General features: G+C 56.8%; 51 protein-coding genes, 2 tRNA genes and 1 rRNA gene. 27 read left to right on the top strand and 27 right to left on the bottom strand.

Annotated features, from left to right (window positions below; translation table 11 throughout):
- The 11 genes from ACTQY1_RS07755 to maeA form a co-directional block, all read right to left on the bottom strand.
- Nucleotides 1–372, bottom strand: a 16S ribosomal RNA gene (locus ACTQY1_RS07755); the annotation flags it as partial.
- A 319-nt stretch (nt 373–691) separates the two neighbouring features.
- Entirely contained in the window at nt 692–1342 is a 651-nt protein-coding gene (locus ACTQY1_RS07760) for a DUF805 domain-containing protein (RefSeq protein WP_022486836.1), read from the bottom strand.
- Nucleotides 1339–2082 carry a hypothetical protein gene (locus ACTQY1_RS07765; protein ID WP_022486835.1) on the bottom strand — a complete coding sequence of 248 codons (744 nt, stop codon included), beginning with the start codon at nt 2080–2082 and terminating at the stop codon, nt 1339–1341. Before ACTQY1_RS07765 ends, ACTQY1_RS07760 begins: the two co-directional genes overlap by 4 nt.
- Nucleotides 2083–2159: 77 nt before the next feature.
- Complete coding sequence (locus tag ACTQY1_RS07770; RefSeq protein ID WP_022486834.1) at nt 2160–2360, bottom strand: DUF951 domain-containing protein; 201 nt, start codon at nt 2358–2360, stop codon at nt 2160–2162.
- The gene (locus tag ACTQY1_RS07775) at nt 2350–3018 is read right to left on the bottom strand and encodes a CBS and ACT domain-containing protein (protein WP_154488005.1); all 669 of its coding nucleotides are present in this window, start codon (nt 3016–3018) and stop codon (nt 2350–2352) included. The genes ACTQY1_RS07770 and ACTQY1_RS07775 overlap by 11 nt, the downstream gene beginning before the upstream one ends.
- Nucleotides 3019–3033: 15 nt before the next feature.
- Complete coding sequence (locus ACTQY1_RS07780; protein WP_022486832.1) at nt 3034–3738, bottom strand: ABC transporter ATP-binding protein; 705 nt, start codon at nt 3736–3738, stop codon at nt 3034–3036.
- Nucleotides 3738–4508 (bottom strand): ABC transporter ATP-binding protein, encoded by a 771-nt coding sequence (locus tag ACTQY1_RS07785; protein WP_022486831.1) that lies wholly within the window; start codon nt 4506–4508, stop codon nt 3738–3740. Before ACTQY1_RS07785 ends, ACTQY1_RS07780 begins: the two co-directional genes overlap by 1 nt.
- Nucleotides 4483–5463, bottom strand: coding sequence for a branched-chain amino acid ABC transporter permease (locus ACTQY1_RS07790; RefSeq protein WP_022486830.1), 981 nt, complete (start codon nt 5461–5463; stop codon nt 4483–4485). Before ACTQY1_RS07790 ends, ACTQY1_RS07785 begins: the two co-directional genes overlap by 26 nt.
- Nucleotides 5464–5472: 9 nt before the next feature.
- Nucleotides 5473–6369 carry a branched-chain amino acid ABC transporter permease gene (locus tag ACTQY1_RS07795; RefSeq protein ID WP_022486829.1) on the bottom strand — a complete coding sequence of 299 codons (897 nt, stop codon included), beginning with the start codon at nt 6367–6369 and terminating at the stop codon, nt 5473–5475.
- A gap of 71 nt (nt 6370–6440) precedes the next feature.
- Nucleotides 6441–7616: an ABC transporter substrate-binding protein gene (locus ACTQY1_RS07800; protein WP_441374029.1), complete on the bottom strand. Its 1176-nt coding sequence runs from the start codon at nt 7614–7616 to the stop codon at nt 6441–6443.
- 298 nt (nt 7617–7914) lie between these two features.
- Complete coding sequence (gene maeA / locus ACTQY1_RS07805) at nt 7915–9558, bottom strand: NAD-dependent malic enzyme (RefSeq protein ID WP_022486827.1); 1644 nt, start codon at nt 9556–9558, stop codon at nt 7915–7917.
- Nucleotides 9559–9740: 182 nt separating this feature from the next.
- Between maeA and ACTQY1_RS07810 the strand changes: the two genes are divergently transcribed.
- Nucleotides 9741–10619: a LysR family transcriptional regulator gene (locus tag ACTQY1_RS07810; RefSeq protein ID WP_022486826.1), complete on the top strand. Its 879-nt coding sequence runs from the start codon at nt 9741–9743 to the stop codon at nt 10617–10619.
- Between the two features lie 30 nt (nt 10620–10649).
- On the opposite strand, the gene ACTQY1_RS07815 is transcribed toward ACTQY1_RS07810, so the two are convergent.
- From ACTQY1_RS07815 to dnaA (ACTQY1_RS07870), 12 genes are all read right to left on the bottom strand, one after another.
- Nucleotides 10650–11090 (bottom strand): YbjN domain-containing protein, encoded by a 441-nt coding sequence (locus tag ACTQY1_RS07815; RefSeq protein ID WP_022486825.1) that lies wholly within the window; start codon nt 11088–11090, stop codon nt 10650–10652.
- Between the two features lie 513 nt (nt 11091–11603).
- Nucleotides 11604–14099: a DNA gyrase subunit A gene (gene gyrA / locus ACTQY1_RS07820; protein ID WP_308664236.1), complete on the bottom strand. Its 2496-nt coding sequence runs from the start codon at nt 14097–14099 to the stop codon at nt 11604–11606.
- A 36-nt stretch (nt 14100–14135) separates the two neighbouring features.
- A complete protein-coding gene (locus tag ACTQY1_RS07825) occupies nt 14136–14900 on the bottom strand; it encodes a sulfite exporter TauE/SafE family protein (RefSeq protein ID WP_022488059.1) in 765 nt (254 codons plus the stop codon).
- A 4-nt stretch (nt 14901–14904) separates the two neighbouring features.
- The gene (locus ACTQY1_RS07830; protein WP_229778446.1) at nt 14905–15600 is read right to left on the bottom strand and encodes a thiamine diphosphokinase; all 696 of its coding nucleotides are present in this window, start codon (nt 15598–15600) and stop codon (nt 14905–14907) included.
- 10 nt (nt 15601–15610) lie between these two features.
- Nucleotides 15611–17551: a DNA topoisomerase (ATP-hydrolyzing) subunit B gene (gene gyrB, locus ACTQY1_RS07835; RefSeq protein WP_154488002.1), complete on the bottom strand. Its 1941-nt coding sequence runs from the start codon at nt 17549–17551 to the stop codon at nt 15611–15613.
- Between the two features lie 15 nt (nt 17552–17566).
- Entirely contained in the window at nt 17567–17794 is a 228-nt protein-coding gene (remB, locus tag ACTQY1_RS07840; protein ID WP_022488056.1) for an extracellular matrix regulator RemB, read from the bottom strand.
- Nucleotides 17772–18503, bottom strand: coding sequence for a DUF721 domain-containing protein (locus tag ACTQY1_RS07845; protein WP_022488055.1), 732 nt, complete (start codon nt 18501–18503; stop codon nt 17772–17774). The genes remB and ACTQY1_RS07845 overlap by 23 nt, the downstream gene beginning before the upstream one ends.
- Entirely contained in the window at nt 18500–19636 is a 1137-nt protein-coding gene (gene recF / locus ACTQY1_RS07850) for a DNA replication/repair protein RecF (protein ID WP_154488001.1), read from the bottom strand. Before recF ends, ACTQY1_RS07845 begins: the two co-directional genes overlap by 4 nt.
- Nucleotides 19636–20763 carry a DNA polymerase III subunit beta gene (dnaN, locus tag ACTQY1_RS07855; protein WP_154488000.1) on the bottom strand — a complete coding sequence of 376 codons (1128 nt, stop codon included), beginning with the start codon at nt 20761–20763 and terminating at the stop codon, nt 19636–19638. Before dnaN ends, recF begins: the two co-directional genes overlap by 1 nt.
- Before the next feature lie 247 nt (nt 20764–21010).
- Nucleotides 21011–22405, bottom strand: a complete 1395-nt coding sequence (gene dnaA / locus ACTQY1_RS07860) for a chromosomal replication initiator protein DnaA (protein ID WP_154487999.1) — start codon at nt 22403–22405, stop codon at nt 21011–21013.
- 211 nt (nt 22406–22616) lie between these two features.
- Nucleotides 22617–23240, bottom strand: coding sequence for a hypothetical protein (locus ACTQY1_RS07865; protein ID WP_022488051.1), 624 nt, complete (start codon nt 23238–23240; stop codon nt 22617–22619).
- Between the two features lie 940 nt (nt 23241–24180).
- Nucleotides 24181–25332, bottom strand: a complete 1152-nt coding sequence (gene dnaA / locus ACTQY1_RS07870) for a chromosomal replication initiator protein DnaA (protein WP_441368985.1) — start codon at nt 25330–25332, stop codon at nt 24181–24183.
- Between the two features lie 327 nt (nt 25333–25659).
- Here dnaA (ACTQY1_RS07870) and ACTQY1_RS07875 point away from each other — a divergent pair, with 327 nt between their 5' ends.
- Nucleotides 25660–26391 carry a gamma-glutamyl-gamma-aminobutyrate hydrolase family protein gene (locus ACTQY1_RS07875; RefSeq protein ID WP_154487997.1) on the top strand — a complete coding sequence of 244 codons (732 nt, stop codon included), beginning with the start codon at nt 25660–25662 and terminating at the stop codon, nt 26389–26391.
- 81 nt (nt 26392–26472) lie between these two features.
- Here the strand turns inward: ACTQY1_RS07875 and ACTQY1_RS07880 are convergent, their stop codons facing one another.
- Nucleotides 26473–31203, bottom strand: coding sequence for an EAL domain-containing protein (locus ACTQY1_RS07880; protein ID WP_441374030.1), 4731 nt, complete (start codon nt 31201–31203; stop codon nt 26473–26475).
- Between the two features lie 213 nt (nt 31204–31416).
- Here ACTQY1_RS07880 and ACTQY1_RS07885 point away from each other — a divergent pair.
- The 3 genes from ACTQY1_RS07885 to ACTQY1_RS07895 all read left to right on the top strand — a co-directional run bounded on the left by ACTQY1_RS07885 (nt 31417) and on the right by ACTQY1_RS07895 (nt 33539).
- Nucleotides 31417–31490, top strand: a tRNA-Gly gene (locus ACTQY1_RS07885).
- Between the two features lie 126 nt (nt 31491–31616).
- On the top strand, nt 31617–32201 hold the full coding sequence (locus ACTQY1_RS07890; protein ID WP_022488046.1) for a xanthine phosphoribosyltransferase: 585 nt from the start codon (nt 31617–31619) through the stop codon (nt 32199–32201).
- A 9-nt stretch (nt 32202–32210) separates the two neighbouring features.
- A complete protein-coding gene (locus ACTQY1_RS07895) occupies nt 32211–33539 on the top strand; it encodes a uracil-xanthine permease family protein (protein ID WP_154487995.1) in 1329 nt (442 codons plus the stop codon).
- 61 nt (nt 33540–33600) lie between these two features.
- On the opposite strand, the gene ACTQY1_RS07900 is transcribed toward ACTQY1_RS07895, so the two are convergent.
- Entirely contained in the window at nt 33601–34776 is a 1176-nt protein-coding gene (locus ACTQY1_RS07900; protein WP_441374031.1) for a M48 family metallopeptidase, read from the bottom strand.
- A 184-nt stretch (nt 34777–34960) separates the two neighbouring features.
- Here ACTQY1_RS07900 and ACTQY1_RS07905 point away from each other — a divergent pair, with 184 nt between their 5' ends.
- The 20 genes from ACTQY1_RS07905 (at nt 34961) to ACTQY1_RS08000 (ending at nt 52411) form a co-directional block, all read left to right on the top strand.
- Nucleotides 34961–35902, top strand: a complete 942-nt coding sequence (locus ACTQY1_RS07905) for an asparaginase (protein WP_022488043.1) — start codon at nt 34961–34963, stop codon at nt 35900–35902.
- A 13-nt stretch (nt 35903–35915) separates the two neighbouring features.
- Nucleotides 35916–36974 carry a GTPase family protein gene (locus ACTQY1_RS07910; protein WP_441374032.1) on the top strand — a complete coding sequence of 353 codons (1059 nt, stop codon included), beginning with the start codon at nt 35916–35918 and terminating at the stop codon, nt 36972–36974.
- On the top strand, nt 36971–38029 hold the full coding sequence (locus ACTQY1_RS07915; protein ID WP_441374033.1) for a GTPase: 1059 nt from the start codon (nt 36971–36973) through the stop codon (nt 38027–38029). The genes ACTQY1_RS07910 and ACTQY1_RS07915 overlap by 4 nt, the downstream gene beginning before the upstream one ends.
- 62 nt (nt 38030–38091) lie before the next feature.
- Entirely contained in the window at nt 38092–39504 is a 1413-nt protein-coding gene (locus ACTQY1_RS07920; protein WP_288310329.1) for an amidohydrolase, read from the top strand.
- A gap of 49 nt (nt 39505–39553) precedes the next feature.
- On the top strand, nt 39554–40030 hold the full coding sequence (locus ACTQY1_RS07925; RefSeq protein ID WP_154487992.1) for a pyridoxamine 5'-phosphate oxidase family protein: 477 nt from the start codon (nt 39554–39556) through the stop codon (nt 40028–40030).
- Nucleotides 40031–40170: 140 nt separating this feature from the next.
- A complete protein-coding gene (gene rpmH, locus ACTQY1_RS07930; RefSeq protein WP_075579283.1) occupies nt 40171–40305 on the top strand; it encodes a 50S ribosomal protein L34 in 135 nt (44 codons plus the stop codon).
- A 77-nt stretch (nt 40306–40382) separates the two neighbouring features.
- Nucleotides 40383–40721 carry a ribonuclease P protein component gene (gene rnpA / locus ACTQY1_RS07935; RefSeq protein ID WP_022488038.1) on the top strand — a complete coding sequence of 113 codons (339 nt, stop codon included), beginning with the start codon at nt 40383–40385 and terminating at the stop codon, nt 40719–40721.
- Between the two features lie 15 nt (nt 40722–40736).
- Nucleotides 40737–40946, top strand: a complete 210-nt coding sequence (yidD, locus tag ACTQY1_RS07940) for a membrane protein insertion efficiency factor YidD (RefSeq protein ID WP_022488037.1) — start codon at nt 40737–40739, stop codon at nt 40944–40946.
- Nucleotides 40947–40972: 26 nt separating this feature from the next.
- Complete coding sequence (locus ACTQY1_RS07945) at nt 40973–41596, top strand: YidC/Oxa1 family membrane protein insertase (RefSeq protein WP_022488036.1); 624 nt, start codon at nt 40973–40975, stop codon at nt 41594–41596.
- 43 nt (nt 41597–41639) lie between these two features.
- Nucleotides 41640–42377: an RNA-binding cell elongation regulator Jag/EloR gene (jag, locus tag ACTQY1_RS07950; protein ID WP_288310325.1), complete on the top strand. Its 738-nt coding sequence runs from the start codon at nt 41640–41642 to the stop codon at nt 42375–42377.
- A 291-nt stretch (nt 42378–42668) separates the two neighbouring features.
- Nucleotides 42669–44039, top strand: a complete 1371-nt coding sequence (gene mnmE / locus ACTQY1_RS07955) for a tRNA uridine-5-carboxymethylaminomethyl(34) synthesis GTPase MnmE (protein ID WP_022488034.1) — start codon at nt 42669–42671, stop codon at nt 44037–44039.
- A gap of 17 nt (nt 44040–44056) precedes the next feature.
- Nucleotides 44057–45937, top strand: a complete 1881-nt coding sequence (mnmG, locus tag ACTQY1_RS07960) for a tRNA uridine-5-carboxymethylaminomethyl(34) synthesis enzyme MnmG (protein WP_022488033.1) — start codon at nt 44057–44059, stop codon at nt 45935–45937.
- Complete coding sequence (gene rsmG, locus ACTQY1_RS07965) at nt 45934–46647, top strand: 16S rRNA (guanine(527)-N(7))-methyltransferase RsmG (protein ID WP_441368989.1); 714 nt, start codon at nt 45934–45936, stop codon at nt 46645–46647. Before mnmG ends, rsmG begins: the two co-directional genes overlap by 4 nt.
- Nucleotides 46648–47003: 356 nt before the next feature.
- The gene (locus ACTQY1_RS07970) at nt 47004–47435 is read left to right on the top strand and encodes a hypothetical protein (RefSeq protein WP_022488031.1); all 432 of its coding nucleotides are present in this window, start codon (nt 47004–47006) and stop codon (nt 47433–47435) included.
- A 111-nt stretch (nt 47436–47546) separates the two neighbouring features.
- Nucleotides 47547–48788: a peptidase T gene (gene pepT, locus ACTQY1_RS07975; RefSeq protein WP_441368990.1), complete on the top strand. Its 1242-nt coding sequence runs from the start codon at nt 47547–47549 to the stop codon at nt 48786–48788.
- 103 nt (nt 48789–48891) lie between these two features.
- Nucleotides 48892–49656, top strand: coding sequence for a ParA family protein (locus tag ACTQY1_RS07980; protein ID WP_441368991.1), 765 nt, complete (start codon nt 48892–48894; stop codon nt 49654–49656).
- Nucleotides 49646–50662, top strand: coding sequence for a ParB/RepB/Spo0J family partition protein (locus ACTQY1_RS07985; RefSeq protein ID WP_441368992.1), 1017 nt, complete (start codon nt 49646–49648; stop codon nt 50660–50662). The genes ACTQY1_RS07980 and ACTQY1_RS07985 overlap by 11 nt, the downstream gene beginning before the upstream one ends.
- Before the next feature lie 9 nt (nt 50663–50671).
- Entirely contained in the window at nt 50672–51376 is a 705-nt protein-coding gene (locus ACTQY1_RS07990; protein ID WP_441368993.1) for a DUF554 domain-containing protein, read from the top strand.
- A gap of 45 nt (nt 51377–51421) precedes the next feature.
- Nucleotides 51422–51498 (top strand) — tRNA-Val (locus tag ACTQY1_RS07995).
- 325 nt (nt 51499–51823) lie between these two features.
- On the top strand, nt 51824–52411 hold the full coding sequence (locus tag ACTQY1_RS08000; protein WP_441374034.1) for a hypothetical protein: 588 nt from the start codon (nt 51824–51826) through the stop codon (nt 52409–52411).
- Nucleotides 52412–52433: 22 nt separating this feature from the next.
- Here the strand turns inward: ACTQY1_RS08000 and ACTQY1_RS08005 are convergent, their stop codons facing one another.
- Entirely contained in the window at nt 52434–53405 is a 972-nt protein-coding gene (locus tag ACTQY1_RS08005; protein ID WP_441368995.1) for a metallophosphoesterase family protein, read from the bottom strand.
- A 298-nt stretch (nt 53406–53703) separates the two neighbouring features.
- Between ACTQY1_RS08005 and ACTQY1_RS08010 the strand changes: the two genes are divergently transcribed.
- Together ACTQY1_RS08010 and ACTQY1_RS08015 are read left to right on the top strand one after the other, a co-directional pair.
- The gene (locus tag ACTQY1_RS08010; RefSeq protein WP_302574950.1) at nt 53704–54678 is read left to right on the top strand and encodes a dihydrodipicolinate synthase family protein; all 975 of its coding nucleotides are present in this window, start codon (nt 53704–53706) and stop codon (nt 54676–54678) included.
- A 147-nt stretch (nt 54679–54825) separates the two neighbouring features.
- Nucleotides 54826–56088 (top strand): Nramp family divalent metal transporter, encoded by a 1263-nt coding sequence (locus ACTQY1_RS08015; protein ID WP_022488023.1) that lies wholly within the window; start codon nt 54826–54828, stop codon nt 56086–56088.
- Between the two features lie 164 nt (nt 56089–56252).
- On the opposite strand, the gene ACTQY1_RS08020 is transcribed toward ACTQY1_RS08015, so the two are convergent.
- The gene (locus ACTQY1_RS08020) at nt 56253–57248 is read right to left on the bottom strand and encodes a LacI family DNA-binding transcriptional regulator (protein ID WP_022488022.1); all 996 of its coding nucleotides are present in this window, start codon (nt 57246–57248) and stop codon (nt 56253–56255) included.
- Nucleotides 57249–57507: the final 259 nt, after the last annotated feature.

Raw genomic sequence — 57507 nt, forward strand, 5'->3', positions numbered from 1 at the left:
CCCACTGCTGCCTCCCGTAGGAGTTTGGGCCGTGTCTCAGTCCCAATGTGGCCGTTCATCCTCTCAGACCGGCTACTGATCATCGCCTAGGTGAGCCGTTACCCCACCTACCAGCTAATCAGACGCAGGCCCATCTTCTGGCGATAGCTTACAAGTAGAGGCCATCTTTCATCCTCTCTCCATGCGGAAAGAGGATCACATTCGGTATTAGCATTCCTTTCGGAATGTTGTCCCCAACCAGAGGGCAGGTTGCCTACGCGTTACTCACCCGTTCGCCACTAAGAACATTCCGAAGAAAGTTCTCCGTTCGACTTGCATGTGTTAAGCACGCCGCCAGCGTTCGTCCTGAGCCAGGATCAAACTCTCCAAAATAGGTATTTTGAAGAGCCTCATGGCTCTCGAAAAACTAGCTTTGATTTTTTAACCTGGTTGTCATCCAGGTGACTCGATCTCATCACTAAAAGTGACTTGACCCGCACATCTGTCAACAATATTCAGTTCTCAAAGTTCGTCTCGCTGTCTCAGCGACAGCTTCTATATAATACCAGACTTTCGTTTCTTTGTCAACAACTTTTTTCTTTCAATGTTTCAGTTGAAACATTTCGTTGTTGGAAACCCAGTCGGTTGTTGCCTTCTCAAAGAGAAAGCTTGTATATAATATCAAAAACAGAGACAGCTGTCAACAACTTTTTTATTCTGCCAGTCCATATTCATTCTGACCCGGCTGGCTTTCTGCAAAAAGCAGGTACAGGAACATGAGCAGGTTCAGGGCGGGCACCACACAAACAAACATCCAGAAGCCGGAATGGCCCCGGTCGTGGAGCCGCCGGACCGCCAGGGAAATTTGGGATACAAAAAGCCCCAGAAGTGCCAGATAGCCCAAGGGAGCCAGGAAAGGAAGGATGCCGCAGATAAGGCCGATGATCACCGCTGCCAGCAGCAGCACCAGCCACCGGCAGATATAGGTTCCCCGGCTCATCCGCCCGTTGAAGGAGAAGTACATGGGTTTCCAGGTGTTGGCATCGGGGATGTTGGCCTGGAACCGGGCGCTGAAGCTGGGGTTCCCGTTGGGACCGTACTGCTGGTACTGCTGTTGCTGGTACCCCTGCTGCCAGTTCCCCTGGCTCTGCTGCTGCCAGGTCTGTTGGCCCTGGGTTTCCCCGGCCGTCCCCTGTCCCTTCTGATCAGGAGCCGGTTCCGCCGGTACTGCCGGCTGTTCCGGCTGGGCGCCGTCCCCCCGCATGGCCTGGCTCACCGGAGTCAGCACCAGGGGGGTGCCGTCTTCCGAACAGAAATTCTGGGAATCCTCATAGATTTTATGACATTTGGGACAGGTTTTCATGATTTGCTCCTCTGCTTTTTCTGGGGATGCTTTGCATAATAGGTGGCCAGCTGGTCCCCGATATATTCTCCGTAGGTGTCGCCTTTTTTGTTCCACACATCGTTCACCGCATAGTGATCGGTCATGTTGTTCTCTTCGTCAAAGGTACACAGATACAGGGTCTTCGCCTTTTCGTTCTTTACATCATACCGAGTCTGGGACACCAGGATCTTGGTGCCGTTCACCGGCTTTTTCATGACGGTCTTTTCCCACACCTGATAGGTGTTGGGGCCTTTTTTTTCCAGGGAATCCGGATTGAACCATTTCCGGCCCAGACCAGGGAGGGTCTTAATGAACACCCAGGGTCCCCGCCACCGGGAATAATCCCATTCGTACCGGGCCCGGGTAAAGAGACTGGTCATGGGCTGGAATTCCTGCCATTCCTGGATTTTCCGGTTCCCGGCAGTCTTTCTCCCTTTGGCATCCAGCTGATAGCTGCTCAACTGCCGCCACTTTTTCCCCTTCATGTCGTATTCCCGGTGCCGGAGTTCGCCAGTCATTCCTTTGGCATCGGGCTGATCCCAGAGAACTTTCTCCCAGACCAGCAGGGAGGTGTCCTCCGGCCGTTTCAGGCTGTCCCGGTCCATAAAGATCCGGCCCTCTTCGCTGCCCCCCAGGGTCATCCAGTGGACGGCCAGGGCCGGCAGGGGAAGGACCGTCAGGAGCAGGCCCGTCACACAGGCTCCCAACCACTTTTTCATAACTGACACCTCCGGAAATTTTCTGCTTTGCCCCCCATTATAACATGAAAAAAGGGGCTGTGAAACAGCCCCTTTTTTCAATCTTCCTTATGCACCAGGACTTCCCGCACGGCCTTTTCGAACTTGGCCCTGGGCAGCAGCACATAATGGCCGCAGCCCCGGCATTTAATGCCGAAGTCCATGCCCACCCGGAGCACGTCCCATTCATAGGATCCGCAGGGATGGGCTTTTTTCATCCGGACAATGTCCCCCACTTTGTAATCCGTGTCAGTTTTCATGGGCATCATCTACTTTCAGGGTGGAAATGTCGGTGATCACGAACCCGGCATCCCGGATGGTCTGGATGATGTCCATGGCGTTTGTCAGATCAGCCCGTACGGTAATGGCAGCCCGTTTGGGTCCGATCTTCCGGGTCAGGACGGAAATGATGTTTACGCCCCGTTTCTTGAAGATGTCTGCCAGCTCGGCCAGCACCCCTACCCGGTCCTGGGTATCCACAGTGATCTTGGTGGACGTCTTGGCATAGCCCAACAGGTCCACAAAGGCCTTGAACACATCCGTATCGGAAATGATCCCCACCACTTTGTTGGCGGTATCCACCACCGGCAGGGCTCCGATTTTGAATTTGTACATGAGATAGGCGGCGGTTTCCACCCCGTCTTCCGCCTTGACGGTGATCACCGCCTTGGTCATCAGGTCCTTGGCTTTCAGTTTGCCCAGGATGTAGTTGGCTTCATACCGGTCCAGGGTACTGGCGTCGGAAGGCGTGGCCCGGGCCACATCCCCGTCGGTGACAATGCCCTTCAGGTGGCCGTCTCCGTCTACCACCGGGATCCGGCGCAGGTTGTTGTTCAGCATCAGTTCCCGAATTTCCAGCAGGGACTGTTCCCCGGTGACTACTTTTACAACTTTGGTCATCAGATCTTTCACTTGCATGGTTCTGCCTCCTTGTCAGCCGCCCAGATAGGCTTTCTGCACGGCTTCACTGGCTGCCAGTTCGGCGGCCGTCCCGGACAGGACCACCCGCCCGGTTTCCAGTACATAGGCCCGGTCTGCAATGGACAGGGCCATGTTGGCGTTCTGTTCCACCAGGAGGACCGTGGTGCCTTCACTGTTGATTTCCTTGATGATGGAGAAGATTTCCCGCACCAGAAGGGGCGCCAGCCCCATGGAAGGTTCGTCCAGGATCAGCAGCTGGGGACGGCTCATAAGAGCCCGGCCCATGGCCAGCATCTGCTGTTCCCCGCCGGACAGGGTGCCGGCGGTCTGGCTGACCCGTTCCTTCAGACGGGGGAATTTTTCAAAGACTCTCTCTTTGTCCCGGGCAATGCCGTCTTTGTCGGTCCGAAGATAGGCCCCCATGTCCAGGTTTTCCATAACCGTCATTTCCGCAAACACGTGACGGCCTTCCGGCACCTGGACCAGCCCCCGTCCCACCAGTTTGTGGGCAGGGATTCCCACGATTTCTTCCCCTTTATAGAGGATGCTGCCGGTTTTGGGTTTGATCAGTCCGGAAATGGTATGAAGGGTGGTGGATTTCCCGGCCCCGTTGGAACCGATCAGGGTGACGATTTCCCCATCCCCCACTTCCATGTTCAGATCCTTCACGGCGTGGATGGCCCCGTAGTAGACATTCAGATTTTTGATGGTGAGCATCAGGATACCTCCTCGCCCAGATAGGCCTTGATGACCCGTTTGTTGTGCTTGATTTCCTCAGGGGTGCCGTTGGCAATGCAGATGCCGTATTCCAGCACATAGATCCGCTGGCACACGTTCATGACCAGGCCCATGTCGTGTTCGATCAGGAGGATGCTCAGGTTGAATTCCTTTTTGATCCACCGGATCATTTCCATCAGTTCCTTGGTTTCCTGGGGATTCATACCCGCTGCCGGTTCGTCCAGCAGCAGCAGTTTGGGAGAGGTAGCCAGGGCCCGGGCAATTTCCAGCCGCCGCTGTTCCCCATAGGGCAGGTTCTTGGCGGTTTCGTCCCGGAGCTTTTCCAGGTGGAAGATTTTCAGCAGGGCCAGGGCCTTTTCCTCGATGGATTCCTCTTCTTTGAAATACCGGCCGAACCGGCCGATGGCTTCCACCAGACCGTACCGGACCTGGCTGTTGAAGGCGATTTTTACATTGTCCAGCACCGATAGTTCTGAGAACAGCCGGATGTTCTGGAAGGTCCGGGCGATCCCCATCTGGGTCACCTGGTAGGGTTTCTTTCCGTTGATCCGCTGACCGTTGAAGGTGATTTCCCCTTCAGAGGGTTCATACACCCCGGTGAGCATGTTGAAGGCCGTGGTTTTCCCGGCGCCGTTGGGGCCGATGAGACCGATCAGTTCTCCTTCGTCGATCTGCATGGTCAGGTTGGATACAGCCCGGAGGCCCCCAAAGATCATGGACGCGTTATTCACTTTGAGCAGTTCCGCCACGAGACCCACCTCCCAGTTTCATAGATTGGAACATTTTCAGGCTCAGTTCCTTGTTGCCGAAGATTCCCTGAGGCCGGTTCAGCATCAGGACGATCAGGACGATGGAGTAGATCACCATCCGCCATTCCGGATAATCTGCCAGGGCGGCAGAAATGGCCGTCAGCAGCACAGCCCCGGAAATGGACCCACTGATGGAGCCCAGACCTCCCAGCACCACCATAGTCAGTACGTCAAAGGAACGCATGAAGGTGAAGGATGCAGGATGGGCGATGTAGTAGTAATGGGAGAACAGGGCACCCGCGGTACCGGCAAACCCGGCGCCGATGGTGAAGGCCATCACCTTGTACTTGGTGGTGTTGATGCCCATGGTTTCCGCGGCGATCTCATTTTCCCGGATGGCCAGGCAGGCCCGGCCGTCAGCGGAATTCTTGAAGTTCTTGATGAAATAGACCACGAACACCGTGATCCAGAAGGCAATGGGGAAAGTGGTCAGCCGGGGGATCCCCATAAAGCCGGAGGCCCCGCCCACATAGTCGATGTTCAGGATGGCGATCCGGATGATTTCCCCCAGGCCCAGGGTGGCAATGGCCAGATAGTCCCCGTTGAGCCGCAGGGTGGGCATGCCGATCAGGAAGCCCAGGAAGGCGGCGGACACGGTGGCCACAATGAGAGCAATGGGGAAATCCATCCCCAGCTTCACGGTGATGATGGCGGAGGTATAGGCCCCTACCGCCATAAAGCCTGCATGGCCGATGGAGAACTGGCCGGTAAGGCCGTTGATCAGGTTCAGGCTCACAGCCATGATGATGTTGATCAGGATCAGGATCACGTTGGTTTCCCAGTAATCATCCAGGATCTCTTCGTCAAAGAGGAAGTAGAACACAACAAAGAGGATCACCATGATTCCCAGACCCAGCAGGTCCTGTTTGTGGAGGGATTGACGTAAACTCTTCATGGCATTCACCTACACTTTCTCTTTCACGTTCTTGCCCAACAGACCGGTCGGCTTGTAGAGCAGGATCAGAATCAGGATGGCAAAGGCCGCCGCATCCCGATAGGTGGAAGAAAAGAAGCCGGAGACCATGGCTTCCACCAGGCCCATGATGATGCCCCCCAGCATGGCACCGGGCAGGATCCCGATGCCGCCCACAACGGCGGCGATAAAGGCTTTGATCCCGGGCATCATGCCCATGAGGGGATCAATGGAGTTGTAGTAGATTCCCACCAGCACACCGGCAGCCGCTGCCAGAGCGGACCCCAGGGCAAAGGTGGTGGAAATCACCCGGTCGGTGTCGATGCCCATGAGCTTGGCAGCATCCGCATCATAGCTTACCGCCCGCATGGCTTTCCCGGCCTTGGTCTTGTTGACGATGTAGGTCAGGGCCAGCATCAGCAGCAGGGCGCTGACCAGGATCAGGATCTGCTGGTTGTTCACCACCACGCCCCCGATATGGTACACCGTGGGAGCGAACATCGGCGGGAAGGTCCGGGGCTGGGGAGAAACCAGCAGGATCATGCCGTTTTCCAGAAAGAAGGAAACGCCGATGGCGGTGATCAGAGCCGCAATCCGGGGCGCGTTCCGCATGGGCTTGTAGGCGATCCGTTCAATGAGGATCCCGGCCAGGGCCGCCCCGATCATGGCCACGATCAGGGCCGGAAAGAACGGCAGTCCGGCTTTGGTAATGGCCACAAAGCCGATATAGGCGCCCAGCATGTAAATATCCCCGTGGGCGAAGTTGATGAGTTTGATGATCCCGTAGATCATGGTGTAGCCCAGAGCGATCAGGGCATAGATGCTGCCCAGGGATACCCCGTTGACGATCTGTTGGGCGAACTGATGGGCAAAGGATCCGGTATCCATAAGCACCCCTCCTTGTGAAAAAGTTTGGCGTCAGACCGGAGACCGATCCGACGCCGTATGGTAATGGTTTCTTACAGCGTAATCTTTTGTTTGAAGGTCTGTACGCCGTCTTTCATTTCGATGATGATCCCGCCGGAAACAGGGTTGTGATCCTGGTCCAGGGTGTATTTGCCGGTGGCAACCTGCAGATCCTTGATCTTGCTCAGGGCATCAGCAATCTTGGTGCCATCGGTGGAGCCGGCCTGTTTGATGGCTTCCGCCACAGCCAGGGTCCCATCGTAAGCATGGATGGCGAAGGTATCCGGTTCTTCGTTGAATTTGGCTTTGTAGTCCTTGATGAACTGCTGGACATGAGGATCCTTGTCCTGGGCAGAATAAGCGCTGGTGAAGTAGGTGCCGTTCAGGGCTTCTGCACCGGCGATCTGGGCCAGTTTGGGAGAATCCCAGCCGTCGCTGCCCAGGATCGGGCAGGTCAGCCCAACTTCACGGGCCTGTTTGATGATCTTGGAGACTTCTTCGTAGTACCCGGGCACATACAGAGCTTCCGGATTGGTGGCTTTCAGTTTGGTCAGTGCGGACTTGAAGTCCTGGTCCTTGGCCAGGAAGGCTTCCTTGCCTACCACCTTGCCGCCTTTTTCTTCCAGGGTCTTGCCGAACACATCCGTCAGACCTTTGGAGTAGTCACTGGAAGAATCATAGAAAATCGCAACGTTCTTCAGTTTCAGGGTATCTACGGCGAACTTGGCCATCAGTTTGCCCTGGAAGGGATCCGTGAAGCAGGCACGGAAGATGAAGGGCCGTACCTTGCCTTTTTCATCCACGGTGATCCCGGGAGCCGTGGCCACAGGAGCCATCAGAGGCACCTTGCTGTTGGTCACTACCGGCGTGGCGGCAGATACGCAGCCGCTGGTGGCCGGCCCGATGATAACCGAAACCTTATCCTTGGTGATCAGCTTGGTGGCTGCGTTCCCGGATTCGGAAGGCTCGGACTTGTTGTCCGCTTCCACCAGCTTGATTTTCTTGCCGTTGATGCCGCCTTTGGCATTGATCTGTTCCACCGCCAGCTGTACCCCTTTGTAGGTGGATTTGCCGTAGTTGGCTACGTTCCCCGTCAGTTCGAACAAAGCACCGATCTTGATTTCATTGCCATTGTCTTTCTCTGCATCTTTCTTGCCGCAGCCGGTAAACATAGACGCCACGAGAGTTGTCATCGCCAGCGCGCCGACCGCTTTTTTCCATGCTTTCATCAACAACACCTTTGCTTTCCTGGTATTTCTTGCCGGGGACCCGTATAAAATGACCGGTCGGCCTTGCAAGCTATAGTTATTATACGCACTAATTCACATTTTTGCAACATTCTTTTTTACAAAACATATTACGATTTTTAAAAATATACAGTTGTTTTATGTACATTTTTTAACTAGTTCGTCTGGAAAGGATTTTTGTATTTATTTCAAGAACATTTTCTGAAAACAAGGAGGGCCGCTGAACTTTCTCCTTTGGGCACGAAAAAAGAGCTGCCGCTTTCGCAACAGCCCTTTTCTCTTACAGTTTCCGATATTCCGCCTTCCACCGGATGGCTTCGATGGCCTTTTTGGGATCTTCCACAGGGATCCCGTTCAGCCCTTCCTTCACTGCCTGGCACACCACTTTTTCCGCCAGGATCTTGGTGAAATTCCCCATTTCCCGGACAGGAGGCAGAACGGAAGCCCCGGGCTTTTTCATGTCCACCAGATCGGTAAGGGCATGGGCCGCTGCTGCCAGCATCCCGGGAGAAACCTTCCGGGCCCGGCAGGCCGCCACAGCCAGCCCCATCCCCGGGAACACCAGGGAGTTGTTGGCCTGGCCGATTTCAAAAATGGTCCCGTGATACACCACTTTCCGGGAAGCGGTACCCGTGGCCACCAGGGCTTTTCCGTCGGTCCAGTGGAGCAGGTCGTCAGCATTGGCTTCCGCCAGGTCCGCCGGATTGCTCAAAGGGAAGATAATGGGCCGGGGAGTATGGGCGGCCATTTCCTGGACGATTTCCTTGGTAAAGGCTCCGGCGGCGGTGGAAGCTCCCACCAGGATGGTGGGATGGATGGCCTTCACCACGTCTTCCAGATTGTCCAGTTTGGCTCCTGCCGGGAATTCACTCCGTTTCCGGGCATAGGGTTTCTGCTGGGGCGTCATCCCTTCCGTATCTTCAAACAGCAGCCCCTGCTGGTCCACCAGATAGAACCGGCTCCGGGCTTCTTCCTCGCTGAGCCCCTGGAGCTTCATTTCTTCAAAGACCTGCCGGACAATGCCCATGCCGGAGGTACCGGCCCCGAAGCACAGGAAGGTCTGGTCCGTAAGCTTTTCCCCGGAGGCTTTCAGGCCCCCCAGGATGGCAGCCAGGGTCACGGCTCCGGTGCCTTCGATGTCGTCGTTGTACACCGCGTACTGGTCTTCATACCGTTCCAGGAGACGGGCGGCATTTTCCCGTCCGAAGTCCTCGAAATGGACATACAGATGAGGAAAGAGCTTTTCCGCGGTCTGGAGGAAGGCATCCACAAAGGCGTCGTACCGTTCGTCGCTGATCCGTTCGTGATGGAGTCCCAGGTACAGAGGATCATCGATCAGGGCCTGACGGTTGGTCCCGGCATCCAGCACCACCGGCAGTACCTTGGCAGGATCGATGCCGGCGGCCGCGGTGTACACCAGGATCTTCCCGGTGGAAATGCTCACTCCGTTGGTGCCCCAGTCCCCGATGCCCAGGATGCTTTCCCCGTCGGTGACCACAATCAGCTGGATTTCCCGGCCGGAAGCCCCGTTCTTCAGGGATTCCTCAATGTCGTCCATATTGTCGATGGACAGGTACACGGCGTTCTGGGGAGTGGTGAACAGTTCGCTGTACTGCTTCACACTTTCCGCCACCCCGGGAGCATAGAGCACCGGCATGAGTTTTTCCAGGTGGTGGGAGAACAGATGGAAGAACAGGGTCCGGTTCCGGCTGAACAGCTTCATCAGGTAATGGCGCTGGACCGCCTTGTTGGGCCGTTCGCAGAAGTTGTCATAGGCCTGTTTGTCCTGGAGTTCGATGGTTTCCACCTGAGGGGGCAGAATACCGATCAGGCCGTACTTTTTCCGTTCCTCCCGGGTGAAGGCCGTTCCCTTGTTCAAAAATGGATCATTCAGCAGATCATAACCGCGTTTGCTGATTGTCATGATAATTTCCTCTCTTTCCCACTGCACAGCAGCCATGGACAGGTTGTTTCCAGATTGTTTTCGTATGCCCATTGTATCCATTGAAACAGAAAAAGTACAATATTTTATTTTCTCTGACCCAAACTTCAGGTTATAATAAAATGACAGCTGACCGCTGACCGTTTTTTAACAAGGAGCCCATCATGAAACTTACTCAGATTGAATATTTCATCGCCGTCTGCGAATGCGGGAGTTTTTCCCGGGCGGCGGAAAAATGCCATATTTCACAGCCGGGAATTTCCAAGGCCATCCGGGAACTGGAGGAGGAATGCGGGGTGGCCCTGTTCCAGCGGAACCGGAACAACATCCAGATCACCCGCCGGGGCCGGATCCTCCTGGAACACGCCCGGCAGTTCCAGAACCACTACCGGAACCTGTGCCAGGTGGTCCGTACCCTGGGCACCGGAAAGGCCCTGATCCGGATCGGCATCGCCACCATGCGGGGAAACACCATCTTCCCCCAGATCCACGGGGCCTTTCTGAAATCCCACCCCCAGATCACCATCGAAACGGTGGAAGAGACCACCAAGGTGCTCTACGAACTGCTGGACCGGCAGGAAATCGACTTTGCCCTGTGCGTCACCAACCGGCTGCCGGAGGAACCCAGCCACTGTCTGCTGCTGCGGAAAAGCTATCTGAAGCTGTTCGTCCGCCAGGACCATCCCCTGGCCCAAAAAGAGGCGGTGGATCTCCTGGAGCTCCGGAATATCCCTCTGGTGCTGTTTTCCGACCATTTCGACCAGACCGCCTACATCCGCCGCATGTTTGCCCAGAGCGGGGTCCATCCCTGGATCCTCCACCAGACCACCCAGGTGTTCACCATCCTGGAATACATCCGGTCCGAAGGGGCCGCCGGATTCCTGACGGAAGAAATCGCCCAGCAGGAACCGGACCTCCATGCCCTGTCCGTCCGTCAGTTCCAGCCTGCCTTCATTACCCTGGACTGGAACAAAGACCTCCATTTCAACCCGGCCATGGAGGAATTTGTGCGGTTTGTGAAAAAGGGTCTGCCGACTGTATAAAAAACAGTCAGCAGACCCTTTTGTCAGCTGTTATTCCCAGATCGTCTTCATGATTTCTTTGTACTTCTCGTCCAGTTCCTTGCTGATCATCTGGAACAGGCCGTACATCATGTTCCCGTCCACCTGGGGTTCCCGGAAGATCACGCAGGTGTCCATGATCAGGGATTCTTCCTTGTCCAGATAGAATTTGAAAGCCTTGTAGGTGCTGTTGTACTGGTTCAGCATTTCCAGCAGGGCTTTTTTGTTGCTTTCTTTCAGGGCCTTGGGAGCCAGCAGCACCCGAATCACCCCGAAGGCGCTGTCATCCAGTACCACGATCAGCTGGAGGGGAGTCCCTTCCACGTCCAGATGGGACCGGAACACCACCGTATGGAACGGATCGTCTTTGATGGGATCCACCACAAAGGCCTTGGGATCTTTCTTTTCTACAAAACGCTTGAAGCTTTCCGCTTTCTGGTTCAGTGCTGCCATTGGTATCCTCCTTCAGCGGGAGCGGTCCCGCTTTCTTTCTTAACAGGATAAGCCATGGAGGAAATCCCGTCAAGTTTTCCACTTATCAACAGGCTTATCCACAAAAATGGTCAGGTTATCCACATTTCCTGTGGATAACTCTGTGGGTAAGTCCCAGATATAGTGCAAAAGTCCGTTTACCCCACAATATCCAGAGCCACTTATCCACTTGTGCACAGGATATCCACAGGAAAAGGGGGCTGTTGCATGAGCAACAGCCCCTCAGTCAGAAGTCCGGAGTCTGAAGTCGGAAGCCTCAGGACAGGATCCGCCTGGCTGGACGGATCCTTTTGATTATGTAAAACCAGAATCGAAATCAATCTGAGCAATCATTTCGTCCAAAGGTTCTACATATTCAAAAATTTGCATGCAAATTTAACATTCGGCTCCAGACTTCAGACTCCAGACTTGAGCCGCTACGCGGCTCTACAGCTAGGGGGGTGTTGCACGTAACGTGCAACACCCCCCTTTTTCTTACTCTTCCTCACCCACCGTATTCACTACGGCCAGTGCGGCTACTTTATCCCCTGCTTCCAGATCCATGAGCTTTACGCCCTGGGCATTCCTTCCGTAGGTGGAAATATCAGCGGCGTTCATCCGGATGATGATGCCCGCTGCGGAAATCAGCATGATTTCCTGGGATTCGTTGATGAATTTGGAGCCCACGATCAGGCCGGTCTTGTTGGTCACCTTCAGGTTGATGATCCCCTTGCCGCCCCGGGTCTGGACCCGGTATTCAGAAATGTTGGTCCGTTTCCCCTGGCCCTTGTCCGTTACCGTGAGCACTTCTCCCGTGTCGTCCACACAGCTGTCCATGGAGACCACGCTGTCGTGAGGCCGCAGGTTGATGCCCCGTACCCCGTGGCTGGTGCGGCCCATGGACCGTACGTCGTCTTCCTGGAAGTGGATGGCGTACCCGTCCCGGGTGGCCAGCAGGATGTCATTGTGGCCGCTGGTGAGCTTCACGTCGATCAGCTCTTCCCCTTCGCCCAGGTTGATGGCAATCAGGCCGCCTTTCCGGGCGGACTTGAATTCGCTGACGCTGGTCCGCTTCACAAAGCCCAGGTTGGTGGCCATGAACAGGAACTTCTTCTCGTCCTCGCTGATGCCGCTCTTTACGGCAATCACCGCATTGACCTTTTCGTTCTCTTCCAGAGGCAGCAGGTTCCGGATAAAGGTCCCCTTGGCGGTGCGGCTGGCTTCCGGGATCTCGAATCCCTTCTGCCGGTACACCCGGCCCCGGTTGGTGAAGAACAGGATGTTGTCATGGGTGCTGGCCATGAGCAGATGTTCCGAGAAGTCTCCCTTCACCTTGTTGTCTTCCTTCACAATCTTGCCGCTGCCGGCTTTGATGCCCCGGCCGCCCCGGTTCTGGTTCCGGAAGTTGGTGAGAGCCTGGCGCTTGATGTAGCTCTGGTGGCTGATGGTAATCACCACGTCTTCTTCGGCGATCAGGTCTTCGGTTTCCAGATCCCCGGTGTCCGGCACAATGGAAGTCCGGCGGGCATCCCCGAACCGTTTCTTCACATCCAGCAGGTCTTCCCGGGCAATGCCCATGATCTTGTGTTCATCGCTGAGCACGTCTTCCAGGTAGGCAATGGTGGCCATGACTTCTTTATATTCATCCTCGATCTTCTGCCGTTCCAGACCGGTGAGGCGCTGGAGACGCATATCCAGGATGGCCTGGGCCTGGCGGTCGCTGAGGCCGAATTTTTCCATCAAAGCGGCCTTGGCCACGTCCCCATTGGCGCTGGCCCGGATGGTGGCGATCACTTCGTCCAGATGGTCCAGGGCGATCTTCAAGCCCTCCAAAATGTGGGCCCGTTCTTTTGCTTTCTTCAGTTCATACCGGCATTTCCGGGTAATGACGTCCTTCTGGTGATCCAGATAGTATTCCAGAATCTGCTTCAGGTTCAGGATCCGGGGATGGCCGCTGACCAGGGCCAGCATGATGATCCCGAAGGAATCCTGGAGCTGGGTGTGCTTGTACAGCTTGTTCAGCATGATCTCCGGGACTACATCGCTGCGCAGTTCGATGACGATGCGCATGCCCTTCCGGTCCGATTCATCCCGCAGGTCGGTGATCCCTTCCAGGGTCTTGTCCTGGACCAGGTGGGCGATGTTCTCGATGAGCTTGGCCTTGTTCACCTGGTAGGGGATTTCCGTCACCACGATCCGGTTCTTGTTCTTGGGCATGGGTTCCACATGGGTCTTGGCCCGTACCTTCACAACCCCCCGGCCGGTGGTATAGGCCTGGCGGATCCCGGACAGGCCCAGGATCTTGGCCCCGGTAGGGAAGTCCGGCCCTTTGATGGCGGTCATCAGCTGGTCGATGGTGGCATCCGGATTGTCGATGAGCATCACGCAGGCATCCACCACTTCTCCCAGGTTGTGGGGCGGAATGTTGGTGGCCATGCCCACGGCGATCCCGGCGGAACCGTTGATCAGGAGAGCCGGCACCTTGGCAGGCAGCACCGTGGGTTCCTTCAGGGATTCATCGTAGTTGGGGATGAAATCCACCGTATCCTTTTCGATGTCCCGGAGCATCTCCACGGCGATCTTCCCCATCCGGACTTCCGTATACCGCATGGCGGCCGGTGGGTCCCCGTCCACGGAACCGAAGTTCCCGTGGCCGTCCACCATCAGATACCGGGTGGAGAAATCCTGGGCCAGACGCACAATGGCGTCATACACCGAGGAATCCCCGTGGGGATGGTATTTCCCCAAAACATCGCCCACGATACGGGCGCTTTTTTTATAAGCCTTGTTGGGCAGCATCCCTGCCTCGTTCATGGCATAGAGGATGCGGCGGTGGACCGGCTTCAGACCGTCCCGCACATCCGGCAGGGCCCGCTGGACGATGACGCTCATGGCGTAGTCGATGTAGCATTTCTGCATCTCATCTTCCACATAGACGGGGATTACCTTGCCGGCAGAGATGGTCTGCTTGTCATTCTGCTGATCATCCACGTTCTCACGCTTCCTTCCTGCGTCTTTTTGACGCGGTTATTTCAAGAAAAGGTCATAGACCTGCTTGCCGATCAGCAGGACGGTCATGACCAGGTACAGGGTGCGGATGTAGCCCACACCTTTTTGTATGGCAATCTTCGCTCCCAGCCGGGCGCCCAGGATCTCCACCAGCCCCATGGGCAGGGCATAGGCCAGATACACCCGGCCCAGCATCAGGAAAGCCACAAGGCCTCCCAGGTTGCTGGCCAGGTTCAGGGCCTTGGTATTCCCGGCAGCGGTTACGAAGTTATAGCCGAAATAGAGGAATCCGAAGATCAGGAACGAACCTGTCCCCGGTCCGAAAAAACCGTCGTACATGCCCAGGAACCAGGCCATGGCGGCGATGCCCAGGGCAACGGACCGGGTCATTTCGGTCATTTCATTGACCCCGTCCCAGTTTTTCCGGTAATAGGTATAGCAAGCCACTCCCACCAGGGCCAGCACCACAATGTACCGGAGCAGCTGTTCCGGCAGCAGGGAGGCAATACAGGCCCCGGCGGCACTGCCCAAAAAGGACAGGGGCATCATCTTCAGGATCTTCCGGTCCACTTTCCCGGACCGGGCAAAGGTAAAGAAACTGGTCACCGCGCCGATGGAGGAGGCCAGTTTGTTGGACCCCAGGGCAAAGGGGGTGGGGATGCCGGTGGCCATAAAGGCCGGCAGGGTGATCAGACCACCGCCGCCTACCGCCGCATCTACAAAAGAGCCGATGAAGCCGGCTGCCAAAAGGAAAATCAAATCCTGCCAGTGGAATTCCAGCATGGGGTCACTCCTTCCAGGTGAAATAGACGCCGGCGATGCCCTCCCGGCAGAAGGCATTCAAGGCCGGCTCCGTCATCTTGTTGCTGACGGCATAAGGGTTGGCCTGGGTCAGTTCCGCATTGTCCAGGGGCCAGCGGACCCCGGTAATGCTTACCCGGCAGGAGGGAGTAAGAGGCAGCAGGCTCACTGCCCGGGGCCGTTTCCTCCCGGCGGTAAACCGCAGACCCTCTCCCGGCTGCAGGTAGCACAGCATTTCCTGGTCATCGGCCAGGATGGCGCTGCCTCCCCTCCGGGCATAGGCCAGCAGGGTATACAGATTGCCGAACAGATGGTCCGCCCGGCCGCCCCAGATGCCGGTGGCCAGCACCGTCCGGTCACCGGGGATATCCTGGAGCACCAGGGACAGATCCGTATCGTCCTTGTTCACCGGGTAGGTCTTGACCCGGGCGCCCTGGCGGGCAAATGCCTCCCAGGCTCCCGGTGCCGCACTGTCCCGGTCCCCGTACAGGAACCCGGGCACCACCCCGGCCGCCCGGCAGTGGTCCGCGCCCCGGTCCGCCGCTGCCACCACAAGGCCGGCGGCAGCCTTTTGCAGCCACTGGGGATCCGGGCGCCGGCCCCCGGCCACCACCATCAGGAGCGGTCCTCCCGTCCGGCTGCACTGGAGCTTCCCCTGGGGAAGCTGGATTTCCATGGTCATGAAACGCTCCTTAGAAGTCCAGGTTGGTAACCTTGCCGGCGTTTTCCTCGATGAACTGCCGGCGGGGTTCCACCTTGTCCCCCATGAGCACGGAGAACACGGAATCCGCCGTGGCCGCATCCTCCAGCTGCACCTGGAGCACTGTCCGCTTGCTGGGATCCATGGTGGTTTCCCACAGCTGTTCCGGGTTCATTTCCCCCAGGCCTTTGTACCGCTGGACATAGGGGTTGTTCTGACGTCCCACTTCGTCCAGTTTCTTCTGGAGTTCCTCATCGCTGTAGGCATAGGTGTGCTTCTTGCCCGTGCGGATCAGGTACAGAGGAGGCTGGGCAATGAACACGTTCCCGTGGATGATGAGGGGCTTCATGTACCGGTAGAAGAAAGTGAGCAGCAGGGTCCGGATATGGGCCCCGTCCACATCCGCATCGGTCATGATGATGATTTTCCCGTACCGGGCTTTGGAAATGTCGAATTCCTCCCCGATGCCGCAGCCAAAGGCGGTGATCATGGCCCGGATTTCCTGGCTGTTGAGCATTTTGTCCAGACGGGCCTTTTCCACGTTCAGGATCTTGCCCCGGAGGGGCAGGATGGCCTGGAAGTTCCGGTCCCGGCCCTGTTTGGCGCTGCCCCCTGCGGAATCCCCTTCCACCAGGTAGATTTCCGTTTCTTCCGCGTTTTTGCTGGAACAGTCCGCCAGCTTCCCAGGCAGGCTGCTCACTTCCAAAGCCGATTTCCGGCGGGTCAGGTCCCTTGCTTTTCTGGCGGCAGACCGGGCCCGGCTGGCCATAATAGCTTTTTCCACGATTTTCTTGGCCACCGGCGCGTTTTCTTCGAAGTATTCGGTGAGGGCTTCCGTCACCATATTGTCCACAATGCCCCGGACTTCGCTGTTCCCCAGCTTGGTCTTGGTCTGGCCTTCGAACTGGGGTTCCCGGACCTTCAGGCTCATGACACAGGTGAGCCCTTCCCGGACATCGTCCCCGGACAGGTTGTCCTCGTTGTCCTTCAAGAGGCCGTTTTTCCGGGCATAGTCGTTGATGCACCGGGTCAGGGCCTGTTTCAGCCCGGCCAGATGGGTGCCCCCTTCCTCCGTGTTGATGTTGTTCACGAAGGTGTAGATGTTTTCCGTGTAGGCGTCGGTGTACTGCATGGCCACTTCCACAATGGTGTCCTGCCGTTCCCCTTCCACGTAGATGGGTTTGGCATGGAGGGGTTCCTTCCCTTTGTTGACGAATTCCACAAAGGAAATGATGCCCCCTTCGTAGTGGAACACCTCATCCTGGCCGCTCCGTTCGTCGGTGAGCTGGATCTTGACCCCTTTGTTCAGGAAAGCCAGTTCCCGGATCCGGTGCTTCAGGGTGTCATAGCTGTAGACGGTTTCCGTGAAAATGGTGTCATCCGGCCAGAAGGTGACGCTGGTGCCGGTTTCGTTTTCCGGGCATTCTCCCTTCACATACAGGGGACGGGTGGTCTTGCCTTTGGAAAATTCGATGCCGTAGATCTTCCCGTTCTTCTTGACCTCCACCACCATCTTCTTGCTCAGGGCGTTGACGCAGGAAACCCCCACGCCATGGAGCCCGCCGGAGACCTTGTAGCCGCCGTCGCCGAATTTGCCCCCGGCATGGAGGACCGTCATGACCACTTCGATGGCCGGTTTCCCCACCTTGTGCATTTCCACCGGGATCCCCCGGCCGTTGTCCGTAACAGTGATGCTGTTGTCCTGGTGGATGATCACCCGGATATGGTCACAGTAGCCTGCCAGGGCTTCGTCGATACTGTTGTCGATGACTTCGTACACCAGATGGTGAAGCCCCCGGCCGCTGATGCTGCCGATGTACATGCTGGGACGTTTCCGCACGGCTTCCAGGCCTTCCAGGACCTGGATCTGTTCCGCCCCGTAATCCCCGTGGACGGCAATCTCTTCTTCAATCGTCTGTTTCTTTTTCGCCATACAAACCTCCCGATTTTATCGCTTGCGCAGGGTCCTGCTGGAAATTCCCGACAGGATGATCTTGTCCCGGGTGACCACACAGCTGGCCGGCGGGTAGTCCTCGGTCAGGTCCACCACATTGTCCCCGCCCAGTCTGGGCTTCAGGAAAAACCGGTAGATGTTGGTCCGTTTGTTCCGGATGTCGAAGATCCCGATGATCTCGTCGCAGCGCACCACATAATTATTTCCTACGTGCAGGTACATAAGTCCGTCTCCTTCTGGCTTTTTCCAGGGTCTGCCGGATGGTTTCCTCCGAAAGGGCTTCCGGCCGGAGGCCTGTTTCCACCATGACGGCAAAAGCCTTTTCCCCGGCAGTGGCACGGGGGTCCAGAGCCCGGTTCAGGGCCCATTCCTCCAGTACTGCCTTCACGTCAGTAAATGTTATTCTATCACACTTCACCAGCTCCCGGCAATCTTCATACCGGAGCCAGGGCCGCAGATCCAGCTGTTTCCGGATTTCCCGGCGCAGTTCTTCCTGCTGTTTCCGGCGGCAGCCGGAGCAGATTTCCTCATCTCCGATAAGGGGTACTCCGCACAGAGGACATTTCCGGCTGTCGTCCCGCCGGGGCATGAAGGGTTTTGCCTCCTGTCGGGGCTGGGGTTCTTCCTCAATGACCCCGTGGTAGAACTTCAGTTCCCGGATCAACCGTTTCCGTCCCTGGAGCGCCGGCACCAGGAGCCGGTTCAGCTGATTCAGCAGTTTCCCCTGCATCATGTGGAACTGGTTGGACCACATGGGATTGTCCGTATGGACGTACAGGACTCCCTCTTCCAGCCGGTAAGGCTGGGAATGGCTGGCCCCGGTGTGGCCCAGGATCTCCGGCCAGTGGCTTTTCAGCCAGTGGAGCAGGAACTGCTGCCGGGCCCGGGGAGTCCGGAGCACTTTCAGGATGAGAAGTTCCGAATCTTTCATGGCTGTTCCTCCAGGGTTCCCTCTGCCACCCGGTAAGCCGCCACATCTCCTTCCACCGGAGCCAGATGACGGTCGTTGACGGTCAGGAAGGTCTGGACCGTTCCGTTGATGAAGCCCAGGAGCTTCTCCCGCCGGTGCTGGTCCAGTTCACTGAGCACATCGTCCAGAAGCAGCACCGGATATTCTTCCCGGACGGACCGGATGAATTCCAGTTCCGACAGTTTCAGGGCCAGCGCGGCGGTCCGCTGCTGACCCTGGGATCCGTAGGCCCGGAGAGGCCTTCCCTCATGAAAAATCTCCAGATCGTCCCGGTGGGGCCCCAGGCTGGTGTAGCCCCGGACATAGTCCAGCCGGTGGCGCAGCTGGAGCTGCTGCCGGTAAAAAGTTTCCCAGGCTGCCGGCCCGGGGTTTTCCGTAATCCCCTGCTCCCCTTCGCTGCGCTTCTGCACATAGGAAAGGGTCAGGGCACCCTGGGTGCCGGTGATCCCGTCATAAACCTGTTGGGCCGCCTGGACGATCCCCGCCAGGGCCTGGAGCCGCAGGTCCAGGATCCCCGCCGCCAGCCGGGCCAGGGCTCCATCCCACACCAGCAGCTGGGCTTCCTCCAGCTGTTCCCGGTCCCGGCACTGTTTCAGGAACCGGTTCCGCTGCTGGAGCACCCGGTTGTATTTGGTCAGAAGGTCATAGTACACCGGGCTGGTCTGGGCGATCTCCATATTCAGGAATTTCCGCCGGAGGGCAGGATCCCCTTTCACCAGCTGAAGGTCATCGGGGGTAAAGAGCACCAGGTTCACCAGGCCGTACTGTTCCCGGGGGCTTACCGGGTTCCCGTTCAGGAGATTCTCTTTTTTGGTCCGGCCCCGGACCGGATACCGTTTCACCAGCAGCCGGTTGGACCCGTACCGGTCCCGGTACTGGAGTTCTGCCGCCCATTCTTCCGCTCCGAAGCTGGGCAGCTCTTCCTCATGACGGGTCCGGAAGGAAAACCCCCGGGCGGCAGTATAGATCCCTTCCAGCAGGTTGGTTTTCCCCTGGGCGTTGTCCCCATAAAAGATGGTTATATCATGTGCAAGAGGAAGGGACACCTGGCTGTAGTTCCGGAAATGGAGCAGCCGCAGGTTTTCCAGGCGCATCAGAAGATGACCCGCACCGGGGTCAGGATGTAGGTGTAGCTTTCATCCCCTTCCGGCATGAGCCGGGCCGGAGACAGAGAGGCGTTGGTTTCCAGGCTCACCCGGTCCGTGCCGCAGTTCTTGAAAAAGTCGGTCATGTACCGGGAATTGAAAGCGATGTTCAGCGGCAGGGATTCCCCCACGGTCTGGCAGGCGATGATTTCCTTCCCCTGGCCCATGTCGCTGACGGCGGAAGACAGCACGATCCCGTCTGCATCAATGGCCAGCCGGACAATGTTGTAGTCGGACTGGGAAAACAGGGATACCCGCTGGATGGCCTTTTCCATGTCCACCCGGTTGAAAACCGTCCGGTTGCTGAAGGAAGGAGGGATAGGTCGTCTGTAATCAGGGAATTTCCCTTCGATCAGGCTTGAAATAATGGTGAGATTTCCCACCTTGGCCATGATCTGCCGTTCTTTCAGAGTCAGGGTCACCGGTTCCGGCAGTTCTCCGTTCAGATTGCTGCCGATTTCCTTCAGGAGACGGGCAGGGATCAGCAGGGAAAATTCGCTGTCATCCCCCTCCGGCAGTTCCAGATCCTTGATGGCCAGACGGTGGGTATTGGTGCCCACGGCAGTGAGCCGCTGACCGGATTTTTCCAGGTAGACCCCGGTGTACAGCGGCCGGCTGGCATCAGTGGAACAGGCGTACACCGTGGTGGAGATCAGTTTCCCCATCACTTCTTCGGAAAGCCGGAGCACCCGGTCCCCTTCAAAAGAGGGCATGGCCGGATATTCTTCCGGGTCCATCAGGGGAATGTGGTACTGGCCTCTGGCCTTGGCTGCTTTTAGGGTCATTTCTTTTTCACCGGGCAGCTGCTGAAGGGTGAGCACTTCGTCCGGATCGAAACGGGCCAGCAGATCCCCGATGGCTTTGGCGGGGATGAGAAGCTCTCCGTCCTCCTGTCCGTTCACGTCCATTTTCTTGTTCATCATGTAGGTATTGTCCATGGCAATCAACTGAAGGGTGTTTCCCTGGAGAATGGCATGGATCCCGGAAAAAATCGGTGCGTTATTGCTGGATGAAATGGCTCTTTTTACGATATTGACGCTCTGAGCCAGTTCTTTGCTTTCACATGAAAACTGCATGGCAGTACCTCCTTGTTTCTAAAACGATGAAATTATAAAAATTCGTAGTCTTCGTAGTAGGGCCTGTGGGTATGTGGAAAAGTCGCTCCAGCCCCATTCCAGGCTGTTGGAACCATTGGGATAACTCTGTGGATAACCGGTTTTCACTTATCCACATATCCACTTTTTCAGGGACTTTCCGGGTTATCCACAAAATTACCAACAAGTTATACACAAGATTATCCACAAGTTGTGGATAACTCAGGGATCATTTCTTCAGATCTTCCACCAGTTTGGCCAGCTGCCGTTCCAGATTGTCATTTTTCGCTTTGTCGTCAGCGATCTTGTCACAGGCATGGAGGACTGTGGTGTGGTCCCGGCCTCCGAAACATTCTCCGATCCGGGGCAGGGACAGGTCCGTCAGTTCCCGGGTAAGATACATGGCGATCTGCCGGGGATAGGCGATGGAGCGGGTCCGTTTCTTGGCTTTCAGGTCTTCCACCCGGATCTTGTACCGGGCGGCCACAAGTTCCTGGATGGCTTCCACGGTGATCACCTTGTCCACAGTGCTTCCCATATCCAGGTCCTTCAGGGCTTTCCGGGCCAGTTCCATGGTCACCGGTTGGTGGTTCAGGTTGGCAAAGGCGTGGACCTTGGTGTAGGCACCTTCCAGCTCACGGATGTTGGTCTTTACATTGGTGGCGATCAGCTGGATCACTTCCAGAGGGAATTCCAGATGGTCCTTTTCCGCCATGCTCCGCAAAATGGCACTGCGGGTTTCGAAATCCGGGTGGTTGATCTCGATGATCAGTCCCTGCATGAACCGGCTGGTGAGTCGCTCTTCCAGGGTGTCCAGTTCCTTGGGAGGCCGGTCGCTGGAGATGATGATCTGTTTGTCCGCCTGTTTCAGGGCTTCGAAGGTGTGGAAGAATTCTTCCTGGGTGGATTCTTTTTTCCGCAGGAACTGGATATCGTCGATGAGCAGCACGTCGATGTTCCGGTATTTGTTCCGGAAGGCTTCGTTGGTGTTGTGCTGGATGGCGCCGATCAGTTCATTGGTGAAGGTTTCACTGGAAGTGTAGAGGATCTTCATCTGGGGGAATTTCTTGTGGATATAGTTGCCGATGGCGTTCATCAGGTGGGTTTTCCCCAGGCCCGGGTCGCTGTACAGGAACAGGGGGTTGTAGCTTTTGGCCGGTGCGTTGGCCACTCCCATGGAAAAGTTGAAGGCTTCTTCATTTGATTTGCCCCGGATGAAATTGTCAAAGGTGTATTTGGGGGACAGATGGGAATCGAATTCCTGGGCCGGTTTGGCCGCTGGCTGGGGTTCCGGCTGGTAGGCTGCGGGAGCCGGGGGTTCTTCCGGCTGGGCAGGGGTGTCCGGAAACAGGTTCTGTTCCTCTTTGGGCGGTTCCACTACGTCGATCTGGATCTCCATGGGCTGGCCGCAGATCTGGGAGAGGCTTTCTTCCATCATGGGCAGGTATTTTCCCTGGAGGGTATCCTTGGTGAACTGGTTGGATACATCCAGGGACAGGGTATTGCCCTCCAGGGTCCGGGGATGTGCCGCATCCATCCAGATTTTCCAGCTCCGGCCCTCCATGCTGGCGGAGAGGGCTGCAAGCATTTCGGCCCAGACCTGGGCCAGGTTTTTCGTCGTCATATCCGATCCATCCTTTATCCTTTTAATAGAGACTTCATTATATCACGAAACAGGCCGGTCCTGTGGAAAAACCTGTGGACAATGTGGATAACTTTTTTCCCGGGCCGCCGGAAGCACGGGGCAGGGGGCCGGGTTCCGGTTATCCACAAATCCAGAGTTATACACAGGGAGTTATCCACAGATGTGGATAACTCCCTGTTGAAAAACATGGTCAGCGGTTGAACAGACGGTCCCAGAAACTCCGGTTCTTCAGCCGGGAGGCTTCTTCTTCCGCGGCTTTGGCCCGGGCTTCCGCCGCGGCGATTTTTTCGTCGGCGGCCTTCAGACTGGCGGCGGCGGTTTCCTTGGCGGCGGTAAGGGCGCCGATCTGCTGTTCCTTCAGCCGCAGCACCGCTTCCTGCTGGTCCGCTTTGGCCTGGGCGGCGTCCCGGGCCCGGGCCAGATCCTTCAGCTGGACTTCCTTCTGTTCCGACTGGGCCTTGTATTCCAGATACTGGACCTTTTCCTGGGTCAGCAGCTTGGTGGCGTTCATTTCCGCAATGAGCTTCTGCTGGACTTTCCCCAGCTGGTCCTGGACCGTATTCATCTGGATCAGCAGCACTTTGTTTTCGTGGCGGAGCTGTTCCAGTTCCTCATCCTTGTTCTGTTCATAGACAATCACGGGGTTTTCCGACCGTTTGCTGTCCAGGAACTGGACGGCTTCGTCATCCAGCATCAGGAAACGGTTCTGTTTGACCAGGTGGCCTTCCAGTTCTTCTTCATACCGTTTGATCTGTTTGCGGATGGCTTCGTAGGAAACTCCCTTTTGTTTGGCATAGTCTTTAATGGTGATCATGGCGGACATCCCTCAATATGATATAGATTTCCAGAACAGGAAGAAAACCGCCAGGGGCCCGGCGGCTTTCCAGACAACCGGCGTCCTGCAATGTTCCCACAACGTTGTATGGAAAAGGAGCCGGCCGGTTCCAAAGGTTGTATGAGTATAGTATAGCATATTCCGGCCCGTTTGTCCGGCCCCTGTGCATAACTGGAGGAAAGAAACCGGAAAAAGCCCGGCCAGCCAGGGGTCCCCGGGTTTTCCACAGGGTAAAAAGTTTTCCACCGGAAGTTATCCACAGATGTGGATAACTTTGGGGATAAGCCCATTTCATGGGGGCGGAGAGGGAGGAGGGGGTGTGGATAACTTAAGTCAGGAGTCAGGAGTCTGAAGTCGGAAGCCTCAGGACAGGATCCGTCTGGCTGGACGGATCCCTTTGATTCTGTAGAACCAGAATCAAAAGCAATCTGAGAGATCATTCCGTCCAAAGGTTCTACACATTCAAAAAATTTGCCTGCAAATTTAACCTTCGGCTCCAGACTCCCGACTCCAGACTTGAGCCGCTATGCGGCTCTACAGCTAGGAGGTGTTGCAGGTTTTGTACAACACCTCCAGTGGACATGTGGATAAATCTGGGGATAAAGTCCCGGATCCGGCATGGGCTGTGGCTCCAGGGGTTTTCCACAAGCCAGGGAGTTTTCCACTGAAAGTTATCCACAGGTGTGGATAAGTATGTGGATAATCCCTTTTTATGGGGCTTCCCGGCTGTGGAACAGGGATTTCCCCTGTGGAAAACTGCTTCCCACCGGGCAAAAAACACCCCTGTCCCTGTGCAAAGAGCAGGGACAGGGGTTACAGAGAGCTGGGATGCAATAGGGGGTGTTCCATGGAAAATGCAACATCCCAGTCCCGGGTCGCGACCCGGGACTCTCGGCTCGGGAACGGGGGTGTGAAGTTTTCACACTCCCTTTTTCAACGCAGCCGTCAGGGCCTCGATTTCCTTGTTCAGCTCCGGATCTTTCTGCCGGTCTTTCTGGATCTTTTCGCAGGCGTGGATGATGGTGCTGTGGTCCCGGCCCCCGAAACATTCTCCGATTTTCTTCAGGGACAGGCCGGCCATTTCCTTGGTCAGGTAAATGGCGATCATCCGGGGCACCGCCACCCGTTTGGTCCGTTTCTTTTCGATCAGTTCCGACCGGTGGAGCCGGAAATGGTCCGCCACCTGCTGCTGGATGGCGTCCACGGTAACGAACTGGGGGGTGTCCAGCAGGGCCAGTTCTTTCAGGGCCCGGCGGCACAGATCCAGGGTAATGGGTTCCCGGGTCACGGTGGAATAAGCGCAGACCCGGTTGTAGGCTCCCTCCAGTTCCCGGATATTGCTGGTGATGCTGCTGGCAATCAGCAGAATCACATCGTTGGGAAAGGGAACCTGCTCTGTATGGGCCAGGTTCTGGAGGATGGCCATCCGGGTTTCCAGATCCGGGTGCTGGATGTCGGCGGTAAGGCCGGAATTGAACCGGCTGATCATCCGTTCTTCCAGGGTGTCCAGTTCCCCGGGGGGACGGTCGCTGGAAATGATGATCTGCTTGTTGGCCTTTTCCAGGGTGTTGAAGGTGTGGAAAAACTCCTCCTGGGTGGATTCCCGGTTCCGGAGGAACTGGATGTCGTCGATGAGGAGCACGTCGATGTTCCGGTATTTTTCCCGGAAGGCTTCCAGCCGGTTGTGTTCCACGCTTTCGATCAGCTCATTGGTGAAGGTTTCGCTGGAAATGTACAGCACTTTCATATCCGGGTGGTTCTTCCGGATCTGGTTGCCGATGGCGTTCATCAGATGGGTTTTCCCCAGGCCGGAGTCGCTGAACAGGAAAAAGGGGTTGTAGGCAAAGGCCGGGTTGTTGGCCACGGCCATGGCGGCTGCCTTGGCAAATCGGTTGGAATTTCCCACCACGAAATTGTCGAAGGTGTACCGGGGAGAAAGGTTGGTGACAAAGGGCTTTTTCAGGACCGGGGGAGCCGGTCTTTTCCGGGCCGAGGGCGGGGGGGACGGATGTTCCGCTGCCGGTTCCTGCTCGGCGAACAGGTCCAGTTCCACCAGTTTTTTCTTGGCCATGACAAACCTCCTTTCTCCTGTAAGGGATATTTTTCATTATACCATATTCCCCGGCATGTGGATAAGTGCCGGGAGCAAGAGGGGGGAACCCGCAGAAAACCTGGCTCCAGGGAGTTTTCCACAGGAAAGGGAGTTTTCCACAGAAAGTTATCCACAGGTGTGGACAACTTTGGGGAAAACCCCGGAAATACAGGCCGGACGGGGGATTTGTGAACGTGCGTTCTGTGGAAAAGGGATGCTGGGAAGCCGCAGCCTTGCATCTCCTTTCGCAATTTCCTATAATGGAACCAACTGCAGCGCCGGGAAACCGGCGGAAGGAGGAAACTTATGAGCAAATGCCGCATTGCCATTACGGCGGATACCTATCCTTATGCATCGGAGGTGACCAACCTGGTGGAGGCGCCTTTTGCCCCCCGGGGACTGGTGGAAGTAATCGCCCGGCTGGGGGCCATCCCGGTGGTGCTTCCAGATGTGCCCGGAGCCCGGGGGGAGGACTATGTGGACCTGTTTGACGGGCTGATCATCCCCGGAGGGCCGGACGTGGATCCCACTCTGTTCGGGGAGGAACCCAAGTGGAAGATCGGCCGGACCAACTACAAACGGGATCTGTTCGAACTGGAGCTGTTCCGGGCCTTCTACCAGGCCGGAAAACCCATTTTCGGCATCTGCCGGGGCTGCCAGCTGATCAACATCGCTCTGGGAGGGAATGTGTACCAGGATCTGCCCAGTGAGGATCCCCAGTGCACCATCCGTCATTCCCAGGGGGCACCGGGAGGGTATCCCACCCATCATGTGACTTTGGTTCCCGGCAGCAGCCTGTTTGGGTCCCTGGGAGAAAAGGCTTATGTCAACTCCCGGCATCATCAGGCCATCCACCGGGTCGCAGAGGCCCTGGAAGTTACCGCCGTGGCTCCTGACGGGGTCCAGGAAAGTGTGGAATCCCACGACCACAAGCAGGTGGTAGCCGTCCAGTGGCATCCGGAAAACATGTGGCAGGAGCATCCGGAACAGCTGAAGCTGTTCGAGGATTTCCTGGCACGGGTAAAAGAAAAGGTGTGAAGCGCTGCTTCACACCTTTTCTTGTCAGCGGTCAATGGCCGCTGACCGCTGACAGGGCTGCTGCGTACCCAGCAGCCCTGTTTATCTATCTGTACTTCTCCTTCCGTACATCACGCCCTTGTCCTTGTACATCTTCCGGTCCACCTGGGTGAGGATCTGGTCCACGTCGGGGATGGGGGTCCGGCAGGTGACGGCGCCCAGGGCCACGCTGATGCCCCGGGCTTTGTACCTGTCCTTCAGGCTGTGGATCAGCTCCTCAGCCTCTGCTGGAGCGTCGATTTCCCGGATCAGGAGGAATTCATCGCCCCCCATCCGGAACACCTTTCCCAGGCCCTTCATTTCGTCCAGTACCTGGGCGGCGGAACGGATCAGCCGGTCTCCCGTTTCATGGCCCTGGGTGTCGTTGACCCGCTTCAGGCCGTTGATGTCCCCGAACACAAAGACCAGATCCTGTCCACTGGGCAGGGAGGCAATGGTGTCGTGGAAGGCATACCGGTTCCCCAGGCCGGTGAGCTGGTCCGTCCGGCTGTTGGCCTGGAGAGTCCGCCGGTTGTTCCGGATCCGGAGCATAATGGCAAAGAACCGGGTCAGGGTGGACAACAGCAGGCTGGCGGACCGGAAGGTATCCGGGGTGGGGTTCACCACTTCCGTATACCCCAGGGACCGTTCCCCCTGGGTGAGATGGCCGGACACAATGCTGCGGATTCCGGGAATCCGGAGATGGAAATCCGGTTGTTTGGCCAGCAGCTGGGGCATATCCGGAATCAGGGCCAGTTGTTCCTTGTCAAAGGAGTTGTACAACAGTTGTACGTCTTTTTTGGGTACGTGCTGGAGCTGATCCTTCATGGGTTCCAGCCCTTTCCGGACCCATTCATAGGTGGCGCTCACCGTGTCATCGGGGCCTTCCTCAAAAATGTAGAACCGTTCCGCTCCCATGTTTTCCGCCAGTTGGATGATCATTTTCTGGATCCCCAGGTCCGGATCTTCTTCCCGGAGACCGATGGCAATCGCGTCATTGGCGGCGGCTTCCCGGAAGATCAGATCGTTCCGGGCAATGTCCATATCCACATATTCCTTCAGGTTCAGGGCCATGGAGAAGTGGAGCACCCGCCCCCGCCAGGGTACCAGAGTATCCCGGACCAGAAGGTCCAGGCCGGATTTCACACTGTGATGGGTGGCGGTGTGGAACCGGTCCTGCCGGAGGATGGACAGGGGACAGTAGGCACAGGGGGCCTTCTGTCCTTCCAGCAGTTCGTAGCATTTTTTCTCTTTATACTCCCGGGGCCCGTCCACGTGGTAGGCCTTTTGGGCAGCCTGGTTCATGTAGACCATCTCATAGGTTTCCGGATCGCTGATCATCACCAGTTCGTCCATGGTGTCGAATTTTTCCCGGTCAAAGACGATCCGGTCTCCGATGAACACCGATTCCCCGTACCGCTGATCCCGGGATTCCTTCAGCCGTTCCGTGAGAAGGGCCAGCAGGTTGTCCAGGTTGTCCACTTCCGATCCCCGGGCCAGGGCATACTGGAGGTACAGGGTGCAGCTGTAGCCGTCCACTTCCGTAATGCTGTGGATGGCCTGGGTCAGCTTTTGGATCTGGCTGTCCAGCTGGTCCTTCAGGGTGGTCTTGGTAAAGCCCAGGAAGCAGCAGCTGCCGATGTGAGCCAGGGAAATGGTGGGAAGATGGAGATGCTGGAAGGTTTCCACCACTTTGGTCAGCAGTTTCCGGCCCGCTTCCGGCCCGTAGGTCCGGCGGAACTGGTCGAATTCCGGAATGTCCAGCAGGAAGGCGGCATAGTCATCCTGCTGGTACCGCCAGGAATCCGCATACTGGAGGCCGGCTTCCAGCATGCCCCGGTAGCTGAGAAAGCCGGTTTCCGGATCTTTCAGATTCAGGTCCCGGATCAGTTCCGCCTGGGCGGGATAGTTCTCCAGATCGTCAAAATAGCCCAAAAGTCCCACAATCTGATTCCCTTTGTACAGAGGGGATTTGGTGGCTACAATGGGATGGGGGACTCCCCGGACAATGCAGGTCCCCAGGTGCTGGGTAATGGTCCGGCCCTGATGCACCACCTCTTCCTCATCGTTCTGAAAGGTGTCGGGCATGGGGTGCCAGCCCATTTCCTCGTCGGTTTTCCCCAGGATGTCCTTTTCTTCCAGGCCGTAGAATTTCAGGAAGGAGCGGCTGGCGCCCCGGAACCGGCGCTGGCTGTCCTTCCAGAAGAATTTCAGGGGGGAGGTGCGCACCGCATTCCACAGCAGGGTCTGGTAGTCGTGTTCCGTCTGGGGTATCTTTTCCAGAGGGACTCCCAGGGACATGTTGAACAGAGGCAGTTCTTTCCGGCGGGTGGCCAGATCCTTCCGTTCCCACACATTGTCCTGGACGGTCAGCAGGATGTTCCGGGTGGGATCTTTGTACAGGAACATGGCCTGGAAAATCATCCACCGGTAGTTTCCGTCAGGCCGGCGGATCCGGAACTGGTCTTCGACATCCACCCGGCCCTGTTCCCGGCCCTGGGCGTGGAGACTGTCCGGATCTGTGAACTGGAGAAATTTTTCCCGGTCGTCCGGATGGACGAATTTCTTGGCGTAGCGGGCCAGGAAGCCGGCAATGTCCGGATAAACGGCGTCACTGTTCAGGGAAGGCACGGAGCTTTGGAGCACCTGGACCTGGTCTTTCCCGATATCCAGATACATCAGGGAGTCGTATATGAGCACCAGGTTCCGGAACAGTTTGTCCAGTTTGTGGTGGAGCCGGGTGTTTTTGTCAAAGGTGATGTTCTGGATTTCCAGCCGGCCCAGACAGAACTGGGGATTGCCCATGATTTTCCGGGCCTTGATCCGGATGTACTGACCGTTGTCCACATATACCAGGGAATGGGTGGCGGTGCTGTCCGCCACCTGGTCCAGGAACATCCGGAACTTGTCCCGGAAGGGATAGGCGGGATCCAGCAGGTTCTCATTGGCTTCTTCCAGGGAATGGGTGCCCACACTGGCCAGAACCTTCTGGCAGGCCTCGTTGATGTACAGCAGGGTGGCGTATTTCCGGGTATATCGGAACAGGCCCAGGGGGGCTTCGGACACCACGTTCATGAGACCGGCCTGTTCATAGCACTGGTTTTCCAGGCTGTTTTCCGGCTTGATGTGCATTTTCATCAGATGGGTCAGGAGCTTTTCGTAGGGCAGGGGACGGCTGTAGTAGAATCCCTGGATCTTTTCACAGCCGATCTTTTTCAGGAAGGCCAGCTGTTCTTCCGTTTCCACGCCTTCTGCCAGGGTATGGACTCCCAGGGTCTTGGCCATGAGCACGATGGAGGTGATGATTTCCTTCCCCTTGTCGTTCAGGTTCTTCAGGAAGGCCTGATCGATCTTCAGCTCATCGAAATGGTAGTTGTGGAGCACGTTCAGGGAGGAGTAGGCACTGCCGAAATCGTCCAGCCAGATTTTGTAGCCGCTGTTGTGGAATTTCTGGAGGGTCTGGAAAATGTGGGAGGAATGCTGGACCAGAGCGCTTTCCGTGACTTCAATGCACAGGAAGTTCCGCTGGAGCCCGTATTTCCGTACCACTTTTTCCACCAGCTGGAAGGGGTCGGTGACCAGGAAATCCACCCGGGAGAAGTTCACGGAAATGGGGATCATGGGCTGGTGGTTCCGCCGCTGTTCCCGGAGCAGTTTGCCGGCCTGGCTCAGTACATACTGATCCAGCTGGTGGATCAGCCGGGCTTCTTCCAGGATGGGCACAAAGATCCCCGGAGAGATCATCCCCCGTTCCGGATCGATCCATCGGGCCAGGGCCTCCAGGCTGCACAGTTTGCCCGTAAGGCTCCGGATAATGGGCTGGTAGTACACCTGGATCTGGCCGGACTGGAGGGCCCGGGAGAAGTTTTCCAGCACAAAGACCCGGGTCTCCTGCTGGGCGGCCAGTTCCGGGGTATAGACAGCCCAGGACTGGATGGCGTTTTTCTTGATGGAATCGCAGGCGAATTTGGCCATGTCGAAGGCATGGCGCAGATCCGTCAGGGAAGCTTTTTCATTGGGGGGATAGATTCCTGCCTTCAGCTGGATGGTGGGGTTGCCGGTGCACTGGTCCACCTGCCGGGCGGCTTCCTGGAGTTTGTCCCGGAGCTTTTCCGCCGGAGCCAGGAGCACAAATCCGTCCCCGGTAAGCCGGGTCATCAGCTGGCCCGGGAACAGGGACTGGAGGATGCTGGCCACGGACCGGAGCAGGTTGTCCCCGGCCTGGATCCCCCAGGTGGCATTGTACAATTTGAAGTTGGTCAGGTTCAGGTATACCGGGTTGTAGGATTTCAGTCTGCCCTGGGCCTTTTTTTCCAGGGACAGGTTCAGGGCAGTCTGGTAGAAGGCACGGACCCCCATAAGCCCGGTGACCGGATCCTGTTTCCGGACCAGCACTTTCTGGGAGCTGCTCACCAGGTTCATGATCCATACGGTACCCACCTGGGGCAGGGTGCCTTTGGACAGGGTCCCTTCTATCCGCCGGAAATGGCCTTCCCGGGTCTTGATCCGGAAGGTCAGGTAAATCTGGGTCATGCCGGTTTCCTGGTGAGAGACAGCGGCGGCCTTCTGGCCCAGGGTTTCCAGGGGCTGGTAGTCTTCCGGATCCACCATGCCCTGGAAGGTGCCTCCGGTAAGGACCTGGAATTCCTCTTCAGTGGTGCAGGAATACAGGGACAGGAAGCCCGGGTTCACAAAAAGGATCTGTTCTGATCCCTGGGTGGTAAAAAGACAAATCCCGCTGGGCAGGGTATCGTAAAAACTGTGGAGTTCCTGGAATTTGCCCGGTGTATTCAAAAAAATCCCCCTCTTTGCCTGTAACAGATCCGGAAACCGCTGTGGAAGCAGTGTGTCCGGTCATATATCCATAATCATATCTTTATATTATACTCCATCTGGGGGGTTCTGCCAGAAAAAGTTAACTGGGGGAGTTAATTGCCAGCGGAAAGAAAAAATGCTGATCACCCTTTACAAAAAAGAAAAAATTTGCTAAAATACAATTTATCTGATGCGGGCATAGTTCATTGGTAGAATGAAAGCTTCCCAAGCTTTAGAGGTGGGTTCGATTCCCATTGCCCGCTCCATATTGAAAGACGGAAGGCTGTTGCTGAGGCAACAGCCTTTTTTTGTTTTCTCAGGAGCCAGGGTATGATATAATTATCTTTTACAGAAAACGAATTTGATTTGTCTGGAAGAAACGGGAGGAAGACATGGCGGAGTACAATTTACTGCAGAAAAAGATCCTGGCGGACGGCATTATCAAAAGCGGGGATGTGCTGAAGGTGGACAGTTTCCTGAACCACCAGATCGATGTGCCCTTTATCAGCAAGCTGGGAGAAGAATTCTATCAGCTGTTCAAGGACCGGCCCATCAGCAAGATCCTGACCATCGAGGCTTCCGGCATCGGCATTGCCTGCCTGACGGCAGTCCATTTCCGGGTGCCGGTGGTGTTTGCCAAGAAAAGCGCCGGCAGCAACATGGACAAAGAAGTGTACAGCACGGAAATCAGATCCTTTACCCACAACAAGGTGAACCATGTAATCGTTTCCAAGAAGTATCTCAACGCAGGGGACCATGTACTGATCATCGATGACTTCCTGGCCAACGGCTGCGCGGTGGAAGGCCTTATCGACCTGGTCCACCAGGCCGGCGCCGAAGTGGAAGGGGTGGGCATCGCCATCGAAAAAGGCTTCCAGGGAGGCGGGGACGCCCTGCGGAAGAAAGGCTATGATGTAAAGAGCCTGGCCATCATCGAAAAGATGGATGCGGCCACCGGCACCATCGTATTCCGGTAAGGGGGCGCCATGGAAGAAGAAAAGATCCAGGAACCGGCCCAGACTGGCACTGACCCGATTTACCAGTTTGATGGAAAAATCTCCCTGAAGAAAGCGGCGCCTTTCGGACTCCAGCATGTACTGGCCATGTTCGTGGCCAACATCGCTCCCATCCTGATCGTCACCGGGGCGGTAAAGATGCCTACGGAACAGGCGGCGGCCCTGATCCAGGCGGCCATGATCATGGCCGGGGTAGGGTCCCTGTTCCAGATGTTCCCGGTGGGGCCTCTGGGCAGCCGGCTGCCCATTATCATGGGGATCAGCTTCACCTTTGTGTCCACCTTCTGCGTCATCGGAGCCAAATACGGCTATGGGGCCATCCTGGGGGCGGCTCTGGTAGGGGGCTGTCTGGAAGGGTGCCTGGGGCTCATTGCCCGGTGGTGGCGCCGGTTCATCCCTCCCATTGTGTCCGCCAGCGTGGTGACCTCCATCGGGTTCTCCCTGCTGGGGATCGGGGCCAATTCCTTCGGAGGCGGCTTCGGGAATCCCCATTTCGGGGAAGCTCCCTACATGATCGTGGGTACCGTGACCCTGGTTTCCTGTCTGCTGTTCAACATCAAGGCCAAATCCTTCTACAAGCAGCTGTCCGTGCTGTTTGGCCTGGTGGTAGGGTACATCACCGCTTTTTTCTACGGTATGGTGGATCTGTCCAAGATCAGTTCCGCCGGGCTGTTTTCCCTGCCCCAGCCTCTGCCCTATGGGCTGGAATTCCATCCGGATGCCATTTTTTCCGTATTCCTGATTTTCCTGGTGTCTGCCACGGAAACCCTGGGGGATACCTCTGCCTTGACGGTGATGGGCTTCGGCCGGAATGCCACGGATAAGGAAATCGAAGGGTCCATCGGAGTGGACGGGTTCATCAGTGCCCTGTCCTCCCTGTTCGGCTGTCTGCCCATTACGTCCTTCAGCCAGAACGTGGGGCTCATTGCCATGACCCATGTGGTGAACCGGAAGGCCGTGGCCAGCGGGGCCGCCATTATGATCCTGGCCGGACTGTTCCCGGTGCTGGGAGTGATCCTGGCTTCCCTGCCGGAAGCGGTGCTGGGAGGCTGCACCCTGATGATGTTCGGGTCCATTGTGGTCAGCGGGGTCCGGATGCTGGGCAGCTGCGGCTACAGCCAGCGGAACATGATCATCGCTGCCCTGAGCCTGTCCATCGGCATCGGCTTCACCCAGAATCCCTCCATCTTTAAGATTTTCCCGGACCTGATGAAAAGCGTCTTCGCAGAAAACTGCGTGGCGGTAGTGTTCGTGGTGGCCGTAGTGCTGAATCTGATCCTGCCGGATGAGATGAAATAAGGGCTGCTGCACGCAGCGTGCAGCAGCCCGGTCGCGGCCCGCGACCAGAAGGCTCCTCACGTTAGCGTGAGGAGCCTTCTTTTTTATTCGAAACAACCGGTTGTTTAACCGGTTGTTTTCCTTTATTCGCCGCCTGGTTCAGCTTTTCCACCCATTGGGCTCCGTTGTCCCCATACTGGAGGCTCATGATCCGCTGGCCGCCGAAGTAGAGATTGCTGCCATCCTGTTCAGCAGAAGGTTGTGTATTGGGTTGTTCGTGGTAGAATTTGGCCAGGCTGCCGGCCACCAGGTAGGTCCGCTCCCGGCTGCTCATATCCCCTCCGGGCTGGACCAGCCCCAGGTCCTTTTTGTTCACCAGGATGGCCCCGGTCTTTTTGTCCACATTCACATGTTTTCCGCTGTATTCATACAGCCGCTGGGTATACTTGTCCCGGCGGGATCCGTTGTTGGGATGGTCGCTGGGCATGAAGATGGTGCCCAGGAAGGTTTCCCGGTTGTTGCCCATCTTTTCCATTACCCGCTGCCACAGGGCACTGCCGGCTCCCGGGTTGTACCCGGCTTCCGTGGCGTAGGTGAAGCCCAGCTCATCTGCTTTCTTTTCCATAGGCAGGGTCACCAGCTTGGCACTGCCCAGGTTGGCCAGCAGGTTGGTGCCCACTGCTTCCAGCATATTGCTCTGGCTGCCGGCCACGGCTGCCAGAAGGGCAATGGGGAAGGTACGCTTCACTCCGTTGGCCGGGTCGTGCTGCTCCCCGTGACCCAGTTCATGGCCCAATACAAAGGCCAGTTCGTCCTCGTTGTAGTTCAGGGTGGTGAACAGGCCCATGTTTACAGATACATTGTGGCCCAGGGTGCAGTAAGCATTGAATTTGGTGCTGTTGTTGACAAAATAATGATAGGGATTCTTTTCGATGGAAGGATCGGTCTTGGCAATGGCGGCGGACAGCCGGCCCATGACCCGGTCCAGCATGGCATTGGCTTCCGGATCCTCATTGACCCCTTCCTGCTGCTTGATCTGGTCCAGGTATTCTCCTCGGCCCTTGCCGTCCAGGTAGGCCACCTGCTTGTTCAGCATGCTGTACTGGGCGGACACCAGGACGATGGAGCCGATGGCATTGCTCCAGTCAAAGGCTTCCGCTGTCGGCAGGGCGGACAGGGTCAGGGATGTGGTCAGGACCAGGCCGGACAGGGCCAGGGCCAGCTTTTTCTTCAGATTTCGGGTGTGCAGACAGATCATGGGAATTCCCCCTCCAAAGGTAACAGAAAATATATAAACAACCATAAAACAACCATTGTTTTATATCAAAACAACCATATACAACCTTGAAAAATCTGGGAAACCTGTCACTTCCTCTGTCTGGATGACCCACATATGATATAATTGTTTCTATAGATTATAGAACAAGGAGAACCAGAAATCCATGAAAAAAATACTCTTTCTGACCACTGGCGGCACCATTGCCTGTACGGTAACCGATGAAGGCCTGGAACCTACCCTGAAGGGAGAGGACATCCTGAAACAGGTGCCGGAACTCCGGACCCTGGGAGAGATCACCGTCCGGGATCTGACCCTCCTGGACAGCAGCAATCTGGAACCGGCCCACTGGAGCGCCTGGGCCCGGCTGATTGGGGACAATTACAGCGATTATGACGCTTTTGTGCTCACCCACGGCACCGATACCCTGGCCTATACCTCCAGCGCCCTGTGCCGGATGCTGATCAATCTGGGGAAGCCGGTGGTGCTCACCGGGGCCCAGGTCCCCCTCAGCCTTACCAACAGCGATGCCCGGAGCAACCTGGAACTGGCTTTTTCCGTGGCGGCCAGCGGTCTGCCCGGGGTGTTCGTGGCCTTCGGGAACAAGGTGATCAAAGGGGACTGCGCCAAGAAGATCTTCACCCGGAACCCCAATGCCTTTGAAAGTGTCAATGAAGCTCCCGTACTGTATTTCGGCAAGGAGGGGGTCAAAAAGAACCTGCCCAGCCGGGAAAACGTGGGTGGCTTCCGGGTGGAAGAGAAACTGGAACCCCGGGTGATGGCGGTGACCATGACTCCCGGGCTGAAACCGGATATCATCGATTATGCGGTGGACCGGGGCTACAAGGGCCTGGTGCTGGAATGCTACGGAGCCGGCGGGGTGAACACGGACCAGCAGAACTTCCTGCCGGCCATCCGCCGGGCCATCAAAAAAGGCGTCCGGGTGGTGTGCGTCAGCCAGTGCCTTTTTGACGGGGTGGATCTGTCCCTGTATCCCATGGGGATCCTGGCGGCCCAGGCCGGAGTGGAATCCGGGGGCCCCATGACCCTGGAAGCGGCCGTGACTCGGCTTATGTGGAGCCTGGCCAACGAAACGGAAGAAGCATAAAGGAGGGAATCGTATGGCCGGAGATGCCAAAGCCCTGGTGTCACAGTTCCTGCAGGCCTGGCAGCGGGAACGGGACCATAAAATCAAGATCTGCCTCTTCGGGCAGCCGGGAGCCGGGAAAAGCTCCCTGATCAATGAACTGGCCGGCCAGCGGGTGGCCCGGGTGAGCCAGGACACGGACACCACCCGTCAGGCCCAGAGCGTGGAGTGTCCGGATGTGATCTATGTGGACCTGCCCGGCTATGACACCAGCCTGTTCCCGGAAAATGCCTATTTCAGCGCTTTTAATCCTCTCCAGTACGACCTGTTCCTGTGCGTGTTCGCCGGAAAGCTCCATGAGGCGGATGTGGAATTTTTCGGGAAGATCGCCCGGACCGGCCGGGTGTGTCTGTTTGTCCGGAACAAATGCGACGGGCTCTACGATCCTTCCTGCAGCCTGGAAGAGCTGGAGGAGAAGATCACCCGGGATGTCCACCATCTGGTGGGACCCCGGGAACAGGTGGTATTCACCAGCTGCCGGCGGAACCGGCCGGCGGCGGAACGGGGGATCCCGGAACTGGAACGGGCCATGGGGGCGCTTTTGCCGGAAGCCCAGCGGGACCGGTTCTTCCGCCATGCCAAAGCCTATACGGAAGAAGCCCTGCTGGTGAAGCGGAAGGCGGCGGAACGGTCCCTGAAGAAATTCATGGTCCTGGCGGCGGCCAACGGCCTGAACCCGGTGATCGGCATGGACGCGGCCCTTGACAGCCAGATCCTGAAAAGCCTGTACCGGGCCATCCGGGAAGCCTTCGGGGTCAGCGAAAAGGAAGTCCAGCCGGAAGGGCCCAGTTCCCAGGTGGTGAAGAAACTGGCGGAAGGAGTCACCGGAGAACGGGTGACCAAGGGGCTGACCTGGCTCCTGCGGAAAAAGGCCTCCGGGAAAGTGGCCAAAGTGATCCCGGTGGTGGGAGGCGCGGCAGTAATGGGCTTCAACGCCGGAAGCATGTACTTTTTAGGTGAAAAATACATCGATGCCTGCTGGGAGTACGCCCTGGAACGGCTCCAGGCGGAAATCCAGATGGGGGAACCATGACAAAAGACGGAAATGCCATCAGAGAAAAACTGAAGAACCTGGATCAGGAGAATGTGACCATTGTGCTGTTCGGACAGCCGGGCTCCGGGAAGTCCAGCCTGATCAATGCCATCTGCGGCTACCAGGCAGCCCCGGTGGGGGTGGAAACGGACACCACCCGGGAGCCGTTGTTGGTGGAGCACGGGGATGCCACCTTTATCGATCTGCCGGGCTATGGAACAAAATCCTTTCCCTGGAATGAGTTCATAGAACAATTCCATCTTTTCAAGTATGATATGTTCCTGTGCGTATTCTCCGACAAGCTCCACCAGGGGGATACGGAACTGTTCCGGCAGCTGACCGCCCAGGGCAAGCCCTGTATCTTTGTCCGGAACAAGACGGACCTGATCTATGAGGAGGGGCTGAGCCTGGAGGAAAGCGAAGAGGCCATCCGCCGGGATGTGTCCGGACAGCTGGGCCGGGAAGACTTTGAACTGGTCTTTGTGTGTGCCCGGAAGGATGCCCCTTCGGGGCTGGATGAACTGAATGACGCCATCATCCGGAAAATTCCTGCGGCCCGGCGGGAGAAGTACATCCTCACCGCAGAGGCCCGGACCCGGCAGCAGCTGGATGCCAAACGGGAAGCGGCCCGGAGCTATGTGCGCCGGAGTTCCACCTACGCCGCCTACAACGGGATCAATCCCATCATCGGGGTGGATGCGGCAGTGGACCTTCTGATCCTGTACCAGATGTACGGATGCATCCGGGATGCCTTCGGGATCACCCCGGAACTGATCCACGGCAGCCGGAAGGTGTCCCTCCGGGACAAGGCCATGGTCCTGGGGGGCATGAGCAAGGAAGGGATCAAGGTGATCATCAAGACCCTGGGCCGGAAATTCGCCGCCCGGAGTTTCTTGAAGGCGGTACCGGTGGTGGGCCAGGCAGCTTCGGCTCTCCTGGGGTACCAGCTGGTGCGCCAGGCAGGGCTCACCTATATCGATGCCTGCTATGAACTGGCCCGGGAACGGCTTCTGGACGAGCTGGACGCCCGACGGGACAAGCCGGGGAAGAAGTAAAACAACCTGTGTCCGGCAATGGTTGTACAATAGTTGTTTAAGAAAAAGGGAGGTCGAAACCTATGAATCTGGAACCCTATGAAAAGGAACTGGAGAAACTGAATGCCTGTATCTGGGACTTTGCGGAACTGAAATTCCAGGAATTCCAGTCCGCCCAGGCTATGGAGGACCTGCTGGAGCGTCACGGCTTCCAGGTGACCCGGGGACTGGCCCACATGCCCACCGCCTTTGTGGCGGAATACGGCAGCGGGAAGCCGGTGATCGCCATCCTGGGAGAATATGATGCCTTGAGCGGTCTCAGCCAGGAAGACGGGATCTGGGAGGAGAAGCCCCGGGAAGGGAATCCCAACGGCCACGGCTGCGGCCACTGCCTTCTGGGCACGGCGGCAGTGGGGGCAGGCCTTCTCCTGAAGGATTACCTGGCCGCCCATCCCGGCCGGGGAACCGTACGGGTCTATGGATGCCCGGCGGAAGAAGGGGGCAGCGGCAAAACTTACCTGACCCGGGAAGGAGCTTTTGCTGACGTGGATGCAGCCCTTACCTGGCATCCCGGGACCCAGAACGAAGTGATGGTGGGATCCAACCAGGCCAACATCCAGGCGGCCTTCACCTTCCGGGGCCGGGCGGCCCATGCGGCGGCTGCTCCCCAGAACGGCCGGAGCGCCCTGGACGCGGTGGAACTTATGGATGTGGGAGTCAACTATATGCGGGAGCATATGGCGGATTATGATCGGGTCCACTATGCCATCCTGGATACCGGCGGGGTTTCACCCAACGTTGTACAACCCAAGGCGGAAGTGCTGTATCTGGTCCGCTCCCGGACCAATGAAGAGACCAAACGGCTGTATGACCGGGTGGTGAACATTGCCCGGGGGGCGGCTCTCATGACGGAAACGGAGCTGTCCGTCCGGTTCGACAAGGCAGTGTCCAACCTGGTGCCCAACCGGACCCTGGGAAAAGTGCTGCATGATGCCATGGTCCAGGTGGGCGCTCCCCTCCGTACGGAAGCAGAAAAAGCTTTCCTGAAGAAGTTCCAGGACCAGCTGGCTCCGGAACGGGTGTGGCAGGATCCCGGGATGGCGCCTTTCCCGGATCCGGAACTCCGGGAGGAACTGATCCGGAAGGACCCCACCGGAGCTTATATCCTGCCCTACCAGCCCACCAACGCGGTGGCCATGGGGTCTTCGGATACCGGGGATGTAAGTTATGTGACTCCTCTGGCCCAGTTTGCCGCCGCCTGCTTTGCCATCGGCACCAGTGCCCATTCCTGGCAGTGGGTGGCCCAGGACAAGGGCACCGTGGCCCTGAAGGGCTGCTTCTTCGCTGCCCGGGTGCTGGCGGAAGGGGCCCGGACCCTTTATGAACAGCCGGCGGTGCTGCAGGAAGCCCGGGCCGAACTGGAAAAGCGCATGGCCGGCCGCACTTACCAGTGTCCCATCCCTCCGGACGTGATGCCCAGAGGGTATGGAAAATAAGGGGGCTGCTGCAGAGACAGCAGCCCTTTACACAAAGGAGGCTGATACCATGTTTCGTCCCATGCGGCGATTCAAACAGGCCCTTCCGGAAGAGGAATGCCGGAAGGTGCTGGAAGAGGAAAAACGGGGGACTCTGGCTCTGGCCGGGGATGAGGGGTATCCCTATGCCCTGCCCATCAACTATTATTACCACCGGGAAACTGGCCGGATCTATTTCCACGGAGCCGGGGAAGGCCACAAGATCGATGCCATCCGGCGCTGTGACAAAGTGTCTTTCTGCGTCCACGATGCCGGAGTGAAGCTCCCGGGGGACTGGGCTTACACAGTCCGGTCGGTGATCGTGTTCGGCCGGCTCCATGTGCTGGAGGATCCGGAACGGGCCATGGCCCTTTTGCGGCAGATCGGCCTGAAATACTACCCTTCGGCGGAGGAAGTGGACCAGGTGATGGCCCGGGCGGCCAGCCGGGTGACCATGCTGGAACTGGTGCCGGAACACATTACCGGGAAACGGGTCCATGAAAAGTAAAAAAATCAGTCATTTTCTCCTCTTTTCTTTGTAAATATATTGACACCCTCCCTTTTTCCTCTTATAATGATATGAGCTGTCAAACGATTTACTTATTATAGATCTTGACGTATCTTTGGAGGCAAGGGAGGGTTAGGAACATGAAGAGAACTTTTCAACCGAATAACAATCGGAGAAAAAAGACTCATGGCTTCAGAGAAAGAATGAAGACTCTGGGTGGTAAACAAGTCTTGAAAAGAAGACGTGCAAAAGGCAGAAAGAGATTGTCTGCATAAAGATCAAGATAGGCCGCTCTTCGCGGCCTATTTTACTACAAGGCAGGTGCAGGACTTTGGAACAGAATGTTCCTCCAATGAAATATACCCAGGCCAACCGGGTCAAGTCCCACCAGCGGTTCCAGGAGGTCTATGAAAAAGGCCGTTCCTTTGCGGACCGGTACGGGGTCTTTTACGTGCTCCCTTCCGAAAACGGAGAGAACCAGCTGGGGACGGCTGTGGGCAAAAAGCTGGGACATGCTGTGCTGCGGAACCAGGTAAAGCGCCGGATGCGGGAGGTGTTCCGGAAGGAACAGGCCCGTCTGAAGGGGAAACACGCCATTGTCTGGGTAGCCCGTCATCGTCTGGCACACGCTCCCTATGAAGTTTACGAGGAAGTTTTCCGGCGGCTGGCCAGAAAGGCCGGGCTGCTGTAAAACCCCGGAGGGTCTATGAAAACAATTGCCATTGCCCTGATCCGTTTTTATCAGGTATGGATTTCTCCCTGTTTTCCGCCCCGGTGCAGGTTCGTACCCACCTGTTCCCAATATGCGCTGGAGGCAGTCCGGAAATACGGGTTCCTGAAGGGATCCTTTCTGGCTGTGAAGAGAATACTCAAATGTCATCCTTTCCACAAGGGAGGATATGATCCTGTACCGTAACGGACAGGAAGAAAAGGAGTCGAACTTTGGAAATTTTAAGCTCGTTTGTCCAACAGGTTGTGGCCCACATCTATGAACTGACCCGTCTTATCGGTGAACCCAGCTACGGCCTGGCCATCATCATCATGACCATCCTGATCAAACTGATCCTGTGGCCCCTTACCGCCAAACAGATTTCGTCCACCCGGGCCATGAGCCGGATCCAGCCCAAGATGAAGGAGCTGCAGGCCCGGTACAAGGATGACAAGGTGACCCTGAACCAGAAAATGTCCGAACTGTACAAGGCCGAAGGGGTGAACCCCCTGGCAGGCTGCCTGCCTCTCCTGATCCAGATGCCCATCATGATCGGGATTTTCTATGGCATCCGGGATTTCCAGTATGCAGGCCCCAGTTCCTTCCTGTGGATGCAGAGCATTGCGGATCCGGATCCCTATTACATCCTGCCCATCCTGTCCGCACTGACCACTTTTATCCAGTCCAAACAGACCATGCCGGCTTCTGACAATCCCCAGGGGAAGGTCATGCTGTATTTCATGCCCCTGTTCATCGGGTACATCAGCTTCAAGTTCCCGGCGGGCCTGGTGCTGTACTGGGTAGTCATGAACATTATGCAGATTGGACAGCAGTTCCTGCTGGACCGGAAGAAATAAGAAGACAAAACAGGTGCCTCGGGGCCTGTAAGGAGGCTTGAAGATGAACATGGTGGAAAAGACGGGCAAAACCGTCGAGGATGCAGTGAAGGCAGCGCTGGCCGAACTGGGCGTCAGCCGGGACCAGGCGGAGGTGGAAGTCCTGGAAGAATCCAAACCTTCCCTCCTGGGCCTGTTCGGAGGCCGGGATGCCAAAGTCCGGGTAACGGTGAAGGAAGCGGAACCGGAAGCTCCGGCGGCTCCGGAAGCAGCGGAAGCCCCTGTGGAGAAGACGGAAGCGGTTCCCCAGGAGGATGCCAAGGCTCCGGAGGACCGGGAAGAGGAACGGCAGGCGGCAGCAGCGGCAGCCAAGGCCTTCCTGGAAGAAATCTTCCGGGCCATGGGCATGGATCTGCTCATCGAAAAATTCATCAGCCGGAAGGATGAGGAAATCATCCTGAAGATCCACGGGGACGGCATCGGCGTGCTGATCGGCAAACACGGCCAGACCCTGGATGCCCTCCAGTACCTGACCAACCTGGCCGGGAACCGGGGACGGAAGAACTGGAACCGGATCATCCTGGATGCGGAAAACTACCGGGAACGCCGGCGGGAAACCCTGGAACGGCTGGCCCGGAACCTGGCGGACCGGGTGAAACGGACCCGGAAAAAAGCCATGCTGGAACCCATGAATCCCTACGAACGGAAGATCGTACACATGAGTCTCCAGAACGATCCGGCGGTGACCACTTACAGCGAAGGGGAAGAACCTTACCGGAAAGTGGTCATTGATTTGAAATAATGGAACTGCATGAGGGGGTGCTGCACATGAAAAGCGGATATGCAGCACCCCCGTCAATGGTCAATGGTCAGTGGCCGGATGATAAAATTTGCAGGCAAATTTTTTTGGATTGAATCAAACCTGGTCTTAAAATAGACAGTCATTGCTAGAGTAAGCACGATATGTTTTTGCATAATAAAAGAATCTGTCTGACAGGACAGATTCTTTCCTTCGGCAATTGACCATTGACAATTGACAATTGACAAGGGGTTGTTGCTCAGGCAACAACCCCTTTTTTTGGAGGAAAAAAAGATGGATGATACAATCAGTGCCATTGCCACTGCCCTGGGGGTGGGCTCCATCGGGGTGATCCGGATCAGCGGGCCCCACAGCCTGGCCATTGCAGACCGGCTGTTCGACGGCCGGGAAAAGCTGGGGAAGGAAAACGCTCGGAAGTTGTTGTACGGCCATATCCGGGACGGCAAAGGCCAGGTGGTGGATGAGGTGCTGGCAGTGTACATGCCCGGCCCCCATTCCTATACCGGGGAGGATGTGTGCGAGATCCAGTGCCACGGAGGACGGGAAGCCCTCCAGGAGATCCTGTCCCTGACCTTCCAGGCAGGGGCCCGGCCGGCGGAACCGGGGGAATTCACCAAACGGGCCTTTTTGAACGGCCGTCTGGACCTGGCGGAAGCGGAAAGCGTCATGGACATCATCAACGCCCGGAGCCGGCAGGCCCTGGCGGCAGCCAACCGGGGCCATCAGGGCGGTCTGTCCCGGCAGGTGAAGGCCCTGCGGAAGAAGCTCCGGGATCTGGTGGTCCAGCTGGAAGCCTGCATCGACTATCCGGAAGACGATATTGAAGAAGTGACCTATGACCGGACTGTGTCCATCCTGGAAGAAGGAAAACAGGCGGTGGAGACCCTGGTACGCCGGGGCACTGCCGGACGGATCCTCCGGGAAGGGCTGCGGACTGCCATTGTGGGCCGGCCCAATGTGGGGAAATCCAGCCTGCTGAACAGCCTGCTCCAGGCGGACCGGGCCATTGTTTCCAACATCCCCGGCACCACCCGGGACATCATTGAAGAACAGATGACCATCGGAGGGATCCCTCTGGTGCTCACCGATACTGCCGGGCTCCGGGACACCAGCGACCTGGTGGAAAAGATCGGGGTGGAACGGTCCCGGGCGGCCCTGGAAGATGCCCAGCTGGCCCTGGTGGTGCTGGACGGCTCCCAGCCGCTGGATCCGGAGGACCGGCAGCTGCTGGACAGCCTCCGGGACCGGAAGAAACTAATCCTGGTGAACAAGGCGGACCTGCCTCTGGCCCTGGACGTGGAAGCCCTCCGGAAAGCCTGTGGGGACAGGGATGTGATCGTCCTGTCCGTGAAGGAAGGCCGGGGCCTGGACCAGGTGGAACAGTGGCTCCGGGATTTCGTGTACGGGGAAGGCTCTGACAGCGAAAGCAGCAGCATGACCCAGAACGCCCGGCAGCAGAACCTGCTGGAAAAGGCCCTCCAGAGCCTGGAGGATGCCCTGACAGGGGCCCGGCAGCACCTGCCCTATGACTGTCTTACCATCGACCTGACCCAGGCCCTCCATGACCTGGGGGAGATCACCGGGGAAGATGTGCCGGATGAAATCATCGATGAGATTTTTGCCCAGTTCTGTGTGGGCAAGTAAAAGCGGAGGAAAACAGCATGATCGTAGTGGATCATTATGATGTGGTTGTTGTGGGAGCCGGCCATGCAGGGTGCGAAGCGGCTCTGGCAGCAGCCCGGATGGGACAGAAGACCCTTCTGGCTACCCTGTCCATGGACAATATCGCCCTGATGCCCTGCAACCCTTCCGTAGGGGGACCGGCCAAGGGACACCTGGTCCGGGAAATCGACGCCCTGGGCGGGCAGATGGGCCTGGCGGCAGATGAGGCCTGCATCCAGATGCGGATGCTGAATACCGGGAAAGGGTATGCGGTCCAGGCGCTCCGGGCCCAGGCGGACAAGCCTTTGTATCACACCATCATGAAGGAAGTGGTGGAAAACCAGGACAACCTGGATGTGAAGCAGCTGATGATCGACAAGCTGCTGGTGAAGAACGGCCAGGTCCAGGGGGTGGAAGCGGAAACCGGGGAAGTGTTCGAAGCGGATGCGGTGATCCTGTGCACCGGTACCTATCTCCGGGGGAAGATCCTCTACGGGGAAGTGGCCTACATGTCCGGCCCCATCGGCCAGCGGTCCGCCATGAAGCTTACCGGGTCCCTCCAGGAAGCGGGACTCCAGCTCATGCGGTTCAAGACCGGCACCCCTGCCCGGGTGGATGCCCGGACCCTGGACTACACCAAGATGGAACCTCAGTACGGGGATGAACGGGTCCGGAACTTCTCCTTCATGAGCACCATCACCACCCGGAACCAGGTGCCCTGCTATCTGACCTACACCAATCCCCGGACCCATCAGATCATCCGGGACAACCTGGACCGGAGCTGCATGTTCAACGGCATGATCGAAGGGGTGGGGCCCCGGTACTGCCCCAGCATCGAATCCAAGATCATCCGGTTCGCCGACAAGGACCGGCACCAGCTGTTCCTGGAACCGGAAGGGCTCCGGACCAACGAAGTGTATGTCCAGGGCATGAGCTCTTCCCTGCCGGCGGAGATCCAGGTGGCCTTCATGCAGACCATCCCGGGGCTGGAACACTGCAAGATGATGCGGGCCGGCTATGCCATCGAATATGACTGCCTGGATCCTCTCCAGCTGAAAGCCAACCTGGAACACAAGGCCATCAGCGGCCTGTTCAGTGCCGGCCAGGCCAACGGCACCAGCGGGTATGAAGAAGCCGCTGCCCAGGGCCTTATGGCCGGGATCAACGCAGCCCTGAAGCTCCAGGGGAAGAAGCCCCTGATCCTGAAACGGAGCGATGCCTACATCGGGGTGCTCATCGATGACCTGGTGACCAAGGGGACCACGGAACCCTACCGGATGATGACCAGCCGGGCGGAATACCGGCTGCTCCTCCGCCAGGACAATGCAGACCTGCGGCTGACCCAGAAGGGCCGGGATGCGGGGCTGGTCACCGATGAGCGGTATGACGCCTTTACGAAGAAGCGGGACATCATTGAACGGACCCTGGCCAATCTGTCCAAGATCAACCTGGCCCCCAGCGAGGAAAACCAGGAAAAGATCACCGGCCTGGGATCCACGGCCCTCCGGAGTTCCATCAATATGCTGGATCTCCTCCGGCGGCCGGAAGTGACCTATGAAAAACTGGCGGACGCCTTCGGCCTGGAAAAACTGCCGGTGGATGCGGCGGAACAGGTGGATGTGCAGGTGAAGTACCAGGGCTATATCCGGAAACAGAAACAGGAAGTGGAACGGGCCCTGAAACTGGAAGACAAGCTGCTGCCGGAGGACCTGGACTACAGCCGGATCCAGGAACTGTCTTCGGAAGCCATGGAGAAGCTCACCAAACAGCGGCCGGTATCCATCGGCCAGGCCAGCCGGATTTCCGGGGTATCCCCGGCGGACATCAGCGTGCTGATGGTGTATCTGGAGACCCAGCGGCGGAAGGGAGAAGAAGCATGAGTTACCGGGAAACACTGAAACAGGCGGCAGAGGCTGTCGGCTTCCCTCTTACGGAAGGACAGCTGGACCAGTTCCAGCAGTATGGGGACCTGCTGCTGGAAACCAACAAAAGCCTGAACCTGACCGCCATTACGGATCCGGAGGAAGTGGCGGTGAAGCATATGGTGGACTCCCTGCTGGTGTACAACCGGGAAGCCTTTCACAACCACACCATTGTGGACGTGGGAACAGGGGCCGGTTTTCCGGGACTGCCCCTGAAGATCTATGATCCGGGGATGCGGGTGACCCTTATCGATTCCCTCCAGAAACGGCTGAACTTCCTGGGTCAGGTGGTGGAGACCCTGGGCCTGGGGCAGGTCCGGCTGGTCCACGGCCGGGCGGAAGATGCCGGGAAGGATCCGGCTCTCCGGGAGAAATTCGATGTGGCGGTGGCCCGGGCGGTGGCGGCTCTGCCGGTGCTGGCGGAATACTGCCTGCCACTGGTCCGGGTAGGCGGAGTGTTCTACGCCATGAAGGGCAGCAAATACCAGGAAGAAGCGGATGCCGCCCGCCATGCAGTGGAAGTGTTGGGCGGAAAGATCCGGGAGGTCCGGCCGGTGCAGCTGCCGGGGCTCACAGACAAACGGGCCATCATCACCATAGAAAAAGTCCGCTCCACCCCGAAACAGTATCCCAGAAAAGCGGGGACGGCAGTAAAGAAGCCTTTGTAAGCGGCAAAAGAAAGGCAATGTTTCACGTGAAACATTGCCTTTTTTATAGTCGAGAGTCGGAAGTCTGAAGTCTGGAGCCTCAGGAAAGGATCTGCCTGGTTGGGCGGATCCTTTCGATTATATAGAACCGGACTCGAAATCGACCCGGGATATCATTTTGCCCAAAGGTTCTACACATTCAAAAATTTGCCTGCAAATTTATCCTTCGGCTCCTGACTTCAGACTCCGGACTTGAGCCGCCATGCGGCTCTACAGCTTGGGATTGTTGCACAGAACGTGCAACAATCCCATTTGTCACACAAACGTAACTTCTTTATGATATCCTAGGGGAGATACAACCGGAAGGAGGCTCCATCATGAACAAAAAAATTGCAGCTGCGGTACTTTCCGCCTATCTGCTGGGGGCAGGTACCGCTGCCCTGCCGGCTCAGGCCTTTGACCTGGGATCCGTGCTGAAACTGGGAGGCATCAGCTACCTGGTCAGCCGGTTCGGCGGGGAGATCAACACCTTCATCAACAAACTGACTCTCCAGAAAGGCCTGGATACCCACTACGCCACCAAAGTGGTGCCCATTCTCAGTATGGGCAGCGGAAGCTATATCGGGGCCGTCCAGGTGGTGGGCCCCAAAGCTCAAGTGGACAAGGTAAAAGCCGTGGGACAGCTGGAAGGAAAATTCCTCAGCGTGGCCCGGGTCAAGGCCATGATCCCCATCGACGCCACCAGCATCACCAACATCAACCGGGTTGACGGAGTGGGCGTGGGAGCCATTGTGGATTTTAAGCTGTGATAAGGTGTGAAAAGCAGGCTTTTCACACCGTCAATAGTCAATTGACCATTGACAATTGACATGGGGACAGCTTTTTGTCCCCCCCCAAAAAAATCGGAAAGGAATGATACCATGATCGACTCCCAAAAAATCACCAACCGTTTCCTGAACTACGTTTCTTTCGATACCCAATCCAGCGAAGAAAATGACCGAGAACTGCCCAGCACACCGGGCCAGATGGTGCTGGCCAGATTCCTGGCGGAAGAACTGAAAAGTCTGGGGCTTACGGATGTGTCCCTGGATGGCCAGGGGTATGTAATGGGCACCCTGCCGGCCACAGAAGGGATCACCGGTTCCACCGTGGGATTCATCGCCCATATGGACACCAGTCCGGAAGCTTCCGGCAAGGACGTGAAGCCCCTCCTGGTCCGGAACTATGACGGAAAAGACATCCTGTTGAACCGGGACAAACAGATCCTGTTTTCCACGGAAGATTTCCCGGAGGTCAAAAAGTACCGGGGCCAGGATATCCTGTTCACCGACGGCACCACCCTTTTGGGGGCGGACGACAAAGCCGGGGTGGCGGCCATTGTGACGGCTCTGGAATATTTCCGGGACCATCCGGAAATTCCCCACGGGACTCTCCGGGTGGGCTTTACCCCTGATGAGGAAACCGGCCGGAGCTCCTCTGCCTTCGATGTGGCAAAATTCGGGGCGGACTTTGCCTATACCGTGGACGGGGGCGAACTGGGAGGCCTGGAATATGAGAACTTCAACGCGGACAATCCGGTGATCACCTTCCACGGCCGCAGCGTCCACACTGGCTCCGCCAAAGGGAAGATGAAGAATGCCCTGACCCTGGCCATGGAATGGCAGCAGGCCCTGCCTGCCGGGGAAAAGCCGGAATATACCGAAGGGTACGAAGGATTCTTCCATGTACACAAGATCACCGGGGATGTGGAGACCTGCAAAATCCACATGCTGATCCGGGACCATGACAAAAAGCATTTTGAGGAACGGAAAGCCTTCCTGGACCGTCTGGCCGCTTTCCTGAATGAAAAGTACGGGGCCGGCAGCGTGGAAGTGGAGCATCGGGACATGTACTTCAACATGGGGGAAAAGATCCGGGACGGACACATGGCCGTAGTGGAACTGGCCAAAGAGGCCATGGAAGCCGTTGGGGTCACTCCGTCGGTGGATCCCATCCGGGGCGGCACCGACGGAGCCCGGCTGTCCTGGCGGGGTCTGCCCTGCCCCAACCTGTTCACCGGAGGAGCCAATTTCCACGGCCGGTTCGAATACCTCCCCATCCCCAGCCTGGTGAAAGCCTGTGAGACGGTGGTGGAAATCGGGAAGAGAGGATACAGGGTTTAGGGCCGTAAAACCGCATGAGGTTGTTGCTGCTATGTGCAACAACCTCATTTCTATGTTACAATATCCTACAGTGTCCCAAAAAGAAACGAAAGGAGTGGACCCTATGACCCGAGTCATTGCCGTGGCCAACCAGAAGGGCGGGGTGGGGAAGACCACCACCAGCATCAGCCTGGCGGCCTGTCTGGCGGAAAGCCGGAAAAAGACCCTGCTGGTGGACCTGGATGCCCAGGGAAACGCCACCAGCGGTCTGGGTATCGATAAAAGCAGCCTGGCCTGCTGCATGTACGATGTGCTGATCAACAATACGGAGCTGGACAGCATCATCCAGCCCACTGCCTGGAAGAACCTGTGGGTGGCTCCCGCCACCATGAACCTGGCAGGGGCGGAAATCGACCTGATCGAAAAGAAGAATCCCGCCAATGCCCTGAAGAAGCATCTGTCCAAAATAAAAGACAATTATGAATACGTAATCATCGACTGTCCTCCTTCCCTCAGTTTCCTGACGGTGAATGCCCTGACGGCGGCGGATGGAGTGCTGGTTCCCATCCAGTGCGAATTCTATGCCCTGGAAGGGGTGACCCAGCTGCTGGCTACGGTGGACCGGATCCGCCAGTCCACCAATCCGGACCTGGCCATTGAAGGGATCGTCATGACCATGACCGACAGCCGGACCAACCTGTCCAATGATGTGGTGGGCCAGGTGAAGGAACATTTCCCGGATCTTCTGTTCAAGACCATGATCCCCCGTTCCGTACGGCTGGGAGAGGCGCCCAGCTACGGCCAGCCCATTACGGTGTACGATCCCCACGGGAAGGCGGCAGAGGCTTACAGGAGCCTGGCAAGGGAGGTGAAGCGCCGTGGCCGGTAAGAAAGGCGGTCTGGGCATGACGGGCCTGGACAAGATGTTTGGAGGGCGCAGGACCAAGGCACCGGCTCCCAAACCGGTGGTGGAAGAAAAGAAAGCCGGGGAAACCGTAGGGGAAGTGGCCCTGAAGAATCTGAAGCCCAATCCCTACCAGCCCCGGAAGACCTTCGATCCGGACAAGCTCCGGGAACTGGAGGAAAGCATCCGGCAAAGCGGGGTGATCCAGCCTCTCATCGTCCGGAAAAAAGGCCGGCAGTATGAAATCGTGGCCGGAGAACGGCGCTGGCGGGCGGCCAAAGCCGCCGGGCTCACCAAAGTGCCGGTGGTGGTCCGGGAATACGATGACGGTGCCATGATGGAAGTGGCCCTGGTGGAAAACATGCAGCGCAGCGATCTGGATCCCATGGAAGAGGCCCGGGGCATCCAGAACCTGATGGAAAGCCTGGGGCTCACCCAGGAGGAGGCTGCGGCCAAGCTGGGGAAGAGCCGGGCTGCGGTGGCCAATGCCCTGAGGCTGCTGAAACTGCCTCCTGAGGCGGCGGAAATGGTCTCTGCAGGCAAACTTACCCCCGGCCAGGTACGGCCGCTCCTGGGACTGGATGCGCCGGAGAAAATCACGGAACTGGCCCGGAAGGCAGCGGAAGGAGGCTGGTCCGCCCGGGTGGTGGAAGAAGTGGCCAAGGCGGAACGGGAAGGGAAGCCCTGGCATCTGTATTTCCAGACGGAAGAGGACCTGATTCCTCCGGAAAAACCGGAAAAACAGAAGAAGGGCGGTAAGAAAGCCGCCGGCAGGGAAAGCCAGCCCCAGGATACGGATACCCATGCCTTCCAGGAAAAACTGATCCAGTATCTGGGGACCCGGGTGAAGATAGAACCGTTCAAAAAGGACAGAGGAGGACGGATCCTCATCGAATACTACGGGCCGGAAGATCTGGAACGGCTCTATGATCTGCTGAAAGGGCCGGAAAAAAACGTCGGCCGGAAAAAAACCGGCCGCTTTACCGTGTAGGAGGCGGCTATGGTGGGAATGGGAACGGTTGTGAATGTGGCCGCCATTGCAGGAGGCAGTCTGATCGGTCTTTTGGTGGGCCGGGGAATCAAGGAAAAATACCAGGAAACCGTAATCTACGGACTGGCTTTGTGTGTCATTGTACTGGGGATCCAGATGGCTCTCCAGGGGCAGCACATCCTGCTGACCATCATCAGTCTGGTGGTGGGCTCCATCCTGGGAGAAGCCCTGGGTATTGAGGAAAAACTGGAACAGGTGGGAACCCTCCTGGCTGAAAAATTCCAAAAATCCCGGAAGAAGGGGGATGCCGGGACGGACGCCTTTGTGGAAGGGTTCCTGAACGCCAGTCTGCTGTACTGTGTAGGGGCTATGGCCATTGTGGGGTCCATCCAGGACGGGCTGTCCGGGGATCCCACCACCCTTTACACCAAGGCGCTGATCGACGGTCTCAGCGGCATTATCTATGCTTCCAATTTTGGGGTCGGTGTCCTGTTCTCGGCTCTGTCCGTTGGGGTTTATCAGGGAATCCTTACCGCTCTGGCAGGATTCCTGGGGCCCTGGATGAGCCAGCTTGTGGTCCAGGAAGTTGCCGCCTGCGGCGGACTGATGATCCTGGGGATCGGCATCAACATGACTAAACTGTTGAAGATCCGGGTGGGAAACATGCTGCCGGGGCTGTTGGTGGTCGGCGTGGCTGCCGGAATTTTTTTCTAAAAACCCTTGCATTATTTGGACAAGTAGCGTATAATACAATTTATCGGGATTATAGCTCAGTTGGTTAGAGCGCATCGCTCACATCGATGAGGTCTACGGTTCGAATCCGCATAATCCCACCAATTGAAAATGAAAAGAAGCTGTTGCTCCGGCAACAGCTTCTTTTTTTATTTGTGCCAAAAGAAAAAAGAGGAAAAGGGCGGTGGGTTGGCAGCCGCGGGTTTCCTCCTTCAGCTGTTGACCATTGACTGCTGATCGGAGGCTGCTGCCTCTGCAGCCGCCTCCTCCCCTTTTTCCTGTAAACTCCTGCACTTTTTTTATGCACTTTCCCCGTTAAGGCTGTTTTTTCCATTCCAAAACCGTTCTTCCTCTTGTTCCACGGGCCTTTCGGTGTTACACTCCTTCTGGAAACACAGTTTTTTACTCTATCGGAAATGAGGTCTTGCCATGTACACTTCTCAACTGAAACATTCCCTGGCTGCCGGGGCGGTTGTACTGGTCCTGGGCACTGCCGGCCTGGGGGCTGCCGCTCCTGCTGACGAAGGATCCGTCCAGATCCCCAACCCCATTGTCAGTTATGGAACCTATGGATCCGCCGCCCGTGTCCTGGGGTTTGCACCACTGACCCTTAGCCTGGATTCGGGGTACGCTCCAGATGGATTTTCCGTAATCGGAGGACGGTTCGCAGACTTGTCTTTTCTTCGTCTGGGACAGCCAGAGACCAAGGTGAGGATCCGCACAGGCTTGAAAAAAGAGATAAACAAAGAAGAATTAAGTGGAATATATGGAAAAGAATGGCATAAGCAACGTATAAATGAGACAAATGCGGAAATTGCCCAGCTGGGCCCCCAATCCTACGCAGCCCGCTGGGAAACCGGGAACTATGTGTTCGCTGTCCAGGGAGAGGGGATGGAACCGGCAGCCTTCCGCAGCCTCCTGGCCAACAGCCTGGTGGAAGATACGGAACACTATTTCATCTCCATGGAAAAGAATCCAGAGAAAAACGAAAAGAAATCCATTTACAGCAGTTTGTAAAAAAAGGGGGGTGTGAAAAAATTCACATCTCCTTTCTCAATTCCCTGGGAACCCACAGGGTCCGGTCAAACTGAGGCAGCCACTGATGGGTTTTGTGGCTGTAGGTGCGGATCAGGATCTTTTCCGGGTACAGGTACAGGGAATTGGTCCATACCTGTTTTCCGTCCCAGGTGGGGTTGTACACATCCAGGATGGCTGTACCGGCAATCTGGTTCACCGGATTGGAAAAACTGGGATTTTTGGGAGAAGTATGGGTATGGCCGGAAACCCACAGGAGGATCTGGGGATTGGCCCGGAGCAGTTTGCCTATGGCTTTGGCCGGCTGGACATAATTCCGGGGTTTGTCCAGTTTGCTGCCGGGGACCATGGTTCCGGTGACAGGGGCATGACAGAAGATCAGGGTGGGTTCCTGCCGGTGGTCTTTCAGTTCCTTTTTCAGCCAGTCCAGCTGTTCTTTGGACAGTTCCACTGCATATTTGCTTTCCAGGGTATCCGGGGACAGGAACAGCAGGAAGTAGGGGCCCAGTTTCCGGGAATGATACAGGGGACCAAAGTCCTTTTCATACTGTTGCATATGGAGACCCCGTTCGTAGGAATCTGCCGGAACCAGTTTTCCGGTGCTGGACAGATCCCGGTGGTAGATGATTTCGTGGTTCCCGGCCAGGAATTCCTTGGGCTTTTTCAGATGATCCGTCAGCTTCCGGGCCAGTTTGTAATCTGCCGGGCTGCCGGTTTTCTGGACCATATCCCCGGTAAAGACGCACAGGTCCACATCCTGCCAGCGGTTGATGTCCCGGACCGCCTGTTCCTTGTTGTGGATCTTCCGGGTCCGGACGTCCGGCTTTTGGGATTTGCTCCCATAATGGATGTCACTGAGGATCACCACCCGCTGGTACCGGCGGGCCTCCGCGGTGGGGGCCAGGACCTCCATGGGCAGCAGACAGGCCAGGACCGTCAGCAAGGCGGTCATCGAAAGCCAAAATTTTTTATACATGGGGAACACTCCTTTCAGACAGGACCCATTATAGCAGTTTTCCAGGATGCTGCAGAGCAGCACAGGCATGGTGTGAAATCGTTTGCAGGAGAAAAACGGAAAAAGATAAAAAATGGAAAAAAGCCGAAGGAGCGCATCAATACTAGGTAAGTCCTGAAAATTGCAATGCAAAAAATTGCGGAACTGTCAGAAAATATTGACGGGGAACCGGAAAACATGATATAAAATAGCCAAGGTTGATGCAAACGATTGCAGAGACAAGCGAAAAATATAAGATCATTTTCAGGAGGTTTTCACCATGGCAAAAGTAAAGAACTTCAAGACCATTTTCCCGGCGGTATCCGTTCCTCTGAATGCTGATTATTCCATCAACGAACCGGAATTCAGAGCGTACCTGCGCTGGATCAAATCCTTCTACAACAAAGGCATCGAAGGCCTGGTCTGCAACGGCCATACCGGCGAAGTCACCGGCCTGACCCGGGAAGAACGGAAACGGGTTACGGAAATCTGTGCGGAAGAATGCGGGGATGTGATGACCATCATCTCCGGGGTCAACTGTGAAAATACCGAAGGCGCCATCGAAATGGCCAAAGATGCCAAAGACGCCGGGGCTGACGGGATCCTGCTGATGCCTCCTCATATGTGGCTGCGTTTCGGGATGAACCCCAAAGCTCCCTTCCAGTTCGTGAAAGACGTGGCTGACGGTGCCGACATCGACATTATCATCCATCTGTATCCGGCCACCAGCAAAGCCTTCTATCCGGTGGAAACCCTGATCAAGATGGTCAAGGAAATCCCCCATGTAAAGGCCATCAAGATGGGCACCCGTGTCACCGCCATCTACGAACATGATGTCCGTGAACTGCGGAAAGCCTGCCCGGATGTATCTCTGATCACCTGCCATGACGAAACCCTGTGCGTATCCTGGTTCCCTGGCATGGACGGCGCTCTCATCGGGTTTGCCGGCTGCGTGCCTGAACTGATCACTGCAGCCTGGAACGTCTTCAAGGATCCAGCCAACCACACCCTGAAGGAAGCCCAGGATGCTTCCAACAACATCTACCCCATCAGCCAGGCCATTTACGGCGGCGGCCAGCCTTCCGGTGAAGCCCATGCCCGCCTGAAGGAAGCTCTGGTACAGCGGGGCGTATTCACCAGCGGCCTCATGCGGAAACCGGTGCTGCCTCTGGACCAGGAAGAAAAAGACTGGGTGGCAGAAGGTCTGAAAAAGAGCGGCCTGCCTAAAGTGGATATGAAACCGTTTGAAAAATAAACAAACCCATCCTCCTAAAACAGGCGAAAACAATCCCTTTTAACGGATTGATTCAATCCACCCTTCTTACCTTCTATAAAGGAAACTGCAAAGCGGCTGCTCATCCAATGACGGGCAGCCGCTTTATTATCAGCAAAGGAATACACAATGGAAACAACAATCAATAAACAACTCGGATTCGACCCGGCGACAGTCAAACGGCTGACTGCCCTGGAAATCCTCAAACGGATCGGCCCCGGGATCATCCTGGCCGGGGTGGTGGTGGGGCCGGGAGCCATTACCACCGCAGCCATGCTGGGTTCCAGCTATGGGTACAGGATGCTGTGGCTGTTCATTCCCATTTTCATCATGAGCATTACCTTTATGCTTACCTGTTACAGGCTGGCCATGCTTACCGGGATGCCTCTGCTCCACGGCATCCGGCATTATTATGGCAAAGGAGCAGCGGCCTTTGTAGGCATCTGCCTGTTCTTTTCCTGCCTGTTTTTCACTTTTGGGAACATTTCCGGCAGCGGGGCAGGGATGAATCTGCTGTTTGGGGTGGACTGGAAGGTGGGAGCGCTGATTATGCTGGCACTATTGCTGGGGCTGTATTTTTCCAAGGACACCTATTCCAAAATCGAAAAAGGGGTGATGGTCTGTATCCTGGGCATGATCGTGGCGTTTTATGCCACGCTGTACGCTTCCGGGGGACCGGATCCCCAGGGCTTTTTCCAGGGAATCATCCACTGGGGATTTCCGGAAGGGAGTGTCCTAAGCTCTCTGGCCTTTCTCAGCACCCATGCGTCCATTACCGCCGGGATTTATGGAACGTATCTGGGGGCAGAGAAAAAATGGAAGAAGCAGGATCTGTTCAATGGGACCATGCTGTCCGATGCCTGTGCCCATGTCCTGACGGTCATCCTGATTTCCGGGGCCATTGTGACCGTGGGAGCCATTGTGCTCCACCCCAGGGGCCTTCAGATCAGCAGTCCGGTACAGATGGCCGGGATGCTGGAACCGGTCCTGGGAAGCAAAGCCCGCTATGTGATGGGGGCAGCGCTGCTGGGATCTGCGTTTTCCGCTCTTATGGGGAACACCCAGCGGGGAGTGGTGCTGCTGAACGCCGGAATGGACTGGGAAGTGAGCCTGGAAAGCAAACGGGTCCGGTGGAGCTGCGTGGCCTGCCTGCTGCTGGGGGTGGCTGTGTGCTTTGCCTACAGTGGGTCTCCCACCCAGCTGATTTTCCTGGCCAACCTGGCCACCAGTATCGGAACGCCTACAGCCGGTCTGTTCGTTACATTGATGATCTGGCGGAAAGACGTCCAGGCCGGCCTGAAGCCGCCCCGGCTGCTCCAGATTGCCATGACTGTATGCTATCTGTTCACCACGGCCTTGACAGTATACAGCTTCGGTTCAAAATTTATGTAAAAAAGGGAGCTGTGAAAAAAAGATTTCTCATTTTTTCACAGCTCCCTTGGTCCGCCCGCATCCAGTGACCAGTGAGAAGAGGCCAGTGACAGGGGTGTTGCACACAACGTGCAACACCTTTTTTCATCCAACTCATGTCCTACAATGGTTGCACAACAGTTGTATCAGGTGCTTTCCCGCTCGATCAGTACCGAATCATAGACCACATGCTGGATGGCCACGGCACTCCGATCCTTGGCTTCGATCTGTTCCAGCACCAGCTGGGCGGCTTTCCGGCCGATTTCCCGGGCGGGCATTTCCAGAGTGGTCATGGTGGTTTCCAGCATACTGCCGATTTCGTGACCGGTCAGACTGATGATCCGCACATTTCTGGGGACCTTTTTCCCTGCTTCCTTCAGGGCCCGCATGGCTCCGATCCCCTGGGCATCCATGGCCGCCAGGATGGCGTCCAGTTCCGGATGCTCCTGGAGCATCTGCCGGGTGGCCTGGTAGCCATATTCCAGGGAATTGGTGAAACCTTTGGCTTCGGAGGTGATCTCTTTCAATCCCAATTCCTCCAGGGCCTCCTTATAGCCCTGATACCGGAATTTATAGGGAGACAGTTTCAAAGAACCGGTTATGAGACCGGGATGGCGGCTGCCTTTGGCATACAGGTACTTTACCGCTTCGTAGCCGCATTTTACATAGTCCACGGTAACACTGGACAAGGTATCGTCCTGGATCCGGATCACCTGGGTCACCGGGATCCCGGAGGCCTGGATGTCCCGGACCAGTTTTTTGTTCTTGCCGGTGCCTGCCAGCAGGATCCCGTCCACCAGGCCGTTCCGCAGCCGGCTGAGGCCGTCTTTTTCCATCTGAGGGTCATCTTCCGTGCTGCACAGCAGTGTGGCGTATCCCTGGTCACGGGCCGCCTCCTCGATGGCCTGGGCCACGGTGGAGAACACTGTCAAGTGGAGCCGGGGAACCACCACTCCGATGGTGTGGCGTTTGCCCTGGCGCAGACCTTTGGCCAGCAGGTTGGGCCGGTAGCTGAGCTTTTCCACGGCGGCCATGATCCGGGCTTTGGTTTCCGCGTGGACACAGGGATTGTTGTTCAGGGCCCGGGAGACCGTGCTTACGTCCACACAGGCCAGCCTGGCCACGTCTTTCAGGGTTGGCATGGGTTTCCCTCCTTTCCGGACGGACCTTTTCGGACTGCGTCTGGATTTTTTTCTATTTCCGCTGATTTCTGAAAACGTTTGCAGATAAGAAATACATATCATACCTGGTGAAAAAAGTCAATAAAAAGCTGAAAAAGCCCGTGAATACTGATTATATAGTGCTGCTCACCCTGCAAGAAATTGCAGAAGTATCAGAAAACATTGACGGAAACAGGAGGAAAATGCTATAAAATAACCAGAAATAATGCAAACGATTGCA

Origin of the sequence: Acidaminococcus sp. HCP3S3_G9_1 (assembly GCF_052122455.1) — a bacterium.
Classification (GTDB): domain Bacteria; phylum Bacillota; class Negativicutes; order Acidaminococcales; family Acidaminococcaceae; genus Acidaminococcus.

Bases quoted from the DNA above. Each gene is read 5' to 3' on its own strand.
- ACTQY1_RS07760 (WP_022486836.1), bottom strand. From the start codon at position 1,342: ATGAAAACCTGTCCCAAATGTCATAAAATCTATGAGGATTCCCAGAAT.
- ACTQY1_RS07765 (WP_022486835.1), bottom strand. From the start codon at position 2,082: ATGAAAAAGTGGTTGGGAGCCTGTGTGACGGGCCTGCTCCTGACGGTC.
- ACTQY1_RS07770 (WP_022486834.1), bottom strand. From the start codon at position 2,360: ATGAAAACTGACACGGATTACAAAGTGGGGGACATTGTCCGGATGAAA.
- ACTQY1_RS07775 (WP_154488005.1), bottom strand. From the start codon at position 3,018: ATGCAAGTGAAAGATCTGATGACCAAAGTTGTAAAAGTAGTCACCGGG.
- ACTQY1_RS07780 (WP_022486832.1), bottom strand. From the start codon at position 3,738: ATGCTCACCATCAAAAATCTGAATGTCTACTACGGGGCCATCCACGCC.
- ACTQY1_RS07790 (WP_022486830.1), bottom strand. From the start codon at position 5,463: ATGAAGAGTTTACGTCAATCCCTCCACAAACAGGACCTGCTGGGTCTG.
- ACTQY1_RS07795 (WP_022486829.1), bottom strand. From the start codon at position 6,369: ATGGATACCGGATCCTTTGCCCATCAGTTCGCCCAACAGATCGTCAAC.
- ACTQY1_RS07800 (WP_441374029.1), bottom strand. From the start codon at position 7,616: ATGAAAGCATGGAAAAAAGCGGTCGGCGCGCTGGCGATGACAACTCTC.
- maeA (WP_022486827.1), bottom strand. From the start codon at position 9,558: ATGACAATCAGCAAACGCGGTTATGATCTGCTGAATGATCCATTTTTG.
- ACTQY1_RS07810 (WP_022486826.1), top strand. From the start codon at position 9,741: ATGAAACTTACTCAGATTGAATATTTCATCGCCGTCTGCGAATGCGGG.
- ACTQY1_RS07815 (WP_022486825.1), bottom strand. From the start codon at position 11,090: ATGGCAGCACTGAACCAGAAAGCGGAAAGCTTCAAGCGTTTTGTAGAA.
- ACTQY1_RS07825 (WP_022488059.1), bottom strand. From the start codon at position 14,900: ATGCTGGAATTCCACTGGCAGGATTTGATTTTCCTTTTGGCAGCCGGC.
- ACTQY1_RS07830 (WP_229778446.1), bottom strand. From the start codon at position 15,600: ATGACCATGGAAATCCAGCTTCCCCAGGGGAAGCTCCAGTGCAGCCGG.
- gyrB (WP_154488002.1), bottom strand. From the start codon at position 17,551: ATGGCGAAAAAGAAACAGACGATTGAAGAAGAGATTGCCGTCCACGGG.
- remB (WP_022488056.1), bottom strand. From the start codon at position 17,794: ATGTACCTGCACGTAGGAAATAATTATGTGGTGCGCTGCGACGAGATC.
- ACTQY1_RS07845 (WP_022488055.1), bottom strand. From the start codon at position 18,503: ATGAAAGATTCGGAACTTCTCATCCTGAAAGTGCTCCGGACTCCCCGG.
- recF (WP_154488001.1), bottom strand. From the start codon at position 19,636: ATGCGCCTGGAAAACCTGCGGCTGCTCCATTTCCGGAACTACAGCCAG.
- dnaN (WP_154488000.1), bottom strand. From the start codon at position 20,763: ATGCAGTTTTCATGTGAAAGCAAAGAACTGGCTCAGAGCGTCAATATC.
- dnaA (WP_154487999.1), bottom strand. From the start codon at position 22,405: ATGACGACGAAAAACCTGGCCCAGGTCTGGGCCGAAATGCTTGCAGCC.
- ACTQY1_RS07865 (WP_022488051.1), bottom strand. From the start codon at position 23,240: ATGATCACCATTAAAGACTATGCCAAACAAAAGGGAGTTTCCTACGAA.
- dnaA (WP_441368985.1), bottom strand. From the start codon at position 25,332: ATGGCCAAGAAAAAACTGGTGGAACTGGACCTGTTCGCCGAGCAGGAA.
- ACTQY1_RS07875 (WP_154487997.1), top strand. From the start codon at position 25,660: ATGAGCAAATGCCGCATTGCCATTACGGCGGATACCTATCCTTATGCA.
- ACTQY1_RS07890 (WP_022488046.1), top strand. From the start codon at position 31,617: ATGGCGGAGTACAATTTACTGCAGAAAAAGATCCTGGCGGACGGCATT.
- ACTQY1_RS07895 (WP_154487995.1), top strand. From the start codon at position 32,211: ATGGAAGAAGAAAAGATCCAGGAACCGGCCCAGACTGGCACTGACCCG.
- ACTQY1_RS07900 (WP_441374031.1), bottom strand. From the start codon at position 34,776: ATGATCTGTCTGCACACCCGAAATCTGAAGAAAAAGCTGGCCCTGGCC.
- ACTQY1_RS07905 (WP_022488043.1), top strand. From the start codon at position 34,961: ATGAAAAAAATACTCTTTCTGACCACTGGCGGCACCATTGCCTGTACG.
- ACTQY1_RS07910 (WP_441374032.1), top strand. From the start codon at position 35,916: ATGGCCGGAGATGCCAAAGCCCTGGTGTCACAGTTCCTGCAGGCCTGG.
- ACTQY1_RS07915 (WP_441374033.1), top strand. From the start codon at position 36,971: ATGACAAAAGACGGAAATGCCATCAGAGAAAAACTGAAGAACCTGGAT.
- ACTQY1_RS07920 (WP_288310329.1), top strand. From the start codon at position 38,092: ATGAATCTGGAACCCTATGAAAAGGAACTGGAGAAACTGAATGCCTGT.
- ACTQY1_RS07925 (WP_154487992.1), top strand. From the start codon at position 39,554: ATGTTTCGTCCCATGCGGCGATTCAAACAGGCCCTTCCGGAAGAGGAA.
- rpmH (WP_075579283.1), top strand. From the start codon at position 40,171: ATGAAGAGAACTTTTCAACCGAATAACAATCGGAGAAAAAAGACTCAT.
- rnpA (WP_022488038.1), top strand. From the start codon at position 40,383: ATGAAATATACCCAGGCCAACCGGGTCAAGTCCCACCAGCGGTTCCAG.
- yidD (WP_022488037.1), top strand. From the start codon at position 40,737: ATGAAAACAATTGCCATTGCCCTGATCCGTTTTTATCAGGTATGGATT.
- jag (WP_288310325.1), top strand. From the start codon at position 41,640: ATGAACATGGTGGAAAAGACGGGCAAAACCGTCGAGGATGCAGTGAAG.
- mnmE (WP_022488034.1), top strand. From the start codon at position 42,669: ATGGATGATACAATCAGTGCCATTGCCACTGCCCTGGGGGTGGGCTCC.
- mnmG (WP_022488033.1), top strand. From the start codon at position 44,057: ATGATCGTAGTGGATCATTATGATGTGGTTGTTGTGGGAGCCGGCCAT.
- rsmG (WP_441368989.1), top strand. From the start codon at position 45,934: ATGAGTTACCGGGAAACACTGAAACAGGCGGCAGAGGCTGTCGGCTTC.
- ACTQY1_RS07970 (WP_022488031.1), top strand. From the start codon at position 47,004: ATGAACAAAAAAATTGCAGCTGCGGTACTTTCCGCCTATCTGCTGGGG.
- pepT (WP_441368990.1), top strand. From the start codon at position 47,547: ATGATCGACTCCCAAAAAATCACCAACCGTTTCCTGAACTACGTTTCT.
- ACTQY1_RS07980 (WP_441368991.1), top strand. From the start codon at position 48,892: ATGACCCGAGTCATTGCCGTGGCCAACCAGAAGGGCGGGGTGGGGAAG.
- ACTQY1_RS07990 (WP_441368993.1), top strand. From the start codon at position 50,672: ATGGTGGGAATGGGAACGGTTGTGAATGTGGCCGCCATTGCAGGAGGC.
- ACTQY1_RS08000 (WP_441374034.1), top strand. From the start codon at position 51,824: ATGTACACTTCTCAACTGAAACATTCCCTGGCTGCCGGGGCGGTTGTA.
- ACTQY1_RS08005 (WP_441368995.1), bottom strand. From the start codon at position 53,405: ATGTATAAAAAATTTTGGCTTTCGATGACCGCCTTGCTGACGGTCCTG.
- ACTQY1_RS08010 (WP_302574950.1), top strand. From the start codon at position 53,704: ATGGCAAAAGTAAAGAACTTCAAGACCATTTTCCCGGCGGTATCCGTT.
- ACTQY1_RS08015 (WP_022488023.1), top strand. From the start codon at position 54,826: ATGGAAACAACAATCAATAAACAACTCGGATTCGACCCGGCGACAGTC.
- ACTQY1_RS08020 (WP_022488022.1), bottom strand. From the start codon at position 57,248: ATGCCAACCCTGAAAGACGTGGCCAGGCTGGCCTGTGTGGACGTAAGC.